Origin of the sequence: Desulfococcus sp. (assembly GCF_041737845.1) — a bacterium.
GTDB lineage: Bacteria > Desulfobacterota > Desulfobacteria > Desulfobacterales > Desulfococcaceae > Desulfococcus.
This window is the reverse complement of sequence record NZ_JBGSQX010000142.1, coordinates 1-57,671: the sequence shown is the minus strand read 5'-3', so window position 1 is coordinate 57,671 and position 57,671 is coordinate 1. Positions and strand designations below refer to the sequence as shown.

47 protein-coding genes (1 of these 47 running past the window's edge) are annotated in these 57,671 nt (G+C 62.7%); 17 read left to right on the top strand and 30 right to left on the bottom strand.

Annotated elements, in window-relative coordinates; translation table 11 throughout:
- From hutH to ACEW8N_RS16670, 8 genes are all read right to left on the bottom strand, one after another.
- Window positions 1–470, bottom strand: partial view of a histidine ammonia-lyase gene (gene hutH / locus ACEW8N_RS16705; protein ID WP_373500986.1) — the 5' end (the start) only. The gene continues 1,096 nt to the left of window position 1, outside the view; only the first 470 of its 1,566 coding nucleotides appear in the window; it begins with the start codon at window positions 468–470; its stop codon lies off the left edge, out of view.
- 33 nt (window positions 471–503) lie between these two features.
- Entirely contained in the window at window positions 504–1,748 is a 1,245-nt protein-coding gene (hutI, locus tag ACEW8N_RS16700; RefSeq protein ID WP_373500985.1) for an imidazolonepropionase, read from the bottom strand.
- 103 nt (window positions 1,749–1,851) lie between these two features.
- Complete coding sequence (locus ACEW8N_RS16695) at window positions 1,852–3,891, bottom strand: urocanate hydratase (protein ID WP_373500984.1); 2,040 nt, start codon at window positions 3,889–3,891, stop codon at window positions 1,852–1,854.
- 206 nt (window positions 3,892–4,097) lie between these two features.
- Window positions 4,098–5,150, bottom strand: a complete 1,053-nt coding sequence (locus ACEW8N_RS16690; protein ID WP_373500983.1) for a patatin-like phospholipase family protein — start codon at window positions 5,148–5,150, stop codon at window positions 4,098–4,100.
- 118 nt (window positions 5,151–5,268) lie between these two features.
- The gene (locus ACEW8N_RS16685; protein WP_373500982.1) at window positions 5,269–9,471 is read right to left on the bottom strand and encodes a hypothetical protein; all 4,203 of its coding nucleotides are present in this window, start codon (window positions 9,469–9,471) and stop codon (window positions 5,269–5,271) included.
- An 11-nt stretch (window positions 9,472–9,482) separates the two neighbouring features.
- Entirely contained in the window at window positions 9,483–9,635 is a 153-nt protein-coding gene (locus tag ACEW8N_RS16680; protein WP_373500981.1) for a hypothetical protein, read from the bottom strand.
- A complete protein-coding gene (locus ACEW8N_RS16675; RefSeq protein ID WP_373500980.1) occupies window positions 9,619–11,493 on the bottom strand; it encodes an alpha-amylase family glycosyl hydrolase in 1,875 nt (624 codons plus the stop codon). The genes ACEW8N_RS16680 and ACEW8N_RS16675 overlap by 17 nt, the downstream gene beginning before the upstream one ends.
- 217 nt (window positions 11,494–11,710) lie before the next feature.
- Window positions 11,711–12,748 carry a GMP reductase gene (locus ACEW8N_RS16670; RefSeq protein WP_373500979.1) on the bottom strand — a complete coding sequence of 346 codons (1,038 nt, stop codon included), beginning with the start codon at window positions 12,746–12,748 and terminating at the stop codon, window positions 11,711–11,713.
- A 243-nt stretch (window positions 12,749–12,991) separates the two neighbouring features.
- Between ACEW8N_RS16670 and ACEW8N_RS16665 the strand changes: the two genes are divergently transcribed.
- Together ACEW8N_RS16665 and ACEW8N_RS16660 are read left to right on the top strand one after the other, a co-directional pair.
- Window positions 12,992–13,546 carry a gamma carbonic anhydrase family protein gene (locus ACEW8N_RS16665; protein WP_373500978.1) on the top strand — a complete coding sequence of 185 codons (555 nt, stop codon included), beginning with the start codon at window positions 12,992–12,994 and terminating at the stop codon, window positions 13,544–13,546.
- Window positions 13,539–13,832, top strand: coding sequence for a hypothetical protein (locus tag ACEW8N_RS16660; RefSeq protein ID WP_373500977.1), 294 nt, complete (start codon window positions 13,539–13,541; stop codon window positions 13,830–13,832). The genes ACEW8N_RS16665 and ACEW8N_RS16660 overlap by 8 nt, the downstream gene beginning before the upstream one ends.
- A 114-nt stretch (window positions 13,833–13,946) precedes the next feature.
- On the opposite strand, the gene ACEW8N_RS16655 is transcribed toward ACEW8N_RS16660, so the two are convergent.
- The 16 genes from ACEW8N_RS16655 to surE all read right to left on the bottom strand — a co-directional run bounded on the left by ACEW8N_RS16655 (window position 13,947) and on the right by surE (window position 29,522).
- Window positions 13,947–14,135, bottom strand: coding sequence for an indolepyruvate ferredoxin oxidoreductase subunit alpha (locus ACEW8N_RS16655; RefSeq protein WP_373500976.1), 189 nt, complete (start codon window positions 14,133–14,135; stop codon window positions 13,947–13,949).
- A gap of 317 nt (window positions 14,136–14,452) precedes the next feature.
- Window positions 14,453–14,638: an ATP-binding protein gene (locus ACEW8N_RS16650; RefSeq protein WP_373500975.1), complete on the bottom strand. Its 186-nt coding sequence runs from the start codon at window positions 14,636–14,638 to the stop codon at window positions 14,453–14,455.
- 222 nt (window positions 14,639–14,860) lie between these two features.
- Window positions 14,861–16,480, bottom strand: coding sequence for a radical SAM protein (locus ACEW8N_RS16645; RefSeq protein WP_373500974.1), 1,620 nt, complete (start codon window positions 16,478–16,480; stop codon window positions 14,861–14,863).
- A gap of 34 nt (window positions 16,481–16,514) precedes the next feature.
- Window positions 16,515–17,051: a type I restriction enzyme HsdR N-terminal domain-containing protein gene (locus ACEW8N_RS16640; RefSeq protein ID WP_373500973.1), complete on the bottom strand. Its 537-nt coding sequence runs from the start codon at window positions 17,049–17,051 to the stop codon at window positions 16,515–16,517.
- Window positions 17,052–17,101: 50 nt separating this feature from the next.
- The gene (gpmI, locus tag ACEW8N_RS16635) at window positions 17,102–18,673 is read right to left on the bottom strand and encodes a 2,3-bisphosphoglycerate-independent phosphoglycerate mutase (protein WP_373500972.1); all 1,572 of its coding nucleotides are present in this window, start codon (window positions 18,671–18,673) and stop codon (window positions 17,102–17,104) included.
- Complete coding sequence (gene rsfS / locus ACEW8N_RS16630; protein ID WP_373500971.1) at window positions 18,663–19,151, bottom strand: ribosome silencing factor; 489 nt, start codon at window positions 19,149–19,151, stop codon at window positions 18,663–18,665. The genes gpmI and rsfS overlap by 11 nt, the downstream gene beginning before the upstream one ends.
- A 68-nt stretch (window positions 19,152–19,219) precedes the next feature.
- Entirely contained in the window at window positions 19,220–20,476 is a 1,257-nt protein-coding gene (locus ACEW8N_RS16625) for a glutamate-5-semialdehyde dehydrogenase (RefSeq protein WP_373500970.1), read from the bottom strand.
- 91 nt (window positions 20,477–20,567) lie between these two features.
- Complete coding sequence (gene proB / locus ACEW8N_RS16620; RefSeq protein ID WP_373500969.1) at window positions 20,568–21,707, bottom strand: glutamate 5-kinase; 1,140 nt, start codon at window positions 21,705–21,707, stop codon at window positions 20,568–20,570.
- A complete protein-coding gene (obgE, locus tag ACEW8N_RS16615; protein WP_373500968.1) occupies window positions 21,679–22,716 on the bottom strand; it encodes a GTPase ObgE in 1,038 nt (345 codons plus the stop codon). Before obgE ends, proB begins: the two co-directional genes overlap by 29 nt.
- A complete protein-coding gene (gene rpmA / locus ACEW8N_RS16610) occupies window positions 22,713–22,967 on the bottom strand; it encodes a 50S ribosomal protein L27 (protein ID WP_373500967.1) in 255 nt (84 codons plus the stop codon). Before rpmA ends, obgE begins: the two co-directional genes overlap by 4 nt.
- A 6-nt stretch (window positions 22,968–22,973) precedes the next feature.
- Window positions 22,974–23,324 (bottom strand): 50S ribosomal protein L21, encoded by a 351-nt coding sequence (rplU, locus tag ACEW8N_RS16605; RefSeq protein ID WP_373500966.1) that lies wholly within the window; start codon window positions 23,322–23,324, stop codon window positions 22,974–22,976.
- 95 nt (window positions 23,325–23,419) lie between these two features.
- Window positions 23,420–24,397, bottom strand: coding sequence for a hypothetical protein (locus ACEW8N_RS16600; protein ID WP_373500965.1), 978 nt, complete (start codon window positions 24,395–24,397; stop codon window positions 23,420–23,422).
- Window positions 24,398–24,590: 193 nt separating this feature from the next.
- Window positions 24,591–26,867: a cysteine--tRNA ligase gene (gene cysS, locus ACEW8N_RS16595; protein WP_373500964.1), complete on the bottom strand. Its 2,277-nt coding sequence runs from the start codon at window positions 26,865–26,867 to the stop codon at window positions 24,591–24,593.
- Between the two features lie 188 nt (window positions 26,868–27,055).
- Window positions 27,056–27,706, bottom strand: a complete 651-nt coding sequence (gene tmk / locus ACEW8N_RS16590; protein ID WP_373500963.1) for a dTMP kinase — start codon at window positions 27,704–27,706, stop codon at window positions 27,056–27,058.
- Window positions 27,707–27,763: 57 nt separating this feature from the next.
- A complete protein-coding gene (locus ACEW8N_RS16585) occupies window positions 27,764–28,765 on the bottom strand; it encodes a 3'-5' exoribonuclease YhaM family protein (protein WP_373500962.1) in 1,002 nt (333 codons plus the stop codon).
- 1 nt (window position 28,766) lies between these two features.
- Window positions 28,767–29,522: a 5'/3'-nucleotidase SurE gene (gene surE, locus ACEW8N_RS16580; RefSeq protein WP_373500961.1), complete on the bottom strand. Its 756-nt coding sequence runs from the start codon at window positions 29,520–29,522 to the stop codon at window positions 28,767–28,769.
- A 235-nt stretch (window positions 29,523–29,757) separates the two neighbouring features.
- Between surE and ACEW8N_RS16575 the strand changes: the two genes are divergently transcribed.
- The 8 genes from ACEW8N_RS16575 to ACEW8N_RS16540 all read left to right on the top strand — a co-directional run bounded on the left by ACEW8N_RS16575 (window position 29,758) and on the right by ACEW8N_RS16540 (window position 39,984).
- The gene (locus tag ACEW8N_RS16575; protein ID WP_373500960.1) at window positions 29,758–32,133 is read left to right on the top strand and encodes an LPS-assembly protein LptD; all 2,376 of its coding nucleotides are present in this window, start codon (window positions 29,758–29,760) and stop codon (window positions 32,131–32,133) included.
- Window positions 32,134–32,148: 15 nt separating this feature from the next.
- Window positions 32,149–32,685 (top strand): transcription termination/antitermination protein NusG, encoded by a 537-nt coding sequence (locus ACEW8N_RS16570; protein WP_373500959.1) that lies wholly within the window; start codon window positions 32,149–32,151, stop codon window positions 32,683–32,685.
- A gap of 87 nt (window positions 32,686–32,772) precedes the next feature.
- On the top strand, window positions 32,773–33,048 hold the full coding sequence (locus tag ACEW8N_RS16565) for an HU family DNA-binding protein (RefSeq protein WP_373500958.1): 276 nt from the start codon (window positions 32,773–32,775) through the stop codon (window positions 33,046–33,048).
- Window positions 33,049–33,052: 4 nt separating this feature from the next.
- Window positions 33,053–34,093 (top strand): DNA polymerase III subunit delta', encoded by a 1,041-nt coding sequence (gene holB, locus ACEW8N_RS16560; protein ID WP_373500957.1) that lies wholly within the window; start codon window positions 33,053–33,055, stop codon window positions 34,091–34,093.
- Between the two features lie 3 nt (window positions 34,094–34,096).
- A complete protein-coding gene (locus tag ACEW8N_RS16555; protein ID WP_373500956.1) occupies window positions 34,097–34,927 on the top strand; it encodes a stage 0 sporulation family protein in 831 nt (276 codons plus the stop codon).
- 8 nt (window positions 34,928–34,935) lie between these two features.
- Window positions 34,936–36,900 carry a methionine--tRNA ligase gene (gene metG, locus ACEW8N_RS16550; RefSeq protein WP_373500955.1) on the top strand — a complete coding sequence of 655 codons (1,965 nt, stop codon included), beginning with the start codon at window positions 34,936–34,938 and terminating at the stop codon, window positions 36,898–36,900.
- An 18-nt stretch (window positions 36,901–36,918) separates the two neighbouring features.
- Entirely contained in the window at window positions 36,919–38,592 is a 1,674-nt protein-coding gene (locus ACEW8N_RS16545) for a penicillin-binding transpeptidase domain-containing protein (RefSeq protein WP_373500954.1), read from the top strand.
- 204 nt (window positions 38,593–38,796) lie between these two features.
- Entirely contained in the window at window positions 38,797–39,984 is a 1,188-nt protein-coding gene (locus tag ACEW8N_RS16540) for a DegT/DnrJ/EryC1/StrS family aminotransferase (protein ID WP_373500953.1), read from the top strand.
- A gap of 30 nt (window positions 39,985–40,014) precedes the next feature.
- On the opposite strand, the gene ACEW8N_RS16535 is transcribed toward ACEW8N_RS16540, so the two are convergent.
- Window positions 40,015–40,839, bottom strand: a complete 825-nt coding sequence (locus ACEW8N_RS16535; protein WP_373500952.1) for a DUF3786 domain-containing protein — start codon at window positions 40,837–40,839, stop codon at window positions 40,015–40,017.
- A gap of 202 nt (window positions 40,840–41,041) precedes the next feature.
- Between ACEW8N_RS16535 and ACEW8N_RS16530 the strand changes: the two genes are divergently transcribed.
- From ACEW8N_RS16530 to ACEW8N_RS16515, 4 genes are all read left to right on the top strand, one after another.
- On the top strand, window positions 41,042–41,917 hold the full coding sequence (locus ACEW8N_RS16530) for a M23 family metallopeptidase (protein ID WP_373500951.1): 876 nt from the start codon (window positions 41,042–41,044) through the stop codon (window positions 41,915–41,917).
- 197 nt (window positions 41,918–42,114) lie between these two features.
- Window positions 42,115–42,393, top strand: coding sequence for a DUF2442 domain-containing protein (locus tag ACEW8N_RS16525; RefSeq protein WP_373500950.1), 279 nt, complete (start codon window positions 42,115–42,117; stop codon window positions 42,391–42,393).
- Between the two features lie 239 nt (window positions 42,394–42,632).
- Window positions 42,633–42,860: a type II toxin-antitoxin system HicB family antitoxin gene (locus ACEW8N_RS16520; RefSeq protein WP_373500949.1), complete on the top strand. Its 228-nt coding sequence runs from the start codon at window positions 42,633–42,635 to the stop codon at window positions 42,858–42,860.
- Window positions 42,860–43,099, top strand: a complete 240-nt coding sequence (locus tag ACEW8N_RS16515; protein WP_373500948.1) for a type II toxin-antitoxin system HicA family toxin — start codon at window positions 42,860–42,862, stop codon at window positions 43,097–43,099. Before ACEW8N_RS16520 ends, ACEW8N_RS16515 begins: the two co-directional genes overlap by 1 nt.
- A gap of 52 nt (window positions 43,100–43,151) precedes the next feature.
- Here the strand turns inward: ACEW8N_RS16515 and ACEW8N_RS16510 are convergent, their stop codons facing one another.
- Complete coding sequence (locus ACEW8N_RS16510; RefSeq protein WP_373500947.1) at window positions 43,152–43,352, bottom strand: HigA family addiction module antitoxin; 201 nt, start codon at window positions 43,350–43,352, stop codon at window positions 43,152–43,154.
- A gap of 23 nt (window positions 43,353–43,375) precedes the next feature.
- Between ACEW8N_RS16510 and ACEW8N_RS16505 the strand changes: the two genes are divergently transcribed.
- Complete coding sequence (locus ACEW8N_RS16505; protein WP_373500946.1) at window positions 43,376–45,262, top strand: ASKHA domain-containing protein; 1,887 nt, start codon at window positions 43,376–43,378, stop codon at window positions 45,260–45,262.
- A gap of 23 nt (window positions 45,263–45,285) precedes the next feature.
- On the opposite strand, the gene ACEW8N_RS16500 is transcribed toward ACEW8N_RS16505, so the two are convergent.
- Window positions 45,286–48,867: an SIS domain-containing protein gene (locus tag ACEW8N_RS16500; RefSeq protein ID WP_373500945.1), complete on the bottom strand. Its 3,582-nt coding sequence runs from the start codon at window positions 48,865–48,867 to the stop codon at window positions 45,286–45,288.
- A gap of 3 nt (window positions 48,868–48,870) precedes the next feature.
- Window positions 48,871–49,938: an iron-containing alcohol dehydrogenase family protein gene (locus ACEW8N_RS16495; protein ID WP_373500944.1), complete on the bottom strand. Its 1,068-nt coding sequence runs from the start codon at window positions 49,936–49,938 to the stop codon at window positions 48,871–48,873.
- A 250-nt stretch (window positions 49,939–50,188) separates the two neighbouring features.
- Between ACEW8N_RS16495 and hrpA the strand changes: the two genes are divergently transcribed.
- Together hrpA and ACEW8N_RS16485 are read left to right on the top strand one after the other, a co-directional pair.
- Complete coding sequence (gene hrpA / locus ACEW8N_RS16490) at window positions 50,189–54,232, top strand: ATP-dependent RNA helicase HrpA (RefSeq protein ID WP_373500943.1); 4,044 nt, start codon at window positions 50,189–50,191, stop codon at window positions 54,230–54,232.
- A gap of 12 nt (window positions 54,233–54,244) precedes the next feature.
- A complete protein-coding gene (locus ACEW8N_RS16485; protein ID WP_373500942.1) occupies window positions 54,245–54,769 on the top strand; it encodes a hypothetical protein in 525 nt (174 codons plus the stop codon).
- A gap of 36 nt (window positions 54,770–54,805) precedes the next feature.
- On the opposite strand, the gene ACEW8N_RS16480 is transcribed toward ACEW8N_RS16485, so the two are convergent.
- Both ACEW8N_RS16480 and ACEW8N_RS16475 read right to left on the bottom strand, forming a co-directional pair.
- Window positions 54,806–56,464, bottom strand: a complete 1,659-nt coding sequence (locus tag ACEW8N_RS16480) for a sigma 54-interacting transcriptional regulator (protein ID WP_373500941.1) — start codon at window positions 56,462–56,464, stop codon at window positions 54,806–54,808.
- A gap of 89 nt (window positions 56,465–56,553) precedes the next feature.
- A complete protein-coding gene (locus tag ACEW8N_RS16475; RefSeq protein ID WP_373500940.1) occupies window positions 56,554–57,558 on the bottom strand; it encodes a DUF2950 domain-containing protein in 1,005 nt (334 codons plus the stop codon).
- Between the last annotated feature and the right edge of the window lie 113 nt (window positions 57,559–57,671).

The following is a 57,671-nucleotide window of genomic DNA, read 5'->3' as shown; positions in this document are numbered from 1 at the left end:
AGCACCAGGCCCAGGTGGGCCGTGGGGGCCAGGTCCCCGCTGGCCCCCACCGACCCCTTTTCGGGGATGACCGGCGTCAGGCCCGCGTTGAGAAAGGCGATGAGGTACCGGAGCGTCTCCATCCGGCACCCGGAATAGCCCAGGGAGAGGTCGTGGACCCGGAGGGCCATGACGGCCCGCACCACCTCCTCGGGCAGGGGGTTGCCGACGCCCGCTGCGTGGCTCATGAGGATGTTCTCCTGGAGCTTGCGGGTCTCGGTGGAGGAGATGGTGACGTTGCACAGGGCCCCGAAGCCCGTCGTGATCCCGTAGATCACCTTTTTCTCCTTCACCCACCGGGCGATGAGCCGACTCGTCTTCTCAACCCGGGCCTCGCCGGCCGGGGAAAAGGCCGCCGTCGCGCGCTCCCGGGCCACGGCCACCAGGTCCTCGATGGTCAGGCCGTCTTTATCCAGGAAAATCTCAGGCATGGAACAGTCCTTTCTTGCAGCAGAAGAGGGAAATCAGAAGACCCGCGCACCCCGCTTGAACACGGCGGCCACCGGCGACACGCCGGCATGGTAGGCCAGGATGGTGGGGGAGTCCCCGTCCAGGAACAGGAAATCCGCCTGCTTGCCCGAATCCAGGCTCCCGACGGTTTTGGCCATACCCACGGCATAGGCCGCGTTGAGGGTGGCGGCCGTCAGGGCCTCCGCGGGGGTCATGGCCATGTTGATCACCGCAAGACCGATGACAAAGGGCATGGACTCGGTGTAGCTCGACCCCGGGTTGCAGTCGGTGGCCAGGGCCACGGGAAGGCCCGCGTCGATCATGTGGCGGGCCCGGGCATAGGGTTTTCTCAGGCTGTAGGCCGTGGCCGGCAGGAGGACGGCCGTCACCCCGCCCTCGGCCATTTGGAGGAGGTTGCCGTCGGAGGCCGCCAGGAGATGGTCGGCCGAGGCGGCCCCCATCGCCGCGGCCAGTCCTGCGCCCCCCAGGTCGTGGACCTCGTCGGCGTGGATCTTGACGCCCAGCCCCGCCTCCCGGGCGGCCGCGAGGATCCGCCGGCCCTGGTCGATGGAGAAGACGCCCTCTTCGCAGAAGACGTCGCAGTACCGGGCGATGCCCTGGTCCCGGACGGCCGGGATCATCTCGCCCACCACGAGGTCGACAAAGGCGTCGGCCCGGCCCCGGTACTCCTCGGGCACGGCGTGGGCCCCCAGGAAGGTGGGAACCACGTCCAGGGGCGTTTCGCGGCCCATGCGGTCGATGACCCGGAGCATCCGAAGCTCGGTTTCGGTGTCCAAGCCGTACCCGCTCTTGATCTCGAGGGTGGTGGTGCCCAGGCGCATGGCCGCAAGGACGTGGCGCTCGCTCGTCTCGAAGAGGTCGTCCTCGGACGCGGCCCGGACGGCCCGCACCGACGAGAGGATGCCGCCCCCCTGTTTGAGGATGTCGAGATAGGGGGTCCCGGCCATGCGCAGGTCGAACTCGGCTTCGCGCAGGGCGGCAAAGCACAGGTGGGTGTGGGGGTCGACGAAGCCGGGGATCACGGTGCGGCCCCGGCAGTCGACGACCTCGTCCAGCATCCCCATGTCTATCCGGCCCCGAACGGCGTCGGTCTCGCCCAGGTCGGCGATGAGGCCGTTTTCCACCACCAGGGCGCCCTGTTCAAGGATGCGGAGATTTCCCTGGTCTTTTCCGGCGGCGGGCGCCCCGGCGTCGACCGGCGTGAAGATGCGGGCGTTCTTGAAGAGTCGTGTGGTCATGCGTTTCCTCCAGGCCGCGGGAATCGCTCCGGTTGGAGCGAAGCGGGGCGGCCCCCGGCCGGATCGGCGGGATTTCCGTCCGGCCCGGGGCCGGGATGATGTTTTACGCGGGCTTCCGGGTTGCGGGGAAAAGCGGGCCCACCGCCGCGTTCACCAGGTCGTCGTCGGGCAGAAAGGGCAGGGTGATCTGGTCGCCGTCGGCATTCTCCCGGTTGTGGGCCGCGGCCACGTCCATGGCGTTGGGGTTGCGGGCCCAGCTCCTGCGGGCCACGCCGCCCATGACGTCCCAGGACATGGCCGACCGGATGATTGCGTCGACCCGTTCGCTGCCGTCCAGGACCAGGCCGAACCCGCCGTTGACGGCCTTGCCGATGCCGGTGCCCCCGCCGTTGTGCAGGGCCACGAGGGACATGCCCCGGGCCGCGTTCCCGGCGAAGCAGTGGACGGCCATGTCGGCGGTCACGTTGCTGCCGTCCCGGATGTTGGCCGTCTCCCGGAAGGGGGAGTCGGTGCCGCCGGGGTCGTGATGGTCCCGGCCCAGCATGATGGGCCCCACCTCCCCCGACCGCACCATGGCGTTGAACCGGAGGGCGATGGCCGTGCGGCCGGCGGCGTCCTGGTAGAGGATCCGGGCCTGGGTGCCCACCACCAGCCGGTGCTGTTCCGCGTCCCGGATCCAGACCCGGTTGTCCCGGTCGTAGGATCGGCGCTCGGGGTCGATGCAGGCCATGGCGGCCCGGTCGGTCCGGGCGAGGTCTTCAGGGCTGCCGGAGAGGCAGACCCACCGAAAGGGGCCGTAGCCGTAGTCGAAGATGGGCCCCATGATGTCCTCGAAGTAGGAGGGGAAGATGAAACCGTCCTTGGCGTCCCGGCCGTTTCTGGCGACCTCGGAGACGCCCGCGTCGAAGACCGCCTTGAGGAAGGCGTTGCCGTAGTCGAAGAAGTAAACCCCCCGCGCGGACAAAGTCCGGATGAGTTCGAAATGCCTGCGGAGGCTCTTGTCGACCATCTGGCGGAAAAGGAGCCTGTCCGACGTCAGGAGGCGGGTCCGCTCATCGAAGGTGATCCCCTGGGGGCAGTAGCCGCCGTCGTAGGCCACGTGGCAAGAGGTCTGGTCCGAGAGGAGGTCCACGCGGATGTTCTTGGCGACGATATACTCCAGAAGGTCCACCACGTTCCCGTGAAACGCGAGGGAGAGGGGCGTCTTATCACGGGCCGCCGCGGCCGCCTTGGTGAAGATCTCGTCCGGGTCCGGCGACATCCCGTCGACCCATCCCTGGTCCAGGCGGGTGCGGATCCGCGAACCGTCCACCTCGGCGATGACCGACACGGCGCCGGCGATGGCCGCGGCCTTGGGCTGGGCCCCGCTCATGCCCCCCAGGCCCGACGAGACGAAGAGCAGCCCCCCCAGGTCCTGGCCGGGACCAAGATGGCACATCTTCCGCCCGGCGTTGAGGAGGGTGTTGTAGGTGCCGTGGACGATGCCCTGGGGGCCGATGTACATCCACCCGCCGGCCGTCATCTGGCCGTAGGACGACACCCCCATCTGGGCCGCGACCTCCCAGTCGTCGGGGTTGTCGTAGAGGCCCACCATGAGGCCGTTGGTGATGATGACCCGGGGGGCGTCCGGCCCGGATTGGAAGAGCCCCAGGGGGTGCCCCGACTGCATGACCAGGGTCTGGGCGTCGGTGAGCGCCTCCAGGTAGCGCTTGATGAGGCGGTACTGCATCCAGTTCTGACACACGCTGCCGGTCTCGCCGTAGGTGACCAGCTCGTAGGGGTAGAGGGCCACGTCAACGTCGAGGTTGTTGTCGATCATGACCTGGAAGGCCTTCCCGGCCAGGCATCTGCCCCGGTACGCGTCCACCGGCATGGCCTTGATGGGCCCCTCGGGCCGGAACCGGTAGCCGTAGATCCGGCCCCGCTCCGTAAGCTCTTTCAGGAATTCGGGGATGAGGGCGGCGTGGTGGGCTTCGGGGATGTAGCGGAGGGCGTTCTTGAGGGCGGTCTCCGTTTGTGCCCGGGAGAGGCGGAACCCCCGGTCGGGCGCCCGCCGGACGCCCGGGGTAAAGGCCGGCATGGGCGGCAGGGCGCCGTCCGGCTGGATTCTCATGGCCTCGGAAATCTGAAGATTGGTCAACATGGCGATTCTCCCCCTGGTGGCTGTTCCTGACGGGAACCCGGGCGCCCTCCGGTGAATCTCAGCCCGGAGGAATGCTTCGGGAACGGCGGAGCTGTATATACATGACTGTCTCGTAAATCAGATCCGGCGGTCTTGTCAAGGGCGACCCGCAGGCCACGGGGGTCGAACCCGGTTCCGGAAAGGGTTGTGCTTCCGGGACGCCCGGATTACGCCGGCTTGCCTGCGCAGCCGTGGAGGATGGATCGCAGGTCGATGGAGGGTTCGCGGCCGATCCGGTCGAAATGGGCCGCAAGCCACCGCCCGGCGGCCCGGCGGCCCATATCGAACAGATGCTCCAGAAACACCTTTTCCGCGTTCATCTTGCTCGATGCGTCGAGGGGCGCGAACCCCTCGGGGTCGTGGATGACGTGGATCAGCATCTTGTGGTAGCGGTCCGGATCCAGCGCCCCCTTGTCCAGGAGGCGCCCCACGAACTCGATGGCCCGGAGTTCGGCCATCAGGCTCGCGTTGAAGGTGATCTCGTTGACGCGGTCCAGGATCTGCCGGGCGTCCGTCGGGGTTTTCCGGCAGGTGAGGGGATTGATCTGGACGATGACGATGTCCCGGGTCTCCGTGCGGTAGGCGAAGGGGAAGAGCACCGGGTTGCCGGCGTACCCGCCGTCCCAGTAGTCCTCCCCGTCGACGGTGACCGCCTGGAAGACCTGAGGCAGGCAGGCCGAGGCCATGACCATGTCGGCGGTGAGGCGCCGCCGGTCGAAGACCTTGACCTGTCCGTTCCGGACGCTGGTGGCGCTGATGAAGAGCTGCATCCGGTCGCAGCTCCGGACCCGCGCAAAATCGACCTGCTCGACCAGGAGATCCCTCAGGGGGTTTATCTTCAGCGGATTGAGCTGGTAGGGCGAGGCGAGACGGCTGGTGAAATCGAAAAAGAGGTAGCCGGGCGAGTCATCGATGTTCCATCCGCCCGTGAGTCTCTGGAAGGGCGTCCGCTGGATGGCGCTGAAAACGGCCGTCCGGCTCACCGCCGTCCAGAACCGCCGGAGCGCCGCCCGGGCCCCCTCCCGGCCTCCCGCCATGAGGCCGTCGGCCGCCACCACGGCGTTCATGGCCCCGGCACTCGTCCCGCTGATGGCGTCGATCTCGATCTTCCGGCTCTCCAGCAGATAATCCAAAACGCCCCAGGTAAAGGCGCCGTGGGCGCCGCCGCCCTGGAGAGCCAGGTTGACTTTTTTCGGGGTTTCGGGTTGGGATGATGGCATGGGGGCTCTCCTTTTCATCGATTGATTCTGTTGATGAACCTTTCATAACGCGTTTGTGCCGATGCAACGCCTTTTCCTTCCGTGAAGCATCATGCCGCCTGTTGCTCGGAAGCCGGGCTCAGGACCCCTGCTTTTCCGACTCGGGCTTCGCGTCTTTGCCCGGATCGGTCTCAGGGTCGCCCACATCGGTCTCTTTCTTGCCGATGAAGCCCAGCCAGCCCTCTTTCCTGCCGTCCTCCGGTGTCCGGGGCGGCCGGCGCTTCCAGAGGGCGGGCTGCGTGAAGCGTTGCCAGCCCCATTTCAGCGTTCCCACGAGCCAGAAGGAGACCCAGAGTGCCCAGGCGAGCATGGCGGCCCGGTAGGCGAACATGGGCACGGACACGACCCAGGCACGGGGAAGGGTCTCGTCGCTGACGTCCTGATACCATTTCAAGAGATCGCCGGTGGATCCGTTGCCGGTGATGTTCATGTCCGGGTGACCCAACAGGCCGCTGGAGATGGCGACAACTAGAGCGCCCACGGCGGCGATGGTCAACAGCGCCATGCCGATCTGCATGGCGTTGAACCTGCGGCCCTCGAGCGCGCCCCACTGCGGTCTGAAGCCCAGGGCGACCAGCCAGGCGGCGATGAGGATGCCGCCCGCCAGGCTGCTCATGGAGACGCCGATGCCCAGCAGAAACCACTGGTGCATCCTGAGCGGCGTCCATCGGGTCTTCGAGAGCCCAACGGCGGCGACGGCGATCAGGAGGATGACCGACCAGAAGAGAACCGCCGGGCCGGCCAGGGGCTCTCCTCCGACGAAGAGGGGCCAGCGGTTCCGCGGCAGGTGGATGTCGATGCCGGCGTTGACGCTCGGGGCCCCGAGGCCGACATCGGCGTTCCCGTACCGCACGGCCATCCCCCGGGGTTCGATCCAGTTGAGCGCCACGGCCTGGTCCCCCGGGACGATGGGGATCGTTACCCGGCGGCCTTCCTGCCGGATCGGCTGGATCTTCCCCTGGATGGAGACCTCCTGCAGTTCGGCGCCATCGGGCAGGGAAAGGGTATGCTGCCCGCCCTGGCTGCTCTTGATGGAAAGCCGCAGGTCTGAGGCGGTGGTTTTCCGCCCCGGGCGCAGCGCAAGAAGGCTCTCTTCAATGGTCAAGGTTTGCCCTTTGACGCCGGCGGGCCGCGTCACCGTCAGGGTGACCGCCTCCCCCGGCCAGGGATGCCAGGTGGGGTACCACCGGGTCCCGGCCTGATGAAGGATCACCGGGATGCCCTCGGTCTCCATGTGGAATATGGGGCTGACATCCACCCGCCAGACCTCGGTCCAGGCGTCTGTTTCGGGGTGGACCAGCCGGATGGCGTCGGCGGGCGCCAGAAAGGATTCCCAGCCCAGGTGGGTCTGATCGGCGCCCAGGCTGATTTTGGCAATGTTTTCCACCACCCGGACGCCATCCGTGGTAACGGATTCCCCCGGCAGCAGCGGGATGTCCAGCACCACCCCCGAGCCGGGCGGGCTCAAGCGGGTCACGGTGGTGTGAACCTTCCAGACGAGGCCCAGGAGAAGGTTTCGCTCCACCCGGGCAAAGGGCGGGAGAATGCCGGTTTCGAGGATTTCGGCCTGCCCGGGCGCCTGGTCCGCCACCCGCTTGAACTGGAGCTGGGCGTCGATGGACCCGTCGGGGTGCAGCCCCTCGACGGTCCAGCCCTCCGCCGCCACCTCGACCCGGTGCGGCTTCAGGGGAAACGGGAGTTGCAGAAGATTCTGTTTCCGAACGGCCCCGGCGAGCCGGAGGGTGTGCCTGCCCGCGGGAACCAGCACCCACAAGCCGTCGTCCTTCCGCAGAAGGCCCCCGGCGGGCGCTCCGTCGATGGCCGCCTCCCGGGGCATCCACTGCTCGACACGGCTCGGCACGGGAATGGCGGCGTCGATCTGCGATTCGACGGATGCCTCCAATGAAAGCCGGTCCGGGGTGATGGTGATGCGGACTTCCGGGATGTTCGAACATGCGGGGAAGCAGTCATCTTTTTCCAGCAGCCTTTCCTGAAGCGCTTCAAGAAGCTGGGGCGAGGGAATCTCAGCGCCCTGCGTCCAGCCCGGACTCGGCAAAAACAGAAGCACGGCCCAAATGCACAGGAGGGATGCCGCGCCGCCGAAATGAAGCCCGCCTTTCGTCCGGAACGCAACCCCCCACATGCCCAGGGCCAGGATAAGGATCAGGAACACCCGCACAAACGCCAGCACGAGGTTGGCCCCGGGCCCCAGGAGGGAGAACGAGACCGTCTGATCCCGGGTCACCGGACCGGACCAGCTGAAATGGATGGTCTCGAAAGGGCGCCATCTGGGCATCCCCGGCCCGGTCTGGGTCAGGGCATCGGGGTCGTACTGCCGGACCTTCGGCGGCTCGAATTCAGCGGCGTCTCCGCCGGAGATCTGCGACTCCAGGAGCGCACGCGCACCTTTGCCCACCGCCTTGCGGCGCACCGCGTCCGGTAAGGCTTCCATGGTCTCGGGGGCCAGGCTCGGTTCCATGTCCGCCTGCGGCCTTGCAGGCTGTCCCGTGGGATATTCCGTCATGGTCTCCCATGGCTGTTCCATCTGCGGATAGATGCCGATGCGGAGGGCGTGGATTGCGTATGGGATCGCGATGACGACCAGGGCGAGCGCCGCGGCGGCGTGGCAGGCCTTGACCATCTTCCGGAATTTCCCCTCGGGCAGGTGTTTGCGCAGGGCGAAGCCCACCAGCAGGGCCGGCCAGACGTACCGGGGGGCGCCCGGCTCATGATAGGTCAGGACCAGCGTCAGGAGCGCGATGCCGGCCAGGGGTGTTGAATAAAGCTTGGCGAGCGCCACGGTAAAGATGAGCACCACGAAAAAGTCAAGCAGGGTCCAGCGCTTCACCCATGTCCTGGAGATGTTGTCCATGCCCGAGGCATGTAACAGCTTCCAGCCCGGCGGCAGGAGGAGGCGCCCCCGGACCTCTTGAAAATCGTGGTCCCAGCCGGTTGCCGCAAGGGATCCCACAGGCCCCTGGTAGACGCTGTCGGCCGTCAGGTTGAGGAGCCCGTTGCGGAGCTCGACGCCGGCTTTATCCGAATCCCTTTGCCGGGTGATGAGCTGCTCGCTGCCGTCCACGGCAACCCTGCCGAGGGTGATGGCCGGGTCCATCTCCAGGCGCCAGCGGGTGTTCTTTTTACCCGTGATCTGATCCTGGAGGGTGTAGCCGGAACCATCGAACCGCAGCCAGATGTTGCGGTTCAGCGTCAACTGGTCCGGCGCCGGTGCCGGGTCGCCCCGCTGGATTTGCTTCAACCGCAGGGTCTTGCCGGGGCCCATGTGATAGGCCGGATACGCTTTCCAGTCGTCCGGCATCGAGGTCTGAAGCGGATCGACGGAGGGAGCGCCCTCGATCTCCACGAGCCTCAGCTCGGGCCGTGCGTGAAAGGACCAGATCTCCTGTCCGGGCCAGAAGCCGTCGTCAGGCCGATGAAACGGGAGTTCCTGCAGCGGGCCCCGGTGCCGCAGCGTCAGCCGCACGGCGTACCGTCCGGGCCGGAGTTGGACGCGCATGCGGGCGTCCGGGTCGAGTCTGGCCGGGAGGGGGCTTTCCAGCGACAGGGGGGTGAATTTTTCCGGGGGATAGAGGGGGCCCAGCATGAGTTCCCGCGGCGAGCCGGCCACGTCGAGGGTGACATGGAGGAGCGCACGGGCGGGGATGGCATCGTCGATGAGCCGGAAGCTTTCGATGCTCAACCGGTCTTCGATTTTTTCCTCGGCCTTTGCGCCTTTCAGCCAGAGCCGGCCGGCGGCATCGAGATTCGGGAACGCCGTCGGTTCATGGTTGACCCGCAGCGAGACGATGCCGGCGCCGGCGGGGACCTGAAGATGCTCGGGCAGGCGGGTCCAGGCGAACCGCCCGGTGATCCCATGGATTCCCGGCTCAAGATGCACCGTCGGGGCTCCCTCCTTCTGAAGAACCACCCGGGCCTCGCCGTCCACCGCAACCTCCAGGGGCCAATGGCGGATGCTACCCGGCAGTACCACCCAACTGTCGCGGTGAACAAGCCAGGTCTGCCGGAACGTCCCGCCGCGGTCCGTCAGATCCAGCTCGATATTCGACGGCCAGGCGCACTGGTAGGTATCGGGGTCGTTGTACAGCGGCGCACACATCTTCTGGGTCTCCTTACCGTGGAGCACCCAGTCGACCCAGGGCTGAAGCACCTCCGGGACATAGGTTGTCCGCTTTGCTGCAGCGGGCGCCGCAAGGCAAAGCATGGTGATGAAAATCAACAGGCATCTGGATGGGAGATCAAAACAACGCTTCGGGATTCTCACGATAGTCCTCCTCACGCCATGATCGTCATGCGTTCGAACAGCTCCCGGTCGATCTCCTGGATCAGCGGGAGCAGTTCCAGATCCGTCCGGCAGTTATCAGGAATGGCGGAAAGGCCCGGGAAATTTCCGATGATGACGCTCCGCCGGCTATTCCTCCGCGTCAATGGTCCAGATGCGCCCGTAATTGCCGGGGACGTTCAGCCACACCACCTGCTTCTGCTCGATATCCGCCAGGTTGTCCTCGCCGTGGAGTTCCTCGGTGTAGTCGCCCGCGAAAGGAAAGCTGAAGGAGACCCGCTGGTCCTGGTCCCCGAAATTGAGGGCGACCAGGCTGAAGTGTTCCTCCCAGCACCGTGCGAAGAGCAGCACCCCCTTGCTCTGGTAGCGGTTGAAGTGGTTGTAGAAGTAGTGTTCCCCGCGGCGCATCTGGATGCGGTTTTGCCGGATTCGGATCAGCTTCCGCACCAGGGCGATCATGCTTTTGCCGATGGGATCATAGAAATAGTCCCACCGGACCGGCCGGAACATGAGGACCCGGCCCCAGCCGTGCTCGGGAACCGCGTAGTTCTCCGCGAATTCCTGGCCCTGCCAGAGCATGGGGATGCCCTTGGCCGTCATCAGGCCGATGAGGTAGGGCTGGGTCTTGTACCAGAGGCGCCGGTCGCCCTCGTTGAGGAGATCGTTCCGGTCGCGGAGAACGGTGCCGAAGTTGCAGACGAACCGGGAGTGGTCGTGATTCTCGATATACTGGAGGGCCGATTTGGACAGGCGATCCCCGCCCGCCGTCGCCTCGGCCGGATACTGGAAAAGCCCCAGCCGGAGCCCCAGAGCCACGAGGTCGGCCGGGTTTCCGCCGGCCACCTGCTTTGCCGCGTCGAGGGTCTCGTTCTGCCAGGTGCAGGTGGTGTAGGACTTCTCGAGGATTTCCCGGGGGGCCTCAAGCTGCTCGGCGCACTGGATCAGGCGGATGCCGTTGTCGCCGGCAAATCGCCCCCAGTGGCCGCCGGCTGCCGTGTTTGACTGGACGTGGCGATAGGTGTGAAAGACCAGGGCGGCATACCCCTCTCCCATGGGGCCGTCCCAGTAATTGGGCACGCAGTCGTACCGGAAGCCGTCGACATGATAGCAGTCGAGCCAGTGATGATTGACCGTAAAAAAGAAGTTCCGGGTCAGTGCCCGCCTAAAGTCGGTGCTTTCGCCGAAATAATCCTTGGTGAAGGCGCCCATGAAGGGGTTTTCCGAATAGGCGATCTGCCGGTAGAGGTAGCTGTAGGGAAAGCTGTCGCTGGTGTGGCCGTACACGGCGTCGAGGATGACCGCGATTCCCCGCTGGTGGGCCGCGTCGATAAGCCGCTGCAGGTCTTTCCGGTTCCCGAAGCGCTCGTCCACCCCGAAATAGCCGATGGGGAGGAAGCCCCAGTCCACCGTGTTGGCCACGTTGGACACGGGCATCACCTCGATGCAGTTGACGCCCAGGTCCGCCAGGTAGTCGAGCCGCGCGATGGTCCGGTTTATATCCCCGCCGAATTCGCTGATCATCAGTTCATACAGGATGAGATCCGCGAGGGCCGGCACCTTCCAGGCCGCCTCGGCGCCGCTCCACTGGTGCGGCACATAGCCCATGGTGACGGCTGAAAGTTTCCCGACCCCGAATTCCCGGGCAAAGGGATCGATGATCCAGTCGACGGCCCCGGGGGTGCCTGGGTTTTCGAGGACGTACCGGTAGACATACCTGCCCGCTTCCCCCCACATGGATTTCGGGTGAGGTTTGGGGTGGGCGGCGATATCGATCTCGGTCGACCAGAAATCGCCGTGCTCCGGGTCCTCGGCATGGACGAGTTCAAACATCTCCGGCGGGATGTCCTGGAGGAACTGGTCGTGCTCGTGGATCACCTTGACCCACACCCGGTTGCCGAACGCCGCGGACACCCACGGCAGGAATACACCGAAGTTGAGAACACCGGGAGAAACCTCCCGGGCTCCCAGCCGCTGAAGCGGCAAGAGCCTCATCTGTTCCGTCATCTCTGTGACCTCTCGTGTTGGGCAGGCCGTGATGGGTGAATCACGGGCGTTTGGGGAGAGCGGCAGCAGGCGTATACGAGCAATGAATCCCGGGGGGCGCCGGAGGAGATTCAGGGAGCAATCCTGGTTGAGGCCTGCGTAATGGATTAAGAATAAGCGCCGCCGTCGATATTTGCAAGATAAGCCGCGGCTCTTTCCCCCTTCCGGGAGGCGCTTTTTATCGGAACGTCCTGTTCTCCTGCTCCGCCGTGCGGATGAAGGTGGTCCGTTTGGCCAATTCCTTGAGCTTGGCGGCGCCCACGTAGGTGCAGGTGGAGCGGATGCCTCCCAGGATGTCCTGGACCGTGCTCTCAACCCCCCCCCGGTAGGGAACGATGACGGTCTTGCCTTCGGAGGCCCGGTATTCCGCCACCCCGCCGCTGTATTTTTCCATGGCGGTGCTCGAACTCATCCCGTAAAACTCGACGCACCGATCGCCGTTGATGTCCATCACCTCTCCGCCGCACTCGTCATGGCCGGCGAACATGCCGCCCAGCATGACGAAGTCCGCGCCTGCGCCGAAAGCCTTGGCCACGTCGCCGGGGCAGGTGCATCCGCCGTCGGCGATGATGAGCCCCTTGAGGCCGTGGGCCGCGTCGGCGCACTCGATGATGGCCGACAACTGGGGATAGCCGACCCCCGTCTTGACCCGGGTGGTGCAGACCGATCCCGGGCCGATGCCCACCTTGATCATGTCGGCCCCGGCCAGGACAAGCTCTTCGACCATCTCCCCGGTGACCACGTTTCCCGCGGCGATGACCTTGTCCGGGAAGGTCTGGCGCGCCTTCTTGACGAAATCCACGAAATATTCCGTGTAGCCGTTGGCCACGTCGATGCAGATGAATTCGATCCCGGGATGGCAGCGGAGGATCTCCTTCAGCTTCGAAAAGTCCTCGTCCGACGTGCCGCTGCTCACCATGATGTGATTGAAGATGGCCGCTTTCCTGTTTTCGAGGAAGCGGCTCCACTCGTCCATGGTGTAGTGCTTGTGGACGGCCGTCAGCAGACCGTACCGGGACAGTTCCTCGGCCATGGCAAAGGTGCCCACCGTGTCCATGTTGGCGGCGATGACCGGAGTGCCGGTCCAGGTTTTCTGAGCGTGGCGGAACAGATAGGTTCGGTTCAGGTCGACCATCGCCCGGCTCTTGAGGGTGGACCGCTTGGGGCGGATCATGACGTCCTTGAATCCTAGTTTCACTTCATATTCGATGCGCATGGGTCAGTTCCTTTTTTGCGAGGCGTCAACGCCTCAACCTATATAAGGAATGCCGCCGCTAATGCAACAGCGTTTTTCGCCGGCCGGTGCCTGCGGCCGGAAAGCCCGGAGCGGGTTTGACAAGGCTGTGCCGGTTTGGCCCCCCAGTTTGGCATTGACATCCGCCGGCATATTGGCGAACATGCACGGCGGTTCCGGGGATACGGGGACGGAACACCGGAAACACGATCGACAGGAGAAGAAATGATCATAGAATACAAGGGCAAGCGGCCCAAAATCGGCAAGGGCGTGTTCATCGCGCCGACCGCTGTGGTGATCGGAGACGTCGAAATCGGCGACGGATCGAGCGTCTGGTTCAATACGGTCATCCGTGGGGATTCGGACGCCATCCGGATCGGCAGGAACACGAATATCCAAGACAACTGCACGATCCACATCGACGATGGAAAACCCGCCGTCATCGGCGACAACGTGACGGTGGGCCACAACGCCGTGCTGCACGGCTGCACCATCGAGGACAATTGCCTCATCGGCATCCATTCGACGGTTCTGAACGGGGCCGCCATCAAACGGGGGTCCATTGTCGCATCCAATGCCCTGGTCATGGAGGGAAAGACGGTGGGGCCGTTTCATCTGGTGGCCGGCGTGCCGGCCACGCTGAAAAAGGAACTGCCCGAAACGATCCTTGAGGTCCTCAAGGAACCCGCGGACATCTATGTGGAAAAGGCCCGCAGCTTTCAAGCGGCCAAAGTGATCGAGGAACAGGCTTTCAGAAAAAAGGACACGGAAGATGCATGAACTGATCAATGAACATGGTTGGGTGTGGGTGTTCGTTCAGGATCCCGGCAGGGATGAACGGTATGTCGGCCAGCACTATGCCGAAGAGGATATCTCGTTTATACCGGCATTCGTCGACAAGGAGGAGGCCCTCAAGTGCCATGGCCGCATGGTGCTTGAAAAGAACACAAAATACGAGGCCCAGGCCGTCCACTACGAAGACCTGATCAAGGAGGCCGCCAAGAACGGCTTCGTGGTGTTTCTGCTGAACGGAAACGGGGAGATCCTGGACAAGATCATGCCCTGAACCCCCTACCGCTCACAGGCGCCCGGAAAGCGGCGCCGCCGATGCTGCAAGCCGGCGGCGCCGCTCGGATCATGCGCCTGAGACGGGCCCGGCGCCCTGGCCGGGCCTTGGGGCTTAACTCTCTTCCACGGTGATGGCGTCCACCTCGCAGACCTCGACGCAGCTCTCGCAGCCGATGCATTCATCCGCGTTCACGGGGACCGATTTGTCGTTCTGCATCTCGAAGACCTCCACGGGACAGACATCCACGCATTCTTCACAGCCGACGCATTTGTTTTCATCTACGGTGGGGGTAAAGGCCATTTTACTTCCTTTCGAGCCGGATCCGAGGGTTCATGGCGGATCCTGTTGGTAACGCATTCGTCATACACCCGGGGGCATGCCGCACCCGGTTTGTTAGAGTCGTTTTCGTGCGGCGATCCTTGCTCCGGACGATGATGGGGAGAATCATATCCTCGGAAACAGGGTTTGGAATCAGGCGGTGAAGCCGGGAGAGGGGATCGTATGGAAAAACGGTCTGCCATTGCGGGAAAAGCAAATTCAGGGATCGATCGTACCGGCCTCCCCACGGCTGAGATCAGACGTCGGGGAGGCCGGTCGTTTGCTATAAAAAGCTGTCCTTAGTCTTCCACCAGCTCGATGGCGTCCGCTTCACATACCTCGACGCAGCTTTCGCAGTCGACGCATTCGTCCGGATTAACCACTTTTGCCTTATCATTCTGCATCTCCAAGACGTCCTGCGGACAGTTGTCTACGCATTCTGAACAACCAACACATTTTTCTTCGTCAACAACAGGGTAGCCCATTCTTGTATCTCCTTTTAGGGTTGATTAACGATCCGAGTTTTTTATATTCATCGGAACTTATTGGATTTTTCATAACGACAGCCCGCCCGTCACCAAGCCGCGAGGTGCTGATGAGGCCGACGAAAGTGCCATATACCAATTGGTTGAACGAGTCAACCCTTCATCAACTATTTTCACCGGCCCCCCGAGGGATATGGCGTTAACTATTTATATGAATTGTATTTAATCGGTATCGCCGAAGATGCTTTTCAGGGCGTCCCGGAAGGGGCGCGTGAGCGCCATGGAAACGTGGTGCTCGTAAATCTCGCCCCGGGGGGTCATGCCGCGGACGCGGCCGTCGTGGCGGAAGGCGGCTATCAGCCGGGCTCCGACGGCAAACCTGTCGGCGTCAGGCGCGATATGCGATTCCCCCAGGAGCGCCGGCGGCGGGAGGGGCTGTCCCCGGCGCGCGAGGGCCTGGATGAAGCCGGTGATTCTGGCCAGGCGAAGCAGGGTGGCCGACTCCAGGCGGGTGGTCTCGTGGGAGATGGGGAGGGCTGCGGACCGCATGAGGGAAAAACGCTCAGGGAGCATCCCGTTTTTTTCCAGCATGGCGTAGTCGGCGCTGCCGGGAGCCGGGTAATAGACGGATAGGCCGGCGAGGACGCCCTGCCGGGCCAGATAGAGCAGATCTTCGAGGGAGCCCATGGCCGCCTGGCCGGGCGCCCCAGCGATGACATAGCAGACGACCTCGAGGCCGTGCTTCCGGGCCGTCCGGATGGCCGCTTCCGTTGCCTTCCGGACGTCCGGGCGCCGGAACCGCCTGAGCTGCCCGGGGTCGGTCGTCCCCAGGGAGAGGTTCAGCGCCCGGAACCCCGCCGCTTTCATGGCGCAGATCACCGTTTCATCCAGGGATGGGGCAAAGAGGCCGTTCATGGCCCGGAGCTCCAGGTCCAGCCCGTGGAACCGCCGGGCGATCTCATGGAGGATCCGCAGAAACCCCCGGCGGTCGAGGGAGAGGTTTTCGTCTTCGAAGTCGATGAACCTGGCCCCGTATTCCGTGACGAGGATATCGATCTCCTGGAGGATCCGCTCCCCGGACCTCACGCGATACCGGACCGTGCCGCCCCCGACGGCGCAGTAGGTGCATCTCATGGGGCACCCGCGGCTGGTCAGGACCACGGCGCTCCCTTTTTTGTTCCGGCGGTAGAAGGCATGCCGGATCAGGTGGTGGGCCGGAAGGGGGTGGCCGTCGAGATCGTCCAACTCGGCGGGGGGATTTATGGCGAGGGTCCCGTCCGGGGTCCGGAAGACGATGCCGGGGACCTCCGAGACGGCCCGCCCGTCCCGGAGCGCGCCGGCCAGGAGGGCCATGGCCGCCTCCCCCTCGCCGCGGATCACGAAATCGACCGCATCCTCGGCCATGACCGCCTCGGGAAGGGCCGTGGGGTGGTGGCCGCCCATGACGATCCGGCACCCGGGGTGAAAGGCCCTGACGGCGCGGGCTGCGGCTAAGGCCTCGTCGCTGTAAGCGGTGAAGAGGGAGGAGATGCCCACCAGAAAGGCGCCGGAATCCCTGGCCGCTTTTCCGATGTGCTCGAAGCTGTAGCCGAAATGCCTGAAGGCATGAAAGAGGCCGAAGGGCGAGACATCGGGTCTGCCGTAAAAGGCCTTGAGGTAGTCCATCTCGGGGGGCGGCGCGATCACGCGGGATTTGTCCACCGCAAGGCCGTCCAGGATCCCGACGCTGAAGCCGTTTTCGATCAGTTCGGAGGCGATGCAGGCCAGGCCGTAAGGGAGGGTCCGCTTTTCCGTGAGATAGAAATCCCGGACCGGGGGTTGGATCAGCAGGATGTCGGGCATGGACCGTCGGTTATCGGCGGGCGCGGGCGGTCCGTCATCCGACAGCGGCGCGGTTGACGTTCATGGCGTCATAGGACCGGAAGATGAGGCCCTCCCGGTGGCGGCGTTCGTCGGGAAAGGGTTCGAGAGGCATCCCCGCCATGCGCTCCAGGGCGTCGTCTCTGGAGGGGATGGCATCCAGCCCCTCTGCGGTCGTTTTGCCGGAGACGGTATCGATCACGAGGGCGGTCTTTCCGTCCGAGACCACGGCCCAGGGGACCTGGTAGGGGGCCAGGAGCCTTGCCGCGGCGACGATCTCCCGCTCCCGGGAGCCCAGGGAGCCCGGGGCGCACTTGATGCACATGAAGATCCCCCCGGCCGCGCGGACCGTGAGGTCGATCCTGGAGCGGTAGACCTCGCCGGCGATCTCCAGTTCGATGGGGGCGTCCACCGCGATATCGTCCCTGGCGTATCCCTTCTCTTCGACCAGGAACCGCTCGACCGCCTGGCGGTTCTCCTCCGCCCCGATGTTCGGGACGGATCTGCCGGTGATGAAATCGACAATGAATTCCGTATCGGGGGGGGTTTTCATGGCGCATTCCTCCAAAGGTTCAGGCAAGAGGACCCGGGGCGGACGGATCCTCAGCGGATGATGGACTCCCCGGTCATCTCTTCGGGTTTGTGGATGCCCATGATCTCCAGCATTGTGGGGGCGATGTCTCCCAGCTTGCCCTCCTTGAGAAGGGCGTCTTTCCTACGGTCGTCCACCAGGATGAGACGGACCGGATTCAGGGTGTGGGCCGTATGGGGCTTCCCGTCGGGGGCGATCATTTTCTCGGCGTTTCCGTGATCCGCCGTGACAAGGACCGCGCCGTCCTGCCGCAGAACCTCCCCCACGATTTCGGCCGCGCAGCGGTCCACGGTTTCGCATGCCTTGACCGCCGCCGGGATCACGCCGGTGTGGCCCACCATGTCCATGTTGGCAAAGTTGAGGATGACCATCCCGTAGACGCCGGACCGAAGCCGGGACAGGACCTCTTCGGTCACCGCGGGGGCGCTCATCTCGGGTTTCTGGTCATAGGTCGCCACCTCGCGGGGGGAGGGGATCAGTACCCGGTCCTCACCCGGAAAAGGCGTCTCCTCGCCGCCGTTGAAGAAATAGGTGACATGGGCGTACTTTTCGGTCTCGGCGATGCGGAGCTGCCGGATGCCGCTGCGGCTCACCACCTCCCCGAGGATGTTCTTGAGGTGGTGGGGCGGAAAGGCCACAGGCAGGGAAAAGGTCTCGTCGTAGAGGGTCATGGTGGCGTAGAGGGCGATGCCGGGCCGCCGCCTTCGGCGAAAGCCGGTGAACGGCGGATCGGTGAGGGCCGTGGTGATCTCCCGGGCCCGGTCGGCCCGGAAGTTGAAAAAGATGACGGCGTCCCCGTCGGCGATGACGGCCGGGGGATCGCCGGGTGCTCCGGTCAGCGCGATGGGCTTGATGAACTCGTCCGTCTCGCCTCGTCCGTAAGCCTTGCGAACGGCGTCGATCGGGTCCGTCTCGGCCAGGCCCTCCCCTTCGGTGTACAGCCGATAGGCCGATTCGATCCGCTCCCACCGCCGGTCCCGGTCCATGGCATAGTACCTCCCGCAGATGGAGGCGATCCGCCCGTACCCGGAGGCCGTCATGTGGTCCTGGACCCGGGTGAGGTAGCCCTCCCCGCCGGTGGGGGAGGTGTCCCTTCCGTCCATGATGGCATGGACAAGGGTCTTGGGGACGCCCGCCTCCCGGGCCAGGTCCAGAAGGGCCAGGAGATGGGTCAACTGGCTGTGGACCCCGCCGTCGGAGACCAGGCCCATGAGGTGGAGGGAAGAGGCGTTTTGCTTGACGGCGTCCATGGCCTGACGGAAGATGTCGTTCCGGAAAAAGCTGCCGTCCGCAATGGATCGGTCGATGCGGAGGAGATCCTGATAGACGATTCTGCCTGCGCCGATGTTGAGGTGGCCGACCTCGGAGTTGCCCATGATGCCCCCGGGCAGCCCCACGAATTCACCGGAGCAGACGAGGCGCGTCGTGGGGTATTCGGCCGAAAGGCGGTCCAGCGTGGGGGTCCTGGCCAGGCTCACGGCGTTGCCGTCGCCCGGGCTCTCGATTCCCCAGCCGTCCAGGATCAAGAGCATGCACAACCGGCCGGCGGATTTCCGGGAGGCCTCTTTCGGGTCAGATCCCATCCTGGACCTCCATCGGTTCCGGGGCGGTGTAATCGTCCGCGTCGGCATCTTCCCCTGCATGCCTTTCGGGGGGCGATGCATCGGCCGCTTCCGCGGCGGCCATGTCGGGGGTCCGGATCCTGCGGGCATCCGCCCAGAGGCCCTCGAGGTCGTAGAAGCTGCGGACGGAATCGTAGAAGACGTGGATGATCACATGGCCGTAGTCCATGAGCACCCAGTGTCCGGTCTTGAGTCCCTCGATGCTGAGGGGGCGGATGCCCTGCTCCTTGAGGGCGGCCTGGATGTTTTCAGCGATGGCGGTCACCTGGCGGTTGGATCGCCCGCTGCAGATGAGAAAGAAATCGGCGATGGATGTCAGCTTTCCGACATCGAGAACCACCAGCCCCGCCGCCTTTTTGGCGAGGGCTGCCAGGATGTAGGGATCGAGGGACGGATTGGCGTCGGGACGGGTTGAATCTGGGGCCTTGTCATGCGTCATGTGAAAAAATGGTATCCTTTTTTAAGATAATTGTCTCCGAAAGCCTGCCGGGCATCCCGGCCGGGCTGTCAGGAGCGGATCTGGCCGTCTCCGAAGACCACGAACTTGGTGGTGGTCAGCTCGTCGATGCCCATGGGCCCGAAGGCGTGGAGCTTGGAGGTGCTGATGCCGATCTCCGCGCCGAGCCCCAACTGCCCGCCGTCGTTGAAGCGCGTCGAGGCGTTGACCAAAACGACCGATGCGTCCATTTCGCGGACAAACCGCCGGGCCCGCCGGTAGTCCGAGGTCACGATGGCCTCGGTGTGGCTGGAGCCGTATCGGGTCATGTGCGCGATGGCCGCGTCCATGTCGTCCACGACCCGGACCGCGAGGATGAGGTCGAGGTATTCTTCATACCAGTCGGCCTCCGCCGCCGGAAATGTTCCCGGAAGGATCCGGCAGGTCTCCGGGCATCCGCGAAGTTCTACGCCGGCCGCACGCAAGCGCCGGGCCATGCTCGGCAGAAATGCATCGGCCGTGGACCGGTGGACCAGAAGCGTCTCCATGGCATTGCAGACCCCGGGCCGCTGGACCTTGGCGTTGAAGGCGATCTCCTCGGCCATATCGAGATCGGCGCTCTCGTCGACGAAGACGTGGCAGACGCCTTTGTAGTGCTTCAGGACGGGGATTCTGGAATTCTGGACGACGAAGCGGATCAGTCCCTCCCCTCCCCGGGGGATGATGAGATCGATATACTCCTCCTGGGCCAGCAGGAGGGTGACCGCCTCCCGGTCCCGGACCGGAACGACCTGGACGGCTTTTTCAGGCATGTCCGTCGCATGGAGGACCTTGGTGATGATTCCGGCGAGGGCCTGGTTGGAATGGAGCGCTTCGGACCCGCCCCTCAGGATGACGGCGTTGCCGGTTTTAAAGCAGAGGCCTGCGGCGTCGATGGTCACGTTGGGCCGGGATTCGTAGATGATGCCGATGACGCCCAGCGGGATGCGCATCCGGGATACCTCGAGTCCGTTGGGCCGGGACCATGTTTTGGTGACGGCCCCGACCGGGTCTTCAAGGGCCGCGACCTCCCGCAGGCCTCGGGCCATGGACCCGATGACGGCGTCCTTCACCGTCAGGCGGTCGATCATGGCATCCGATAGCCCGATGCCGCGGGCGTATTCCAGGTCCTTCCGATTTTCCGCCTGAATGACGGCGGCATCCGCCTCGACCTGATCGGCGATTTTCAGCAGGACCTCGTTTTTCCTGGCCGACGGGCAGCGGGCCATCTTTACGGAGGCTTCCCTGGCCGCCCGGGCCATTTCCAGAATAACGGATTCGATACTCATTTTTCCCCCCTGCGCCGGTTTCCGTCGCCTTGAGCCGGCACGGGCCGCGTGAACGGGCCGTCCGGCCTCCGGAATCGGAAACCGATTGAATTCAATCGCATTCCCAGACAACGGTCAGGTTGTCCCGGTGGATCACCTCGTCGTAAGGTTTTTCACCGAGCCGATGTTTGATCTCGCTCGTCCGAAGCCCCATGATTTTCCGGATGTCCTCGGCGCTGTAATTGACGAGGCCGGTGCCCAGCACCTCCCCGGTGCCGTTGATGAACTCCACCGGCGACCCCGCGCCGAACTCTCCGATGACGTCGACGATGCCCGCGGGGAGCAGGCTTTTGCCGTTCTTGGTGATGGCCTTCACGGCGCCCTCGTCGATGCGGATCACCCCCTTGGGCCGGGAGGTGAAGCCGATCCAGCATTTCCGGTTGGTCATCTTGTGGCCCTTGGGCGCGAAAAAGGTGCCGTGGGATTCGCCTTCGAGAAGTCTCAGCAGGATGTCGGGCTTGGTCCCCTGGGCGATGACCATGGGGATGCCCGCGGTATTGACCTTGCGCGCCGCCCGGATCTTGGTCATCATGCCGCCGGTGCCCAGGGCGCCCGGGATGTCGCTCGCATACCGCTCGATGTCTTTCTTGATGGTTGAAACCATCGGAATCAGAGCGGCATCGGCGTGGGTTCGGGGATCCTTGTTGTAGAGCCCGTCGATATCGGTGAGGTTGATCAGCACGTCGGCGTTGACGAGAAGCGCGATCATGGCGGAGAGGGTGTCGTTGTCGCCGAATTTGATCTCCTCGATGGATATCGTGTCGTTCTCGTTGATGATCGGAACGATGTGCCACGACAGCAGGGTGTGGAGCGTGTTCCGGGCGTTCAGGTAGCGCTTCCGCTGGTACAGCCCGTCGCTGGTGAGGAGAAGCTGGGCCACCTTCTTGCCGTAGGTCTCGAACGCCTTCTCGTATTCCATCATCAGGGTGGCCTGGCCGACGGCGGAAACCGCCTGGCGCTTGGGGATCTCATCCGGCCGCCTGGCCAGGCCAAGCTTGCGCAGGCCCGCGGCCATGGACCCCGAAGAGACCAGGACGACCTGGATCCCCCCGTCGATCAGCCGGCAGATCTGTCGGCTGATCGACTGGACGAAGTCGATGTTCAAACCGTTGTCCTTGGTCAGCAGGTTGCTGCCGACCTTGACGACGATCCGCTTGACGGATTCAAAACAGTCTTTTCGGTTGTTGTTCATTTTCCGAATCAGATGGTTGTGTGTTCAGGCGTTCGGCAACGGTTTTCGTCAGAATATCGATTCCCTGATTTGCCGCGGCGGAGATTGTGAGTATCGGAAGATCGCCCGCCGCCATCTGGAAAAGCTCCGCGGCCACGTCTGCGCCGGGAAGATCCATCTTGTTGAGGACAACGATCTGCGGCTTTTCGGCCAGATCCGGGCTGTACGTCGCCAGCTCGCGGTTGATGGCTTCAAGGCGGGACAGGGGGGCGTCCGCGTCGACGGCCGCGGCATCGATCAGGTGGATCAGAAGGCGGGTCCGTTCGATGTGGCGAAGAAAGCGGGTTCCCAGCCCCGCTCCGGCATGGGCGCCCTCGATAAGGCCCGGGATGTCGGCCACCACGAATGGCTCGCCCCAGGGGTGCTTGACCACGCCGAGGTTGGGGGTCAGAGTGGTGAACGGATAGTCTCCCACCTTGGGCCTGGCGGACGACATGACGCTGATCAGGGTGGATTTTCCGGCATTGGGAAACCCCATGATACCGACGTCGGCCAGGAGCTTCATGTCCAGTCTGATCGTGAGGGACAGGCCGGGCTCGCCCGGCTGGGCGAACCGGGGGATGCGGTGAGTGGGGGTTTTGAAGCGGGTGTTTCCCTGCCCCCCTCTGCCGCCCCTGGCGATGATGAAGGTCTCGCCGTCCTGCGTGAAGTCTTTCAGCACCTGCCCGGTTTCCGTATCACTGACGATGGTTCCCACGGGGACCGGGATGGCAAGGTCTTCGCCGTTTCGGCCGGTCTTCTGGCTTCCCTGGCCGGCGGCGCCGTTTTGCGCCGCGAAATGCCTTTTGAAACTGAAATGATGGAGCGTGCGCTTCTGAGAGGTGGCAGCCATGATAACGTCGCCACCCTTTCCCCCGTCACCGCCGTCCGGTCCGCCTTTGGGAATGAAGCGCTCTCGTCTGAAGCTGACGCAACCTCGTCCGCCGTTTCCGGACTGGACGGTAATTGTTGCCTCGTCTATGAATTTCACTCAGGGATGATGCTCGCTTTTTTGCGGGTTTTGCCGAAGCGTTCATAGCTGACCACACCGTCGACCAGGGCAAACAGGGTATAGTCCCTGCCCATCCCGACGTTCTCTCCGGGGTGGATCCGGGTGCCCAACTGCCTGACCAGGATGTTCCCGGCCCTCACCGCCTGGCCGCCAAAGCGCTTTACACCGCGCCGCTGTCCGTTGCTGTCGCGGCCGTTTTTCGAACTGCCGCCTGCTTTTTTATGCGCCATTTTTCTTTACGCCTCACTTTCCATGGAATCTTTTTGAACCAGGTCGGCACCGCCGATGCTGTCGATTTTCACTGCCGTGAAGGATTGACGGTGGCCTTGTTTTCTGCGGTAGTGTTTTCGCTTTTTGTATTTGAAAATGATGATTTTTTTGGCCCGCCCCTGTTCGACGATATGTCCCCGGACCTGGATGTCGCCTACAACCGGCCGTCCGATGGTAACGTTTTCGCCGTCCGAGTAGAGAAGCACGTGATCAAAAGAGACCGGCGCGCCCACCTCTCCGGAAAGTTTTTCCAGGCGGAGGGTTTCGCCCGCCTGCACTTTATATTGTTTTCCGCCCGAACTCACCACAGCGTACATTTGCACAACCTCCTTTAAAATATGATGCTCTATATGGTCACTTTAAAAGCATTATATGTTACTCTCTTTATAGGAAATGTCAAGGAAAAAACGGCCTATGCCGCGCCTTCGAGAAAACCGATCAGGATGGCGCGGTCCGCCGGTCCGTCGGGGAAATCCGCGGCCGGTCCGGAGGTCATGCAGGCGTTGAGGAGCGCCGCCCGTCCGACTCCCGCCCGGCGGAGGGTCAGGGAAAGCTGTTTCGTCCCGCCGCCGGCCCGGGGAAAGGTCACGGTTTCGGGGTGCGCGGAGGGATTCTCGAGAAGCGCCGTCAGGTGGGCCGTCAGCTCGCTCTGAAAGGCCGCCGCGGCCTCTTTTTCCGGAAAGGGCATCCTCTCGATTCTGAGGACCTCCTCCGTGCCGCCGATCTTTTCCAGGGCGGCGTCGAATACGGCCCGGCTGGTGGTGATGAACAGCCGGTCGTCCGTCTCCTCCTCCCGCGCCAGGCGGGAGAAGGCTTCGAGGCGCTTTTCCGTCATGTGGCCGCCGGGCTCCTCCGCCCAAAGCGCGGGGCCGCCGCCCAGCCCGATAACAGGCGCTTCCGGGTCGCCTTTCAGGTCTTGTATCAATTTCTGTTCCATCTCCCGGTAGGCCGCCAGGCCGTTCTGAAAATCCCCCTGCCGGCGGTCGAATTCCTGTGCGAGGGCCAGGAAGACCCGCGCATCGAACAAAGGGTCCGCCGGCGGCGACCCGTCAGTGCCTGCGGCCCGCTGCCGGATGTCCGTACTGAGACGGTGGGCGGCGGCATCGTCAAAAAACGGCACCCGGTCGCCCTGGGTCGTGAAGAACTTCAGGTCTCTTCCCTCGTGGAGTTTCGCCCACGCCTGATATTCGTTCAGGAGGTTCATCAGTCTGCCGGTGTCGGTGTCCACCGGGACGCGTATCTCGAAGCGTCCCGCTTCGGCCATGTCCTTCAGGGCCGGGGAGACGGTTTCTGAGAGCGGCTGATAGACGGCCGTCCGGCGGAAGCAGGCGCCGAACAGCGCTGACGCGGAAGGGGATACGTAAGTGAAGGGAAAATAGACGGGCTCCATGTGTCCTCCTTGGCGAGGGTGTTTTCAAAAGTGGTTGCAAATCTTGATGGTCTTGTAAAAACTCGACTTTCAGACGGTTTCGTAAAAAGTTCGAGATCAATGCCCGCGAATCCCGAGGAATGAGGCGTACTGGCAGTACGCCTCTGTGACGAGGGATACGCATAACGCAGATATCGGACTTTTTCCGTAACCGTCAAATCTTCGGGTCTCGGACCATCACCCCCAGGGACTGGAGTTCATCCCGGAGCCTGTCGGCGAGCGGCCAGTTCCGCTCCCGCCTTGCCGTGTCCCTTTCCTGGATCAGGCGCGTGATGTCCGGGGCATTGGCATCCTCTCCAAAATCGAAAATGTTGAGCACCGAGTTGATGCCGTGAAACGCATCCAGCAGCTTCCGGGCGCCTTCCGGATCGATCAGTCCCGCCAGCACCCGTTTGTTGATGGTCTTGACGGAGCGGAAGAGGGCGGCGATGGCCGCCGATATGTTCATGTCCTCGTCCATGGCCTGGATGAACCCCTGCTTGATATCGTACAGCATCTGGTCCAGTTCGGGGTAGGGTGCCCCGGTCGTGACGTTCCGCAGATTTTCCATGCAGGCGTTCAGGCGCCCCAGAGACCGCTTGGCGGCGTCCAGGCGTTCGGTGGAGAACCGGACCGGCTTCCGGTATTGGGTCGACAGGAGCCAGTATCGGATGTCTCGGCCCGAATAGCCCACGTCGATGAGGTCTTCCAGGTTGAGGATCGGCAGGCTTTCATCCATTTTCTTGCCGTCCATCAGGACCCGGTCGCAGTGGAGCCAGTATTTGGCGAGGGGTTTGCCGGTGAGGGCCTGGGCGATGGCGATCTCGTTCTCGTGATGGGGAAAGACCAGGGTGCGGCTGCTGGTATGGATGTCGAAGCTCTCCCCCAGGTATTTCATGGACATGGCGGTGCACTGGATGTGCCACGAAGGCCGCACGTTGCCCCACTCGGAGGGCGTGTAGATGCCCCGCTTGAGCTCCGAGAGCTTGCACCGCTTGAACAGGGTGAAATCCCTGGGGTTGTCCTTTTCATATTCATCGAGGTCCACCGTCGCCCCCAGGCGGATCTTGTCGAGGTCGATGCCCGACAGCCGGCCGTATTCTTTGAACTTGGAGATGTTGAAATAGAGGGACCGCAGCTTTTCGTATGCAAACCCCTTGAGGTAGAGCTTTTCGGCCAGGGCGACCATATCGTGGACGTGTTCGCTGGCCCGGGGGTATTTATCGGCGGGCGCGATGCCCAGGATGCCCAGGTCCCTGTGGAAGGCGTCGATGTACTGCTGGGTGAAGGCCGAAAGTTCCATGCCGGCTTTGGCGGAGCCGTTGATGGTCTTGTCGTCCAGGTCGGTGATGTTCATCACATGCGTAACGTCATATCCGCGGTACGTGAGATAGCGGCAGAGCAGGTCGGCGAAGATGAACCTTCGCCACTCGTCGGGATGCAGCCGGGCGTGGGCGGTCGGCCCGCAGGAATAGACGGAGACCTTTCCGGGCAGCGCGGGCTCCATGGGCTCCTTCCGGCGGCTCATGGTGTTGAAGACCTTCATGACGACCTTGTCCGCGACGGTGAACAGGGGCGTGCTCAGATAGCGTTCGCCGCTGTCGGGGAAGATCGCCACGATGGTACCCGACGTCATGGACTGAGCCTCTCTGGCGGCAATGGCCATGGCCGCGCCGCTGCTCATCCCCACGAAGAGGCCTTCCTCCCTGGCCAGCCGCCGGGTCATCTCGAAGGCTTCCTCGTCGTCGATGTTGATCTTTTTGTCGAGCCGCTCCTTTTCGAAGATGCCGGGCTCATAGGCCTCTTTCATGTTCTTGAGCCCTTGGATCTTGTGGCCCAGATAAGGCTCGACCCCCACGATCCGGATCTCCGGATTGAACTCCTTGAGCCGCCGCGAAAGTCCCATGAGGGTGCCGGTGGTGCCTACGGTGGCGACCACGGTGGTGACGCTCCCGCCGGTCTGCTCCCAGATCTCGACGGCGGTCCCGTAATAGTGGGACTTCCAGTTGGCCTCGGTGTTGTACTGGTCGGCCATGAAATAGGTGTCCGGATGCTCCCGCACCAGGCGGTAGACCTCCTCGATGGCGCCGTCCGTCCCCATGTGTCCCGGGGTGAGCAGGATCTCGGCGCCCCGGGCCTTCAGGATTTTCCGGCGCTCCAGGCTCGCGGATTCCGACATGGCCAGAAGCAGCTTGTAGCCCTTGATGGCGCAGACCATGGCCAGACCGATGCCCGTGTTGCCGCTGGTGGCCTCGATCACGGTCTTTTCCGGGGTCAGCTCGCCCGATTTTTCCCCCGCCTCGATCATGTAGAGGGCCGGACGGTCTTTGATGGACCCCCCGGGGTTCAGGTATTCCAGCTTGACCAGAATCCGGACCTTCGGATTGGGATTCAGCCGGCGAATTTCAACCAGGGGGGTATTGCCGATGGCATCTATCAGTGAATAGCTCATTATATCGTCCGTTTTCCCTATTGTGTTGCGGCAGAGACAGCGTCCGCGCCCGAAGTTCCAGGCGTGAAGGCCGCAAGCCAGACGCAACTGGAAAATATACCATCTTTTCCCGGAAATTAAAACCCAACTTTTTTTGCGGCCAGGCCGGGTCCTCCCCGGTGCGGCATGGCCCTTGCTCCGGGAGGATGTCAGGGGCGGGGGGGATAGCTTTCGAGAAAATCGGATAAAACCTTCTGGATGGTTTCGCGGACGGCGTCAGGGGTGCCTGCGGCATCGACGATGCGAAAGCGTCCGGGAAACCGCCGCGCCAGGTCCAGGTATCCCGCCCGAACCCGCTCGTGAAACCGGAGGGCCTCTGATTCGAAGCGGGTTTCGGCCGCTGTGCGCTCCCCGGCGTCGATCTGGCGCCAGGCCCGGCCCAGGCCGATCTCGGGCGGCAGGTCCAAAAGAAGGGTCAGGTCCGGGGTGAAGTCGTCCAGCACGAGTTTATGGAGCCGTGTCAGTAGATCGGTGCCGAGGCCCCGGGCATACCCCTGATAGGCGAGGGTCGCATCGAAATACCGGTCGCAGAGCACGGTTTTCCCGCTGCCGACGGCCGGCCGGACGACACGGCCGAGATGGTCGGCCCGGTCGGCCATGTAGAGCAGAAGCTCGGCCCGGGGATCGATGTTCCGGTGAGCGGGGTCGAGGAGGATGGCCCGGATCCTGCGTCCGACGTCGGTGGCCCCGGGCTCCCGCGTCAGGACGACCGGGCGGTTCGTGGCCGAGAGAAACTCGGCCGCAAAACGGATCTGGGTCGTCTTCCCGGACCCCTCTATGCCTTCAAAGGTGATGAACATGGCGTCCTTCGGTTGGGTTATGGATGAACAGGGCGTGCTTCGGTGGGTTATCCTCGGTCATTCCCCGCCGTTTTCCCCCGGCGCATCCTCTCCGGCCGGGGCGTTTCCTTCCTTCCCGCTCCTGAAGAGCTGCCGTCGCAGCATGGGGTTGTATGCGGTCCAGCTCTCCCGGGGATCCTCCTTGGCGATGAACCCCCGAAGGCCGTTCATCTTGGCGTCGATGTCGTCGATATGGTTGAGCAGAACCGCCTCGAGAGTCCTGGGCGGCTCCGGAGATCCGAATTCCCGGCTGCCGTGATGGCTCACGATCATGTGCTTGAGGAGCAGGGCCTTTTCCTTCGGGAATCCGGGAACCTGGCGGAGCTTCTCATCGAGCATGCCGCACCCGATGACGATGTGGGTCAGGAGCTTTCCTTCGTCGGAATAGTCGATGAGGGTGTCATATTTGAATTCCCGGATCTTGCCGATGTCGTGGAGGATGGTCCCGGCCAGGAGGATATCCGTGTCGATGCCGCTGTAGTGGGCCGCGATGTCGCCGATCAGGACCGTCATGGAGAGGGTGTGCTCCAGGAGGCCCCCCAGGTATGCGTGGTGCATTTTTTTGCCGGCGGGAGCGCGCTTGAAGCGGTCGACGAAGTCCTCATCGGACCAGAAGGCCGCAAAGAGCGCCAGGAGGTCCGGGTCCTGGATCCCTTCGGCCGCGGTTTGGCGAAGGCGCTCCATCATGCGCTCCGGATTTCTCCGGGTGGCCGGCAGAAAATCGTCCCGTCGCACAGAGCCCCGGTCGACGGGAGAAAGCTCGCGGACCGTGAGCTGGAGGCCCCCCCGGTAGTCGGAGACGCCCCCCCTGACGCGCACGAAGTCGCCGACCGCGCCGGCCGCGGCCGCGGCGGAGACATTGTCCCACGCAACCCCCTTGATGTCTCCGGTTTTGTCCGAAAAGGTGATGCTGAGATAGTTCTCTCCGTTTTTCTTCTGGGCGAGGGCCTTTTCGGAGATCACGAACACATCATCCACCTGGGCGCCGGCGGCGAGCTCCGCCGCGAACTGCTGCTTCATCTCACACATCCCAGGCTTTCATCTGCGCCAGCATGCGGTAGTCCGTGATGTCGCACTGGAGGGGGGTGATGGTGATGTAGTCGTGGCACAGGGCATCCCCGTCCACGGAAAGATCCTCGCCGAATATCCGGGCGTCGCTTCCCAGCCAGTGGTAGGCGCGGTTCCTCGGGTCGATGCGTTTTTCGTAGTACTCCTTGGAGAGCCGGTCGATCCCCTGCCGGGTGATTTTGACGCCGCGGACCTTTTTCATGGGGATATTGGGCAGGTTGACATTGAGGATCGTGCCGAAGGGAGGGGGGGTCTCCACGATGCGGCGGGCTAGTCGCTCCGTGAAGGCGGCCGCGTCCCCGTAGTCCTCGATGTCATACCCGTTGATCGAGACGGCGATCGCCGGAAGGCCGAAGAGGGCGGCCTCCCTCGCGGCGGCCACGGTTCCCGAATAGTTGATGCTGATCCCCACGTTGGCCCCCGGGTTGATGCCGGCCACGACGACATCCGGCTTCTCTTTCAGGAGCAGGGTCATGCCCAGCTTGATGCAGTCCGCGGGTTTCCCGTCGACGCCGTATCCTTCCCAGCCGCCGTTCACCGTGATCCGGGCGGTCCTCAAGGGGGTGTGGAGGGTGATGCCGTGAGAGACGGCGCTGCGCTCCCGGTCCGGGGCCACCACCTGGACCGAATGTTCCTCGCGGAACCGCCGGTAAAGCGCCCACAATCCCGGGGCATGGATGCCGTCGTCGTTGGTCAGGAATACCTTCATGGCCTGTTTTCTTTGTCCCGGATGCCTTGCATGGTCTTGACAAGATCTGTTATTCTTGATTTTATACGTGACGGTTCCGCAGAAAGTCCGATATTTGCGTTACGCGGTTCCCCCGCCACTGCGGCGACCTGTAACTCATCATTATTCCATGGGATTTCAAGGAATTGATCTCGAACTCCGAACGAAGCCGGCGGTAATGCGACTGTTCAAAAATTTATCATACTTGATGTGGCGGTTGGCTTCAACCGATTATTCCCGGCGGTCTAATGATTTTTTTTACCCAAAAGGGATATCCGCCCGGCTTGGAGGCATCCTGATCATCGCGGTCCTGCTGGCGCAGGCGGGCATTGCCGGCGGCGGGCCCCTCCCGGAGATTCTCCGTACGGACCCGGAAAAACCGTGGGAGATCAAGGCGGATACGGTCGAGTATGACGCCGTCCGCAAGGTTTACGTGGCGCGAGACGGGGTCGTTATCAGCAAGGGGATCAAGCGGCTTTCGGCCGATCATGTGACCTTCGACCACAAGAACATGACGGCTTCCGCAGAGGGGAACGTGATGATGACGACCGGTGAGGACGTCCTCACGGGGGATCGGATCGATATCGACCTGGAAAAGGAGACCGGCACCATCCACCAGGGAAAGGTGTTTGCCAAGGAGAAGAATTTCCACATCCGGGGGGAGCGGGTCGAAAAGGTCGGAAAAAACGAGTATCAGGTGTACAAGGCCAGCGTCACGACCTGTGACGGCGAGACCCCGGCCTGGCGGATCACCGCCAGGAACCTCGACATCACCCTCGAGGGGTACGGCAAGGTCAAAAACGGGACCTTCTGGGTCAAGAACGTGCCCATCGCATTCAGCCCGTATTTTATCTTCCCGGTCAAAAAAAACCGTCAGACCGGCCTGCTTTTCCCGGAATTCGGCAACTCGGACCGAAAAGGGCTTTCCTATAACCAGCCGCTGTTCTGGGCCATCGACGACAGCCAGGACGCCACCTTCTACAATTATTTCATGTCCGAGCGGGGCGACAAGGTCGGCGCGGAATACCGGTATGTTCTGGATGAGCGCTCCAAGGGGACGGTCATGCTCGATTACCTTGACGACCGTAAGATCGACGACGGCACCGGAACGAGCAGCGCCGACTGGGGATATGAAGGAGACGCCTACCTTCGCCCGAATCACGACCGGTACTGGTTCCGGGCCAAGGTCAACCAGGCCCTGCCCCTCGACTTCTCCTCCCGCCTCGATCTGGACATCGTGAGCGACCAGGATTACCTCTACGAATTTCAGGACGGTCATTCCGGGTTCGATGCGACCCGGAAATACTTCAACCAGCATTTCGGAAGGGAGGTCGACGACTACACCGATCCCATCCGGACCAACAGCCTGAATCTCAATAAAATCTGGAGCGCCTACAGCTTCAACGCCGAGGCCCTCTGGTACGACAACGTCGTCAAACGGCGATGGGAGGAGACGGACACGACCCTCCAGCGGCTGCCCCTCGTCTCCTTCAATTCCGTCAACCAGAAAATCATGACCTCGCCCGTCTACTGGAGCATGGAATCCAATTACGCCCATTTTTTCCGGCAGGAGGGCGACAGGGGGCACCGCATGGACATCTGGCCGCGGTTCTCCATGCCTTACCGGCTCAAGGACTACCTCTTTCTCGAACCCTCCGTCGGGCTCCGGGAAACGATCTGGAATGTCAACGGGGAAGACACGGAATTGGGGGGACTTTTCGCATCGTCCGATCAGAACCTCCATCGGGAAATGTTCGATGCGCGGCTGGACCTCGCCACCCGCCTGAGCAGGATCTATGCTTTTTCGCCAGATGAAAAAGGGATTCTGTCCCGACTCAACATGCGCCCTGAAAAAATCAAGCACAACCTCCGCCCCGAGATCGTCTATGAATTCGTTCCCGACAGAAATCAAGACGAATACCCCTTTTTCGACCCGGCCGACCGGGTCTTCCGCAAGAACCGGGTCACCTTTTCCCTGGTCAATTCCTGGGTCTCCAAGTCGAAACGGGTAAAGCCTGAAGCCGACCCGGCGTCTGGAGGCGTCGACATCCATCCCGTCGTGGATTATACCTTCCGACAATTCTGCCGGTTCGAGGTTTCCCAGAGCTATGACGCCGACACCTATGACGCGGACGATCTGATCTACGAATACGACCTGGTGGACCGTACGACCCCCGAACCCGGGGAGCATCTCTCGCCCTTCTATGCCAGGCTGGATGTCGAACCGGCGGATTTTTACACCGTCAGTGCCGACATGGAATGGTCGCACCTGGAGGATGCCTTCCTGTCCGGAAATATCGGGCTGACGCTGAGGGACAAGCGGGGCGACCTCCTCTATACGGAATACCGGTCCACGCGGGATTCCAGCGAATCCCTCTATGCCGGCCTTCAGGCCCGGCTCACCTCCTGGCTGTCGACCTATGCCGAATACGAACAGAACATCCGGGACAGCGAAAACATCAAGACAGGGGTGGGATTCATCTATACCCATCCATGCTGGTCCATGAACATGCGCTTTCTGCAAGACCGCGAAGACCAGTCCTTCGGCGTCATGGTCGATCTGGCGGGGCTGGGGGGGGCGGGCGTCAACTGACATGAATGGAGGTCTATGGAGTTAAAAATAGATCCGCTCAAACCGGCCTGGTATGTCCTTCATGTCAAAAGCCGGTTTGAAAACGTGGTGAACGATGGGTTGATGAACAAATCCTTTGAGGCCTTTCTTCCGAAGATCCGGGTCAAGAGCCGGCGCCGGGACCGCCACAAGATGATCGACGTGCCGCTCTTCCCCGGCTATCTGTTTGTCCGGACGAGCCTCGAGCCCAGCCTCCACCTGGAGGTCGTCAAGGTTGTCGGGGCGGTCCGGCTGATCGGAAATCGGACCGGCCCGCCGGTGCCCGTGGCGGACGAGGTCATCTCCTCCCTCAGGGTCATGGTGTCGGCGGACGGCGCCGTCACCACCGGCGCCCGTCTGAAGCGGGGGGATCGGGTGATGGTCACGGCGGGGCCTTTCGCGGGTATCATCGGCGTTTTTTCCCGGTACCGGGGAAAAAGCCGGGTGGTCGTGAATATCGACATCCTGGGCCAGTTCGCGGCGGTTGAGGTGGGTGAGGACGATGTGGAAACACTTCCTAAAATACTTTCATAACCGCTTGACTTCTTATCAAATATCATTTAAGAAAGAGGCTCTCACGCGGGGTTCGGGCTTTTATGAAAATCAAGGAGCAGGAAGCATATGAATAAACTGGAATTGATTTCCACTTTGAAAAACGAAGCAAACATATCGAAAGCGGAGGCGGCCAAGATTGTCGAAATCTTTTTCGACAGCATGGCCGAAGCCCTGGCGCAGGGGGAGCGCGTTGAAATCCGGGGGTTGTGCAGCTTTTATGTCAAAAACTACAAGAGCTACACCGGCAGAAACCCGAAAACGGGCGACAAGGTGGTCATCAATCCCAAGAGGCTCCCTTTTTTCAAGTGCGGAAAAGAGCTGAAGGAACGCGTGGACTACTAAGGCATTGTCTGTACTTGATCAGCAGGTTTTTCAAGAGCAGAAGGCGGTCGAAATTCTGTCCGTGCTTCTTCGGAAGGGAAAGGTGCCCCACGCCCTGCTCTTTACGGGGATAGAGGGCATCGGCAAGCGGACTCTGGCCCTGATGTTTGCCATGGCGTTAAATTGCAGGCGCTTCGCTGACCGCCCGGACCTTCTCCAGGCCGGCCTATGGATGGGCGCCGTCGCCGGCTGCGACTGCAAATCCTGTCGAAAAATCCGCTCGGGAAGCCACCCGGACATTCACCGGGTTGCCGCTGCGGGTGCGGTGATCAAGATCGATCAGGTCCGCGAACTCTGCCATACAATTTCAATGAAGCCTTTCGAGGCCGCGGTGCGGGTCGTCATCATCGAAGGCGCCCAGGCCATGAATCCCGAATCGTCCAATGCGCTCCTCAAGGTATTGGAGGAGCCTCCGGACCGGACGGTGTTTGTCCTGACGGCCGTGGAGCCCCGCGATTTGGCACAGACCATCGTGTCTCGCTGCCAGAAGGTCGGCTTTCATCCCGTTTCGCGCGGGCGGCTGGCTGCGGCGTGGCGGAAAAAATACGATATCCCCCCGGGCGAGGCCGATATTCTTGCCGCCATGGCCGAGGGCGGTCCGTGCCGGATCGACATGGCGCTCCCGGCGGATCGTAGCGCCTGGATCAAGCGCCGGAGCTGGATTATCGGGCGTCTTTCGGAGATCATGACCCGAAAGGGGCAGGATCTTTCCGTGAACGGGCTGCTGGCCGTGGCCGAGCGGCTCGCCCGGAAGAAGGCCGCGGCGGAGGGATCCCTGGACGTGATCCGGTCCTGGCTGCGGGATCTGATTGTCTGCAGGCATTGCCCGGAAAAAATTTTCAACCAGGACGCGTTGAGCGACATTCAACGAATTTCCTTAAATTATACAGAAATATCGCTGCTTTCCAAGATTGAAGCGGTTGACGCCGCCCAAAGGGATCTACGGTCCAACGCCAATGTCCGGCTGACTTTGGAAGTTATGGTCTTGCAGCTGGCAAAAAAATAAACTATGGTAAAAGTTGTTGGTATTCGGTTTAAGCCGGCGGGAAAAGTCTACGACTTCGACGCCGGTGCGTTCGTTCTGGCTCCGGGCGATCCCGTAATCGTCGAGACGGAACAGGGGCTGGGATTCGGTTTTGTGACGTCGGCGCCGGAGCACCGTGACGAGAAGACCTTTGAGAGAGCGTTGAAAAAGGTCTATCGCCTGGCGGGGGAGGAGGACTTCACCCAGCGGGAGAAGAACAGGGAACTCGAGAAAGCGGCCCATGCCTTCTGTGTGGAATGCATCAAGAGTCTCAGGTTGAAGATGAACCTGTTTTCGGTCGAGGGAACCTTCGACGCCAGCAAACTCACCTTTTTTTTTACGGCCGACGGCCGGGTGGATTTCAGGGAGCTGGTGAAACTGCTGGTCAAGGAGTTCCGGATCCGCATCGAGATGCGGCAGGTGGGCATCCGCAATCAGGCGAAAATGTGCGGGGGGATCGGCAGGTGCGGCAGGGAGCTTTGCTGCGCGACCTTCATCGAAAAATTCGATCCGGTTTCCATACGCATGGCCAAGGAGCAGGGGCTTTCCCTGAATCCGACCAAGATTTCCGGCCAGTGCGGCAGGCTCATGTGCTGCCTGACCTTTGAAAATGAAACCTATCAGGCGCTCCGATCCGAGTTCCCCAAGATCGGCAAAATAGCCTCCACCCCCAAGGGGAGGGGAAAAATCGTGCGCCACAATGTCATATGCAACCGGGTTGCCGTCCGTTTGGAAGAGGGGCAGGAAATGGAGTTCGAACTCAAGGACATCGCACTGGAAAAAGAAAGCGACGATACGAGCGGTCAAAACGGATAGGAGAAACGATGCCGGATCCTTTCTACATCACCACCCCGATTTACTATGTGAACGCAAGACCCCACCTGGGGCATGCCTATACGACCATTACGGCGGACGTGGCCTGCCGCTTCCACGCCATGAAGGCGGCGGAGACCTTTTTCCTCACCGGAACCGACGAGCACGGCGACAAGATCGAGCGGGCCGCCCGGAAGGAGAACATGTCTCCCAGGGCGTATGCCGATAAGATCAGCAGCATTTTCAAGTCGCTCTGGCCGGAGCTCAATATCCGCTACAACCGGTTCATTCGGACGACGGATCCGGACCACCAGGCCCTCGTCCGGCAGATACTCCAGAAAATCTATGACGCCGGGGACATCTACTTCAGCGAATACGAAGGGAAGTACTGCTTCGGATGCGAGCGGTTCTACACCGACCGCGAACTCGTCGACGGCAAATGCCCGGACCACGAGACCGCACCGGAGATGATTCGGGAGACCAATTATTTTTTCAAGATGGGCCGGTATCAGGACTGGCTCATCGACCATATCCGCAGCAACCCCGATTTCATCCGGCCGGAGCGCTACCGGAACGAGGTGCTTTCCTTTCTGAAGGAGCCCCTGGACGACCTGTGCATCTCCCGTCCCAAGACCCGCCTCGAATGGGGGATCACCCTCCCGTTTGATGAAAAGTACGTCACCTATGTCTGGTTCGACGCCCTCCTCAATTATGTATCCGCCCTGGGCTACCCCGACGGCGAGCTTTTTCTGCGGTTCTGGCCCCATGTCCAGCACATCGTGGCCAAGGATATCCTGAAGCCCCACGGCATCTACTGGCCGATCATGCTCAAGGCCGCGGGGATTCCGGTGTACACCCACCTGAACGTTCACGGCTACTGGAATATCGAGGAAAGCAAGATGTCCAAGAGCCTGGGGAACGTGGTGGAGCCCCTGGCCCTCAAGGGCGTCTACGGATTGGATGCGTTCCGGTATTTTCTGATGCGGGAGATGGTCTTCGGCCTGGATTCCAGCTTCAGCGAGACGGCGCTGGTCCAGCGGATCAACGCGGACCTGGCCAACGACCTGGGAAATCTTTTCAGCCGGGTCATCGCCATGACCCACAAGTATTTCGGCGGCGTGGTGCCGGAAAGCCTGAAATCGGCGGAGGAGAGCCTGTCGGGCATGAAGTTCGGCGATCTCGCAAGCGCCGCATCCCAGACCATCGATCAATATGAAGCGGCCATGGAAAATTTCGCCTTTCACAAGGGCTTGATTTTCACATGGGAATTCATCAGTCAGATGAACAAGTACATCGACGTCGCTGCACCCTGGGAACTGGCCAAGAAAAAGTCCTGCCGGCCCGAACTGGAATCGGTCATCTACCAACTCCTGGAGGGGCTCAGGATCGTCTCCGGGCTGATTTACCCGGTGATGCCCGAAACCGCCCGGAAGATGCAGGCCCATCTGGGCCTCCCCGCGGACGGCCCCTTCTACCGCCTGGAGACCCTGCGGGCCTGGAAGACGCTGCGGCCCGGGGGGAGCCTCCCGAAATCGACCCGGCTCTTTCCCAGGATCGAACCCGCGGCCGCCGGCATCACGGCCCCCGGAAACGAGCCGGCACCGACGGCGCCGGACGGGGCGACGCCGGATGGGGCGGCGCCGGCACCCATCAAGCCGGCCATCGATATCGAAACATTTGCCAAGATCGACCTGCGGGTCGCCACCATTTTGAAGGCGGAAGCCATTCCCAAGGCCAGCAAACTGCTGAAACTCGAGGTCGACCTGGGAGACAGGCGGACCATCGTATCCGGAATTGCGGGAAGCTATGCGCCGGACGATCTCATCGGAAAACAGGTCATCATCGTCGCAAATCTCAAACCCGCCAAACTGATGGGCGTTATCTCGCAGGGGATGCTCCTGGCCGCCGTCGAGGGTAAAACGGTGACGGTGGCCACGCTGGATAAAGCCGTCAAGCCCGGAACGATGCTGACGTAGGCGAATATTGGGGGGGCCATGAAGACATTCAGATACGGACGCGGTTCATTTGGAAGCAGACCCGATTGGCGCACCTATCAGTCCGGATTGAGACGGACGAAAGAACCGCGCAGGAATTCGAACAGGATCTGCCGGCGGATTGCCGAGGCGGCCGCTTTCGCCGCCCTCATCTATGGGTGCTACGCTGTATTGCCGATAAACGTCGGCACCCTGAAGGATCGATGGATAACGCCGCTCTTCACGACCGCGGCCGGGGTATCGGTTTCCGGAGACGAGGCACCGCAGCAGCGGGCGGCCGCTCCGGCGCCGGGCGGAGCGGAATCCGAGGCCCAGCCCCCCGGGGAGGGCGCCCCCGCATCGAAGAACCCCCCATCCCCGCCGCCCCCTGCAGAAGCTCCGGCAAGCGCCGGCGAAGCATCAGGATCGTCTCCGGAACCCCCTGTTTTGAAGCCTGATGCGGAGGACACCCCCGCCCCCGAGTCGACGCCCACCGCGGAAACCGCCGTGGCCCTGAACGACGCCGCCGACAGCGTGTTTGCCTCCGATCCGGACGGCGCCATGGAATTCACCACGCCGGTGATCGACAAGGCCGAGATCCAATTGCTGTTCGACCGGCGCCGGTTCGTCAACCTGTCAAAAAGAGCATTCGACTACGACTTCGACGGCCGCAGGTATCACATCGATACCAGCATCGACAACCGGCTGCAGCAGTATATGATCGCTTCACTGCAGCCCCAGCACGCCCACTCCATCGGCATCGTCATCATGGAGCCTGAAACGGGCCGCATCCTGTCCATGGTCAGCCATGACCGGGACGACCCGAACAACAACGCCTGCACGGAAAGCCTTTTCCCCGCGGCCAGCATCTTCAAGATCGTCACGGCCGTCGCCGCGGTGGAGGAATACGGCCTGCAGCCCGATTCCACGGTGACCTACATCGGTGCGAAGCACACCCTCTACCGGTCGCAGCTCAACCGGAAAAACCAGCGGAATGCCAACCGGATCAGCCTGAGGGACTCCTTCGCCCAGTCCGTTAACCCCGTATTCGGAAAGCTTGGCGCCCAGTACCTGGGGAAGCAGGCGTTGATCAGCCATGCCGAGGCCTTCGGGTTCAATCAGGAGATCGATTTCGAACTGCCCATGGCCCCCAGCTCATTTTCCGTGTCCGACGAACCCTACAACTGGGCGGAAATCGCCAGCGGCTTCAACCGGAGCACGATGCTCTCGCCCCTGCACGGGGCCATCATGGCTTCGGCGGTGGTCGCAAACCAGGGGCGCCTGGTCGAGCCTTCCATCGTGGACCAGATCACCGACAGTTCGGGCAGGATCATCTACAGGGGGCAGCCCAAGACGCTGAACAAGGCGCTTTCCCCGGAAACCTCCAGCGCCATGCAGTCTCTGATGGAGGAGACGGTCCTCACCGGCACCTGCCGGAAGACCTTCCAGGGGCTCAGCCGATCGCCGGTGCTCTCCAGGCTCAACATCGGCGGAAAGAGCGGCAGCATCAACTCCAAGAGCCATGAACGGCGGAGGTTCGACTGGTTTGTCGGATACGCCGAGGAAAAGGCGGGCAACCGGAAGATCGTCCTCTCCATCGTCGTCGCCCATCAGAACTATATCGGCGTCAAGGCGAACATGTATGCCCGAATGGCCATCGAGAAATACTTTGAAAACGTCGGACCCAAAATATGACGGTTCCGTAAACCTGCGATATCTGCGTTACGTGTCGTCACCCGTCACTGCGGCGTACTGGATGCACGCCCCATTTCCCGGGATTCGCAAGCCGTGTCTCGAACGTTCGCGAAACCGCTTGGAAACCGACTTTTTGGGAAACCATCACATGCAGCCGGCGGTCGTTCTGCCGATCGGACGATCCGGCCGCAAGGAGACAACTATATGCCGGGGTTTGAGATATTTGGCGCAGAGGAGCGCAGGGAGGTCGAAGAGGTCCTGGAGACGGGCGTTCTGTTTCGCTACGGATTCGACGCCGCCCGGAAGGGGCGCTGGAAGGCAAAAGAATTTGAGGCCGAGCTGGCCGGGCGCATGGGCGTGGGGTACAGCCACCTCTGCTCCAGCGGGACGGCGGCCCTCTCCATCGCGCTGGCGGCATGCGGCATCGGCGCCGGAGACGAGGTGGTGATCCCGCCCTTTACCTTCCTGGCCACGGTGGAGGCGGTGATCCTGGCCGGCGCAGTCCCCGTCTTCTCAGAGATCGACGAGACCCTCTGCCTGGATCCCGCGGCCCTCGAATCCGCCATAACGAACCGGACCCGGGCGGTTGTTGCCGTGCACATGTGCGGATCCCAGGCCAGGATCGACGAGATCCAGGCGTTTTGCGACCGGCGCGGACTCGTGCTCATCGAGGATGCCTGCCAGGCCGTTGGGGGTACGATGGGGGGAAAGCCCCTGGGGACTTTCGGGTGGATGGGCTGCTTCTCCTTTGACGCGGTCAAGACCATCACCTGCGGCGAGGGCGGCGCGGTGATCACCGACGACAGGGAACTCTACCTCAGGGCGGACGCCTATTCCGATCACGGCCACGACCACCGGGGCACGGACCGGGGCGCCGAAGGGCACGAGATCCTGGGCGGCAATTACCGCATCAGCGAATTGCATGCCGCCGTGGGCTTGGCCCAGCTCAGGAAGCTGGACAGGATCCTGGCGATCCAGCGGGCAAACAAAAAGGCGATCAAATCCGCTATAGCGGCCTGCCCCGCGGTCTCATTCCGCCATGTTCCGGACGAGGCGGGAGATTCGGCTACCTTCCTCACCTTCATGCTGCCCAATGAGGCGGCCGCCCGAAAGAAGGTCGCCGCGCTTTCAGCCGCGGGCGTCGACGGCTGTTTTTACTGGTACGCCAACAACTGGCACTACATCCGCCAGTGGGATCACTTGAAGCGCCTGAACGGGGCGGCCAGGCTTCCGATACACCTGATGAAAGACCGTCCGGACTACAGCACCCTTCAGCTTCCCCGCTCCGACGCCCTCATGAGCCGGGCCATCTCCATGCAGATCAAGCTGGCCTGGACCGAAGAGGAGATCGAGCGGCGCATCCGATCCATGGTGGCGGTTCTTCAGGATTGATCCGGGACCTTGGGTCCGGGGGCGGGTCCATCATCCCGTCCCGTCTTCACACAGGAGCTGCGTCAGTCGTTCGCTGAGAAACAGGATCGATTCGATGTCCAGGTGGTCGGTGACGGTCTCATCGAAGAGGAGCGTGACCTTGGCGTCGAATTCATCCGCCCGGTCCCAGAAGAGCAACATGACCGGCACCCTGGGAAGCGGCGTGAAACGCCATACGGCATCCGCCGCCCGGCTTTCATTCGTCAGGTCCCGCCCGCCCAGCCGCATGGCGGCGCGGCCCAGGGTTTCCGCCTTCCCGCCGAAACGCTCCGCCAGAGGGGCTTCCACGTGTGCCCGCATGGACTTGACCTTGGAAACCGTGTTGGGGATCTCCTGAAACGCCTTCCAGTTTCCCGTGGGATTCGTCCGGCCCCCCTGAGCCATGTGGTTGTAAACAAACACCTGCTCCCAGCGGTTCAACGGCTCGCCGTTTTCCTTCCGGATGCCGCCGGCTCCGATGCGGATGAACTCCGAAAAATAGGGCAGGTGCAGCTCCCGATCCGGGCCGTCGCCATGAAGCCGGCCGCCGATGCGCTCCGGGAGGTCCGTGAGGGCCATGGAGGCTGCTTTTTCCCTGGCCCACTGAAGCGCGTCTTCGGCCATGTCCCGCCGGGTCCATTTTCCGGCGGCATGCTGGGCGTCAAGCTCCTTCTGGCACCGGGCCGCGGTTTCCGGGTCGATGTGGGGGCAGTTCTTCAACGGGAGCTTCTCCGAGACGACCATGCTGGCAAACGCCAGGCAGGTGGGAAATCCGCAATCCTTGCAATTGGTTCTGGGAAGCACGTCCCGGTAGAGATCCACGACGGAGAGCGGCATGGCGGCGTCCTTTCAAGGTGATGGATTGAAGAAGTGGCCTGAAGCCAATTCACCAGATAATAATGCGGATCCGCGCCCAGGCAATCCTCCCGCATCCCTTTCCGGGACCCGTAGGCGGCCTGATGACGCCTGCGGCCGCCCGGCAGGGCGCCGGGGAACCGGCGGTTTTCTGAAACCATTTTCCGAACAGGAGTTTCCACCCGTGTCGAGTGCCTTTAATCGCAGCATGCGCCGCGGTTTCCATCTCATCCTGCCGCTATTCACCTGTGCATGGATCCTGTGCTTGCTAACCCTGACACCCTCTCCGGCCTGGCCCCTCACCCTGGAGCTGCCTGCGGCGGCGTACCAGGGGGATATGATCGTCGGGAGGGTCCGGCCGGAAGCCCCGGTCTTCGTGGGTGAACAACGCCAGGCGGTGGGCCGGGACGGGGTTTTCGTCATCGGGATCGAGCGGATGCAGCCCGCCGACATCACGGTTTCAGCCCGAGACGGGAAAACGGAATCCCGCAAAATCGTCCGGATTTTGGCCCGGCAGTGGGACATCCAGCGCATCGACGGCCTGGCCCGGCGCTACGTCCACCCGGACCCCGAGCAGGTAAAGCGGATCGAGGCAGACAACCGCCGGATTGAGGCTGTCCGGACAAAGCCGCCGTCGCCCGATCCCTGGTTCCTGGACCGGGGCTTCATCCTGCCGGTGCGGGGCCGGGTGAGCAGCGTCTACGGCAGCCAGCGGATCCTGAACGGCGAGCCGAAAAGCCCCCACCGGGGGATCGACATCGCCGCGCCGGAGGGCACGCCCGTCAAAAGCCCCGCCGCCGGCGTCGCCCGCCTTGTGGCTCCGGGCCTGTTCCTGATGGGAAACGCCCTCATCATCGATCACGGCCTGGGGGTTCAGTCCACCTTCATCCATCTCCAGCGCATCCTGGTGAAGGAGGGAGACCGGGTGGTCCAGGGGCAGACCGTGGCCCGGGTGGGCAAAACGGGCCGCGCCAGCGGCCCGCACCTCCACTGGGGCGTCAGCGCCGGAACGGTCCTGGTGGACCCCCAGCGCGTGGTGGGGCGGCGGTTTGGGGAGTGATTGAATTTCGATCCATGTTGACGGAGATGGCTTGAAAAGTTATCGTCGAAACCAGAGAGATGAGCGTAAAAGGTCAAAACCAGTCTCTGCCAATCGTTGAGCAATGATAGCCGGGTAGGAAAAAGCGACCATAATTCATTGTTAATATTTCAATATCGTTGCAAATAGCCTTACGAGTAAATTTTTAAGCAGATTATATGGAACTCTTCAGTAAGGGAGACTACGCGATGTATCCATCCATCATAGAGGTCACATCGGGCGAGGACTATTTGCTCTCGATCGTTTTTGATAACGGTGAAAGTGGTACGTTGGATATGAAGCGGTTTTTGAATTTTGGCGTCTTTAGGCGCCTCAAAGACCACGATGCCTTCAAGAGAGTCCGAGTCTCTTTCGACACAATTGAATGGGATTCCGGGATTGATCTTGATCCTGAATTTGTCTACGAAAATTGTAAAGCTTTTGAAAAGCAAGGCTAATGCATCCGACCAAACAGAAGCGGTGCCCCTCCGCGGCGGTATGTTTGGAAACGCCTGAGAAGCCAATCCAGCGGCGCCATGAAATGCAACCAATGCAAAGCGCAATTGGGTCTGGACTGGCGAAATGGTGAGCCTCCGGTCATCGTCCTTGAATCACCGATTGACATTACCAGCAATAATAGTAAATAAAGGATAATAGTTATGACGGATAAAACCCAGCGGGTTCAGGAGTCAAGGCTGTGACAAAAGCATTTAAAATCATCGTGGAAAAACATTCGGATGGCTATGTCGCCTACCCGGTGGGGATCAAAGGCGTGGTTGTCGGTGAGGGGTATACCTATGAAGACGCGCTTGCGGACGTCAAGTCGGCTATCCGCTTCCATATTGAGACATTTGGACCGGATGTCATCGAAGATGAAGAAGAAGTCTTGGCGGTGTTCGTGGCTGAAACGAGCGTAGGCGTCTGATGGCCAAGCTACCGGTTGACGCACCCGTTGAGAGCGTCATCAACGCTTTAACTATCTTTGGCTTTCGCATGCTCCGTGAAGGGAGTCACATCTCGATGGCGCGTGAAAACGCTGATGGCATGCGAACCCCCCTGACGATTCCCAATCATCGAAGGATCAAAAGATCAACGCTTCAGACAATCCTCACCCAAACCCGTATCCCGAGAGAAGTTTTCCTGAAAGCCGATGATGCCGTCTGACAATAGCAGGGCGTCAAGCCATTGAGCCCAGCTAAGGCCCTGGAAAATCTGGCTATGCAGCGCTGAGTGGATGAATTTGTTTCAGCTCATCTTTAAAATGCTGTTCAGATTCCCAAATATCACGGGCATTTTGTGCATTCAGCCAGAACTCGGGTGCATTGCCGAACAAACGTGACAGTCTTAATGCCATGATGGGGGTGATGGGTCTTCGTTCTCTGAGGATTTCATTGATTGTTTGACGGGATACGCCCAAAGCATCTCCGGAGGTGCCTCTTCATGTCCGATTTATTCAAGATCAGATTCGAACCCATGGGTCTTGCGGTGGTGGTCGCGAAAAACGGATCGACCGTCATGGATGCGGCGGCGATCTACAATATTCCCATGCGGTTCGACTGCGGCGGGAAAGGGGTGTGCGGGAAATGCCGGGTGATCCCGGAGCCGGCCGAAGGCCTTGGGCCCATCACGGAGACGGAAGAACGCCTGCTTTCGCCGGACCAGATGGCCGAGGGACAGCGCCTCGCCTGCCAGGCCGTTGTCTGCGGCAATGTGCGGGTGACGATCCCGGACCAACTGGTTGACAGCACGGAGGTTCGGGGCAAGGACGGGGTCGCAGGCCCCTATCCCGCAAAACCGCTCATCTCCCGGATCTTCCTCCCCAGCGTGCCGCCCCCGGAGCCGGTCGACGGGCGTTCGGCGACCCTCCGGAGCTGGCTTGCCGCCCGGGCCAAGGCCGAAGCCGGGCGGGAGATCGTGTTCACGGACCCCCATGCCCTGCGCCAGGCCGCCCTGCCGGAACCGTGTATCGGCGCTGTCACGCTGGTGGTGCATGAAACCCGGGGCGTGACCGCAGTGATGCCCGGCCGACGGCCTGACAGCCTCGGCGTCGCCTTTGATCTGGGCACCACGACCCTGGCGGCCTACCTTTGCGACATGAAAAGCGGCCGGGTGCTTGCCGCCGCTTCGGCGGTCAACCCCCAGCGGCGGTTCGGCGAGGACGTCATCAGCCGCATCGCCTACGCCAATCAGTCCGAATCGGGGCTCAGGCAGATGCAGGTCATGATCGCCGACGCCATGAACGCAATGATCGACCGCTGCGTTGCGTCAGCGGGGGCTGCGCCTTCCGACGTCGATGAGGTCACGGTGGTGGGCAACACGACCATGCAGCAGGTCTTTGCGGGGTTACACCCCTCGGCCATCGGGGCGGCGCCCTACCTGCCTGCGGTCCGGGAATTCCCGGATTTCAGCGCCGCCGATCTGGGCCTTGCCCTGAACCCCGGCGCCAATGTCCATCTCCTGCCGGTGGTGTCGGGATTTGTGGGCGGGGATGCCATGGGCGCCACCCTGGCCGACGGGCCTTACGATCGGGGGGAGATCTCCCTGATCGTCGATATCGGGACCAACGGAGAGCTGGTTCTGGCGGCGCCGTCCGGCCTGTGGGCCACAAGCTGCGCCACGGGGCCCGCCCTGGAGGGCGCCCAGATCTCCTGCGGCATGCGGGCCGTGTCCGGCGCCGTTTACAAGGTCGAAACCGGCCCGGACGGCGGGGTCTTCTGCCATGTGCTGGGGGATAAGGAAACACGGCCCCTGGGGCTCTGCGGTTCGGGGGTGATCGACGCCGCGGCCGCCCTCCGGCGCCAGGGAATCATCGAGCCCTCGGGCCGGTTCAATCCCCATGCCCGGGGCGTGGTCTGCGACGAAAACGGGCTGGGCAGGCGGTATGTCCTGGTGCCCGCCGGGGATTCGGGCTCCGGCGCGGAGATCTCTCTCTCCCTGAAGGATGTCCGCTCGCTCCAGCTCGCCAAGGCGGCACTGTCGGTGGGCGTTGAATTCCTCATGGCCCGGGCCGGGGTCGCGCGCGTCGACCGGACCGTGCTGACGGGGGCCTTCGGGGCCCGGTTCGACTGGCGAAGCGCCGTCGTCATCGGCATGCTCCCCGAGGGGGCCGTCGCCGGAGCGGTTCAGCCCATGGACAACCTGGCCGGGGTCGGGGCGATCCTATCCTTGGTGAACCGGGACCGGCGGGAGGAGATCCTGCGGATCAGCCGGGGGGTGCGGTTCATCGAGCTTGCCGGCGATCCGGCGTTTGCCATGCGGTTCGCCCACGCGACCCGTTTTCCCGAGCTCGACGACGCTCATGATCTTTCAGGGGTCGCCCCCGGCTGAGCCGGGGGCGACGGCCCGGCCTTTCACGCAACGCGGGAGACGATGGTCTCCGCCACCTTTTCAGCCGACAGACCGAACAGGTCGGGGGTATCCACCATGTCCAGATAGCTGTCGCGCCATTCCACGTTGTTTTCCAGAACGATATTCTTCAGATGGTCGTATTTCCCGCCCAGTGCCTTGACCTTGGCGGCCAGGGGGATGTTTTCCCTGAAGGCGATGTGCAGAAGCAGCAGGAACTCGATCCTGCTGGCCGAGGACGACTCCCGCGAGGTCAGGGGAATGCACAGGATGCTGCGGTTGTCTTTCCGCCCCTTGCCGATGTAGACATTCCCCTTCTGGACGATGGTCCGCTTGGAGCCCCGGAGCCGGCGGTCCCGGTCCACCCGGGAGGCGATGGCCATGGAGGTCCCCTCCCGCTTGATGACGGTGATCGTGGTGCTGTCCAGGGGCTCGCCCAGGAGGTTGAGCCCGTCGATCCGGTAAAGGGTGAGCCCCAGTGCCCGGTCGATGACCTCCTGGAGATTTTTCATGACGATGACGTTGCTGGGGATCAATTGGGAGATCTTGAATCCGCTGGCGGCAAGGAGATCGAACAGCATGCCCTCGATCTTCTCGCTGATCCGGCTGGTGCCGACGGTGACGGTCTTGGCCTGGTGCTTGATGGCGTCGATGGGCCGGGCCATGATGTTGATGGCCTCCCCCAGGCATTTGAAGAGGGTCTCCAGCATGTTGCGCGCCGTGCCCTTCAGGTCGAAATCCATCTCGAAATCCGTCACGGGCAGGCGTCCGGCAAGATATTTGAGAAGCAGCGTCAGGTCGGAGGCGGTGTTGAGCCCCATGGTGAAGGAGATGCTGTTTTCGTTTCTTTTCTTGCGGAAGGCCGCGTAGAACTCGGCCATCCTCTCCCGGAAGCTCTTCTCCAGAATCAGCTCGTAGACATCCAGGCCGCCTTTTGCGGCGTCGTCGATGCGCTGCTGGATGTCCTGCCTGAAATCGTAAAGGAACCGGGACCCCTCGTTGATGGCCAGGGCGGCGTAGTATCCCCAGATGTGGCCGACCAGGGTGTTGATGATGGGGGCCAGGTGCTCGCTCACCGCCGGGACGTGGAACACGTCGGCGGCATAGGGGGTGAAGCGGGTCTCCCCCTCGTTGGCGATGACGATGGGGATCGCCTTGTGGGCCTTGAAGATGGCCGTGTCTTTGATGATGTCGCCCAGGACCGTTTCCCGGGTGCCGGCCGCGCAGATGATGATGAGGGGCTCCGAGGAAAGGTCGATGTGCTTTTTATCCTCCACGTAGTCTGAGGAGATGGTCTTGTAGCAGAGTTCGCTCAGCTTGATGCGGATCTCGTCGGCGGAGGTCTTGTTGGGGCCGCTGCCCACCACCGCCCAGTAGGTCCGCGTCACCGCGTGGCGGCGGGCCGAGGCCTCCACCCGGTCGCGCATGGCGAGAATCTTCCGCATGTGGCCGGGAAGGGCCTGGAGCTGCTCGATCTCCCGGGTCACGAAGTCGTCCCCGCGCCGGCCTTTCAGGCGAGCCAGGTAGAGGTTGAGGAGGGCGCCCGCGACGATCTGGGAGTAGAACGCCTTGGTCGAGGCCACGGACATCTCGATGTCCCGGCCGCTGCTGGTGTACATCACGCCGCCGACCTTGAAGGTGAGGTCGGAATCCCTGCGGTTGACGATGGCCAGGGTGTGGGCGCCCCGCTCCCGCACCAGGTCCACGGTCCGGTTCGTGTCCGTGGTGGTGCCGGACTGGCTGATGGCCACCACCAGGGTGTCCTCCATGCCGGGCCCGCCCTCCCTGAGCCTGAAGCCGCTCATCTCCGAGGCCTTCAAGGCCGCGATCTGCAGGCCCGGGTCGTCCATGTAATAGGCAAGGATGTCGGCGCAGGCCTGGGCCGCGACGCCAGCGGTGCCCTGGCCGACGAAAAAGATTTTCCGAATGGCGTTCACGGTGAGGGCATCCCGGATGGACTGCGGGATGACCTTTTCGTCCAGGACGATTTCACAATGCCCGCCGTCGCCATCGGCGATGCGCCACCGGTTCAGGAGGGTCTTCTCCACGGAGCCGGGCGACTCGGAGATTTCCTTGAGGAAATAATGGGAATAGGACTGCCGGTCGATGTCCCGTGTGGTGATCTGGGTGGTCTTGATGTTTGCAGGCCCGAGTTCGACGGGCGTGCCGTCGTAGTACATGGCCTGGATGCCGGCCAGGTCCCCTTCGGAGAACTGGTCCAGGATGTAGATCTGCCCCTGGGTGTCCCCGTTTTTCCCCGGAATCACCTTTTCGCCGTCGAGCTTGAGGTACCGGGAGGTCTCCTCGATGAATCCATAGACCTCGGAGGCCGACATGTAATGGTCGTCGGCGAGCCCCACGAAGATGGCCTGACCGCTGCCGCGCTGGGCCAGAAAAAGCCTGCCGGGCGCGAGGTCGGTGTGGAGGCTGATGGCATGGGACCCGTCGAAGTCGTTGACCGCGAGGCGGAAGGCCTCGGCGACGGCATGCCCTTCCTCGAGGTAGGACTGGATCCGGAGGGGAATGATCTTGGTGTCGGTGGTGATGTCCGGGGGGATCAGTCGGCCGCTTTTTTCGAATTCCGTCTTGAGATCCAGATAATTGTCAATATCCCCGTTGAGGCAGACATGAAAAATGGGGCCGTTTCCGTTGGATCTCAAGGTGATGTTGTCGACGGGATGGCAGTTGGGTTCGCTGATGGCGCCCACCGATGCCCAGCGGGTGTGGGAGGAGACGGTATAGCTCAGGTGGGGGAAATTGACCAGGGCCTGGAGAACGGCGTCGTTTTTGATCTGGGTGCGCAGGAAGGCCACGTTGTCGCCCAGCCGTCCGATCTCCGCGGCGACCTTGTAGGTGAAGGCCACGGCCCTCCGGGGCGCCCCGGATTCGTCCGCCCCCTCGTGGACGGAGATCCCGCCGTTGATCAGGACGTCCTTTGCCGTCCGCTGATGGAATCGGTCGAGGAAGTTGGCCTTGTCCAGGGTGTCGATAAAGGCCTCGTATACGGCGGGGTCCAGGGTGAACAGCAGGCTCATGCCCGCGGAATCCCGGCCCCGCACCTCCAGCCGGTCGATGCTGTTCAGCACCGCGTTGATGCGCTTGAAAATGGTGACGATTTCTTCCGGCGCGGTCGACCGGTGAAAGAGGTCCTTGATCTTTTTGATATTGTCCTCAATCTCCGCGCTGAGGCACCAGGCGATGTCCTTGGCTCTTTCCAAATGGCCGGAAAGGATGTCCATCTCCGCCGTGGGCAGGCGCCCCATCTGTTCCTTCAAGGCCCGATCCTCCCGGCTGATGACGCCGGCAAGACGCGCGGCCGTCTTGAAAAGATCCTCCTGAAGCCGTTTTTCGGAGAAGATCCGGAAAAACGGGGCATCCGTTTTCCAGGAGGTCACGGCGGCCCAGAGGGATGCGATGAGATCGGACCCGCCCAGGTAGCAGCCGGGCAGATCCAGGGACGCTTCCCTGCAGAAATGAAGCCCATGCCTTTCGATCCGGTCGACCGCGTCCCGGAAGAACCCGAGATCGACCGCCAGGCCTTCCGTCCGTTTGTGTTTGATGGAGACGATTCCGGCAATTCCGCACATGGATTACATCCTTTGGTAAAGTTGTCTGATCTTGTCCCGATTCATGACCTGCCGCCAGTCTTTGCCCAGGGCATTCTCCCACAGGGGCTCGAGGACCAGGGCCACATCGACCATCTTTTCCAGGCCCGCCGGATCGACCCCCGCCATGAGGTTCCGGGGCAGCGTGATCCGGTGCCTGGCCATCATCCGGCGGAATTCGGCGACCCCCTCGGGGTAAAATTCTTCCAGATAATCGAAGGCCACGCAGTTCCCGATCCCGTGGTGGAGGCCCAGGACAAAGGAGAGCCCGTAGGAGAGGGCGTGGCAGACCCCCACCTGGGAGTAGGCGATGCTCATGCCGCCGCAGTAGGACGCCATCATCAGCTTGTCGTCCCGGTCGGCGGGGTCCCCGAGATAGACCTCCCGGCACAGCGCCATGGCCTTTTCGCCGTAGGCCTGGCTGAAGGCGTTGAGGTAGGTCCCCGTGAGGGATTCCACGCAGTGGATGTAGCAGTCCATGCCCGTGTAGAACCACTGATCCGTCGGCACGCCGGAGATCAGTTCCGGGTCCAGGACGATCTGGTCGAAGACGGTGTGGTCGGAGTTGATGCCCAGCTTCTTCACGGGGCCGGTCAGCACCGTCGTGCGCGAGACCTCCGCGCCGGTGCCGGACAGGGTGGGGATGCCCGCGTGATAGACCGCCGGGTTTTTGATCAGGTCCCAGCCCTGGTAGTCGGCGGCCGACCCCGGGTTGGTGAGCATGAGGGAGACGGCCTTGGCCAAGTCCATGACGCTGCCGCCGCCGATGCCCACCACCGCTTCCGGCAGGCGGCCCGCGTGGGACCGGACCTCCGCCGCCAGACGGTCGACGGCTGCGGTCTTGGGTTCGTCGGTCGTGTCGGCCCAGATGACCATGTCCCGGTCCCCTGCGGGAATCCGCTCCCGCAGGGGGCGGTCCTGAAAGACATGGTCGACGATGAACACCGTGAACGACGCGGTTTTTCCCTGCCGCGCCGAGAGAATATCCGCCAGTTGGTTGAAGCAGCCCCGGCCGAAGACGACCTGGCCCACCATTTTGAAATTACGAAACATATAGACCTCTTCTGGTTGTCCCGAACACCTTCGGGGTAAATGAGCGTCTAGTCATATTAACCCAGGTTATGACGCACGGTCGTTTATATTCGCATCCTGCCCATCCTGTCAACACGCGTCAGCCATGCAGCAGACGTTCTTTTTTTTGAATGGCGGGATGATCCTGAATATGTTACGGTTATCATTTTTAAAAATTCGATTCGAGAGGAGCCTGCCGTCATCTCCGGATGAAAGCAGCCGATGAAAGACCATGACCGACCCTGACGACGAACACGGGATTGCGCGCAAGATGAAGCGGTTGAGAACGCTTGTGGGGAAGGCCTTCGGGCCGGACCGCCGCCGGCTTGTGAGCGACATCCGTCAGCTGGACCGGGCGGTGAAGCGTATCGCGCCCGGGAGGAACGGCAATGGAAAACCGGAGCGGGACCTCCCCGGGAAAACCGACGACCGGTTGGCGCAAAGCCTCCAGCGCATAGAAGGCGCGATCGAAGCCTCGATCCGGAAACGGGAGCGCAGGGCAGCGGGGCGTCCCCGCCTCGCCTATCCCGAAGACCTGCCCATCCTCGCCCGGAAGGACGAGATCGTGGCGGCGATCATGAACCATCGGGTCGTGGTCATCTCGGGCGAAACCGGGTCGGGCAAGACCACCCAGATCCCCAAATTCTGCCTGGAGGCGGGCCGGGGCATCGACGGGCTCATCGGGGTCACCCAGCCCCGGCGCATCGCCGCCATGACCGTGGCCGAGCGCATCGCGGAGGAGCTGGGCGAACCCCTCGGCCGGTCCGTGGGCTACAAGATCCGGTTCGACGACCACACGGGCGACGACACCTTCATCAAGATCATGACCGACGGCATCCTCCTCGCCGAAACCCAGGGGGACCGGTGGCTCGGCGCATACGACACCGTCATCGTGGACGAGGCCCATGAGCGGAGCCTCAACATCGACTTCGTTCTGGGCATCCTGAAGGGACTGGTGGCCCGGCGCGATGACCTTACGCTCATCATCACATCGGCCACCATCGATACGGAAAAATTCTCCAAGGCTTTCGACGGCGCTCCGGTGATCGAGGTCTCGGGGCGGATGTACCCGGTGGAGGTGCGCTACATGCCGCCTGCCGCAGGCGCCGACGAGGGCGACCCGACCCATGTGGACGCGGCGGTCGCGGCCGTCCGGAAGCTCCAGGCAGAGAGCCCTTACGGCGGCGACGTCCTGGTCTTCATGCCCACCGAGCAGGACATCCGGGAAACCTGCGAGATCCTCGAAGGCAGCCGGTTCACCGGCGTCCACATCCTGCCCCTCTACGGAAGGCTGTCGGCCGGAGAGCAGTCCCGCGTCTTCAAGCGCCTGCCGGGGCGGAAGATCATCGTCGCCACCAACGTGGCCGAGACCTCCATCACCATCCCCGGCATCAAGTTCGTGGTGGACACGGGCCTGGCCCGGATCTCCCAGTACCTTCCCCGCAGCCGGACCACGGCCCTGCCGGTCGTTCCCATCTCCCGGAGCAGCGCGGACCAGCGCATGGGACGCTGCGGCCGGGTCGCCAACGGGGTCTGCATCCGCCTCTATGCCGAGGAGGACTATGCGAACCGGCCCCGGTTCACCCCGCCCGAGATCCTGAGGTCCAACCTGGCCGAGGTTATCCTGCGGATGATCTCCCTCCGCCTGGGGGAGATCGCCGGGTTTCCCTTCATCGACCGCCCGGCGGACAGGAACATCCAGGACGGCTTTAACCTCCTGGACGAGCTGGGGGCCGTCGTCCGGAAACCGTCGGGCAAAGACGGAAAGCCCGTTGTCGGACTCACGGAGCAGGGGCGGGTGATGGCCCGGCTGCCCGTGGACCCAAGGCTTTCCCGGATGCTGCTTGCGGCGGCCGAGGCCGGGTGCCTGCAGGAGATGACCGTCCTGGCCGCGGCCCTGAGCATCCAGGACCCCCGGGAGCGGCCCACGGGCAAGGAGGCCCAGGCCGACCAGGCCCACGCGCCGTTCCGGGACCCCTCCTCGGATTTCATCACCCTCCTCAACATCTGGAAGGCCTATCACGAGACCCGGGCGGCCGTGAAGTCCATCAGCCGGATGCGGGCCTACAGCAAGAAGCATTTCCTGTCTTTCAGAAGAATGCGGGAATGGCGGGACATCCACTACCAGCTTGCCGTGATTCTTGCGGAGCACGACATCCGGGAACTGGCATCCATCGACCGCGCCTCTCTGGACGGCGCGCCCTTCACGCCCTTTTACACCGCCCTTCACACCTCGATTTTAAGCGGGTTTCTGTCCAATATCGCCGTTCGGAAGGAAAAATTCATCTATCAGGCGGCCAAGGATCGGGAGGCCATGATCTTTCCGGGCTCGGGCGTCTTCAAGACCTCGGGCCCCTGGGTGGTGGCGGCCGAGATGGTCGAGACCTCAAGGCTCTTTGCCCGGGTCGTCGCCAATATCGACGAGGCCTGGCTCGAGGCCGCGGGCGGCAGTCTCTGCAAAACCGCCCATGCCAACCCCCGGTGGGAAAAAAACCGGGGAGAGGTGGTCGCGGACGAACAGGTCAGCCTCTTCGGGCTTGTCATCGTCCCGCGGCGGCCGGTCGCCTACGGAAAAATCAACCCGGAGGAGGCCTCCCGGATCTTCATCCAAAGCGCCCTGGTGGCGGGCGACATGCGCCAGCCCTTTCCCTTCATCGCCCACAACCAGGCGCTGGTCGGCGAGGTCCGCGGGATCGAGGACCGGATCCGGCGCCGGGACATCCTCATCTCCGAGGAGGACCTCTGCGCGTTTTACGCGGAGAAGCTGGGAGACCGGATCTGCGACGTCCGGACCCTCAGGGCCCTCCTGAAAGGCCGGAAAAGCGACCAGTTCCTCCGGATGCGGCCCGAGGATCTCCATCGCTACCTTCCCGACCCCGAGGAGCTTGCGCGGTATCCCGACAAGGTCTCCCTGGGCAATACGGTCTTTCCCTGTGACTATGTGTTCGATCCGGGCAGGGGAGAGGACGGGGTGACCGTCCGGATTCCCTCGTCGGTGGCCCCGTCGGTCCCGTCCGAGGCCGTGGACTGGCTGGTCCCCGGGCTTCTGGAGGAAAAGATCGGGGCCCTGATCCGGGGGCTCCCCAAGGAGTACCGGAAGCAGCTTGTTCCCGTCAACACCACCGTCCGCACCATCGTGGACGAGATCCCGAAATACCAGGGGGCGCTCCTCACGGCCCTGGCCGGGTTCATCTTTCGGCGCTTCGGGGTCAGCATCCCGGCGTCGGCCTGGAGCGAGGCGGACCTGCCCGAACATCTCCGGTTGCGGATCGCCATCCTAGGCCCCGCGGGCGAGGAAATCCGTGCGGGTCGAGACCCCGAAGTGCTCCGGAAGAGCGCCCAAGACCCCATGAATCCGGACCGGTTCGAGGCGGCCAAACGCGAATGGGAGCGGTCCGGCATCACCCGGTGGGATTTCAGGGACCTGCCCGATTCCATCACCCTGACGGGCGCAGGCGGAGAGACGTGGGTGGCCTATCCCGGCCTCAGGTTTGACGGGGAATCCCTTTCGCTCCATCTCTACCGGGACCAGGTCAGGGCCGATGCCGGCCACCGGGAGGGGATGAAGTGGCTCTTTTCCCTCTGCCTGGCAAAGGAATTGAAAGCCGTCCGGAAACAGGCGGCGCTGCCCGGGTCGGCCGCCGAAGCGGCCCGGTATTTCGGCGGCCCCAAGGCCGTTGCGGACCGCGTGTACGAAAGTGTCCTGAACGACCTCTTCCGCCGCGACATCCGCACCCGGGCGGCCTTCGAAAAAGACCTTGCGGAGGTTCCGCCCAGGATGGCAAGCGCGGCAAAACGGAAGCTGGACACGGCCGTTGACATTCTCTCGGCCTATGACGAATGCCGCGCCGAAATCTTCCGCCTGGAGAACGCCAGCCGCGCCGACGCCGGCATCATCCGGTTCCTCTCCGGCCTCCGGGACGCCCTGGCCGACCTGGTGCCGGAAAATTTTCTGATGCTCTACGACAACGACCGCCTGGGCCACCTCAAGCGCTATATCCAGGCCATCACCCTCCGCGCCCGTCGGGCGGTGGAGAATTTCGAGCGGGACCTGGCCCGGGCCGCCGAGGTCAGAGTCCACGCCGACCGGCTCACCGGGCTCCTCAAATCCCTCACCCCGGCCTCCTCCGACGCGAAGCGCGCGGCCGTGGAAGCCTACTACTGGATGATCGAGGAGTACAAGGTGTCGCTCTTCGCCCAGGAACTGAAAACCCCCATCCGGATCTCCCCCAAGCGGCTCGAGGAAAAATACGGGGAGGCGCTGCGGATGGTTTGAGAAGGAAACCTCATGAATTCAAAGGACAACATCATACGATTCCGGGGCTACCTGACATTTCCGGACAGCCTCAAGGTGCAGAAGGCCATGGAGAAGCGGCGGTGGATCTCCCCGTTTGCCGCGATCAGCGCCGTAACGCTCGCTGCGACCGCCCTTGCGATTTACTGGATGAAGGTGGGGATGCTCTTCGGCGGCTTCCTGATGGTCTTCATGGGGGCATTCATGTTCGGAGGTCTCCGGCTCATGCGGAACGCCGCCGCCAAGACCCAGAAGCGGGTCTACGAAAAGGCCTGCGTCAAGCGAACCGGCGCGCTGTCGCCGGACGGCATCACCATCCGGAAGAACAAGGCCGTCACCACCCTGCCGTGGGACGCGTTCGAACGGGCGGCGGCCCTGGAAGGCGTGGTCGCCGTCATGAAGGGCACGGAGAGCCTCGGGTTCGCAAAGTACATGTTCGACACCGAAACGGAGTGGGAGCTTGCAAGGGCGATGATTCTCGGCCAATATGACCGGCCCGGCAATCCGGACCCAGCCTGACATTCCGCTCGGGGTCGCCCTATCCGCCCCTTGCCGCTATTTCTGAAACGAGGGTCGGTCTGAATCCATTTCAACGGTTTGATGTATCTCCACCAGGATGCCGTACTTTTTCAGCTTGTTGAGGAGGGCGGTGTGGGACAATTGGAGGGTCCGGGCGGCCTGGCGGATGCTTCCGGCGGTTTTCAGCAGATCCACGATAATCTGTTTTTCATAGTCACCCACCAGTTGCTTCAGGGACTGCCCGCAGGGTTTCGGTTTCGGGGGATGGGACATCGAGTCGCGGATGCTCCGCTCGATTTCGTGGCTGAAAAGGATGGCATCCACGTCGATGGCATCCCCTTCGGAGAGGATGGCGGCCCGCTCCACCACGTTCTTGAGTTCCCTGACGTTCCCGGGCCAGTGGTGGGACAGCAGCTTTTCCAAAGCTGCCGGCGTCAGGGCGGGGGGAATCTTGCCCATCCGGGACCCCAGCAGGAAGAGAAAATGTCCGGTGAGAAGCGGGATGTCCGACTTCCTTTCCCTGAGCGGCGGGATATGAAGGGGCAGGACATTGATGCGATAGTAGAGGTCCTGCCGGAACCGATTCTCCTCCACCATCCGTTCGAGATTTTTGTTGGTCGCGGTAATGATCCGGGCGTTGACGGGAATCTCCTTGGCCCCGCCGATCCTCCGGACGCACTTTTCCTGGATCAGCCGCAAAATTTTAGCCTGGGAGCCTGAAGGCATCTCGGCGATTTCATCCAGGAAGACGGTGCCGCCCGCGGCAATCTCGAAGAGGCCCGGCTTGCCCTCCCGGAGGCTCCCGGTGAAGGCGCCCCCCACATACCCGAAGAGTTCGCTCTCCAGGAGCTGTTCGGGCAGGGCCGCGCAGTTGATGGGGACGAAGGGGCCCTGCCTTCCGCTGGCCGTATGGATCGCGTGTGCCACCAGCTCCTTGCCCGTCCCGGAGTCTCCCCGGATGGAGACGATGGCGTCGGTGGACGCGATTTTCCGGGCAAACTGCACGGCTCCCTGGATGGTCGGATCGTTGCCGATGATGTCGCTGAAGCTGATCTGGGTGGGTTGGGTGATCGATTGGGCCAGCATCTTGATTTCCGACATGTCCTTGTAGATCCCGACCGCACCGATGATGCGGTTCTGGGAGTCCTGGATCGGCCTGCCGGTGGCGAAATAATGGAGGCGGTCGGTGTTGATGGTGATGTCTTTTTTGACGTTGGTGAACCGCTTGCCTTCCAGGCAGTCGATGAGAGAGTCATCGCGAAATGCCAGGGTCTTGATGCTTTTTCCGATAATATTCTCATCGGTGCAGTTCAACGCATTCCGGGCCACCCTGTTGATGGTCGTCACCCGGGTGTCGCGGTCGATGGAGATGACGCCGTCCCGGATATTGTCCAGCACCACCCGGAAGAGGTTCTCCCGGGCCTCCTGGGGCAGGGTGTCGATGGCCTGGATCCCCCGGAGGTCCGGAATCCTTCCCAGGCGTTGAAACAGCTCCTCCCTGGAGGCAATCGGGTCCCGGTTCGTGATTTCCACGAACACATGGGCTTCGATATCCTTCCGGATGACCTCTATGGACAGAATATTGAAACCGTATTCGGCGATCCGCGTGGACATGTCGGCGATGAGGCCCACGCGATCCCGGAAATTGAGTTCGAGTTTGATGTTTTTTGAGGATTTCCCGGCGGATGACTTCATGTCAGGCGCCTGCATCGAGGCCGCCTGGCGGTTTTCCACCGGCCGGACGTTGTGGTTACCCCCGGGGGAGGGCGACGCCCGCCGGCCCATTACCCGGCGTCCGCTTCGGTCGTTTTCACCGCTTCCCACTCGCCGTCCGGGTTGAAGAGGGTCATGCCCCGGGCAATGCTTTCGGTATCCTCCCCGAGGTCTTTCTGGTAGACCGTCCCATCGTGGTTCACGAGGAAGGTCATGATCCCCGAAGACCCATACTGGGCGGGGTAGGCGACCAGGGCGAACCCGCCGATCATCCGGTCTCCCACCCGGTAATCATAGGCTCCGCCCGGGGCGTCCTCCCCCTGGGCCGTGAGGATCCGGTAATAATAGCCGTGGTAGGGCCTGGGCCCTGCGTCGGTCCCGTCGCCCGGGTTCGGGGAGAAATACCCCTCCTCCTGACCCTCGGCAAAGAGGGGCCCCATGGGGCTCTGTTCTTCTCCGCCGCCCGCTTCCCAGAAAAGGCCGTTTTGCTTGCCCGGTTCGCTCCTGAAGCGCTGGGCGTATTCAAAGAGGCCGTCGCCGTCCCGGTCCTTGGCGGCGTATTCACGTTGGGCATCCACATAGGCCAGGCAGGCCTGGATCGTGTCCAGCTCGTTGCGCCCGATCCTGCGGGCCAGCATCTCGGCCATGCCCGCCTCGGCATCGAACTGCCAGCCCCCCTTCACCCGCACCAGGGGGATGGCCATCGGCCAGTCGTCCTCTCCCACATGGAGCACCATCCTGTCGTCGCCATCGGTTTCGAGGCGGCGTTTCTCCTCATACCGCGCAAGGAATCTTTCCCGCTCGGCCTGGTCGGCGACCGGGTCCCCGGATGAGAGCAACGGGTCGCTCCCGGGGCCCAGGATGGTCGCGAGCGCACCGGTGTTGTTGGTCTTCAATGCCGCCGCGAGGGCCTCGACCGCCCTTTCGGGCGTCGTGAAGCGCGGCTGCTTCACGTCCGCGGCAAGGGCCGCCCCGGCCAGGAGGATGATCAGCGAAATCGCTGCCGCTGCCGCAATCTTCATTTTTTTCCGGCGGGGCGGAATGTCCCGCGCTGTCGTATCCGTGCATGCTGCCATGATCGTTTCCTCCGGTCGATAGATGTCTATTGAAGGGGAAAGGATTCGGGGTAACATCACCGGCCCCGGCGGCCGCCGCCGCCCCCCCGACCACCGCCGCCACGTGACCCGCC

What these genes read in the sequence shown, in the direction of transcription:
- ACEW8N_RS16555 (WP_373500956.1), top strand. Translation starts at nt 34,097, where the DNA reads ATGGTAAAAGTTGTTGGTATTCGGTTTAAGCCGGCGGGAAAAGTCTAC.
- ACEW8N_RS16480 (WP_373500941.1), bottom strand. Translation starts at nt 56,464, where the DNA reads ATGAAGTCATCCGCCGGGAAATCCTCAAAAAACATCAAACTCGAACTC.
- ACEW8N_RS16695 (WP_373500984.1), bottom strand. Translation starts at nt 3,891, where the DNA reads ATGTTGACCAATCTTCAGATTTCCGAGGCCATGAGAATCCAGCCGGAC.
- rplU (WP_373500966.1), bottom strand. Translation starts at nt 23,324, where the DNA reads ATGTACGCTGTGGTGAGTTCGGGCGGAAAACAATATAAAGTGCAGGCG.
- ACEW8N_RS16545 (WP_373500954.1), top strand. Translation starts at nt 36,919, where the DNA reads ATGAAGACATTCAGATACGGACGCGGTTCATTTGGAAGCAGACCCGAT.
- rsfS (WP_373500971.1), bottom strand. Translation starts at nt 19,151, where the DNA reads ATGACGCATGACAAGGCCCCAGATTCAACCCGTCCCGACGCCAATCCG.
- ACEW8N_RS16495 (WP_373500944.1), bottom strand. Translation starts at nt 49,938, where the DNA reads ATGTTTCGTAATTTCAAAATGGTGGGCCAGGTCGTCTTCGGCCGGGGC.
- ACEW8N_RS16665 (WP_373500978.1), top strand. Translation starts at nt 12,992, where the DNA reads ATGATCATAGAATACAAGGGCAAGCGGCCCAAAATCGGCAAGGGCGTG.
- ACEW8N_RS16485 (WP_373500942.1), top strand. Translation starts at nt 54,245, where the DNA reads ATGAATTCAAAGGACAACATCATACGATTCCGGGGCTACCTGACATTT.
- ACEW8N_RS16600 (WP_373500965.1), bottom strand. Translation starts at nt 24,397, where the DNA reads ATGGAGCCCGTCTATTTTCCCTTCACTTACGTATCCCCTTCCGCGTCA.
- ACEW8N_RS16660 (WP_373500977.1), top strand. Translation starts at nt 13,539, where the DNA reads ATGCATGAACTGATCAATGAACATGGTTGGGTGTGGGTGTTCGTTCAG.
- hrpA (WP_373500943.1), top strand. Translation starts at nt 50,189, where the DNA reads ATGACCGACCCTGACGACGAACACGGGATTGCGCGCAAGATGAAGCGG.
- ACEW8N_RS16585 (WP_373500962.1), bottom strand. Translation starts at nt 28,765, where the DNA reads ATGAAGCAGCAGTTCGCGGCGGAGCTCGCCGCCGGCGCCCAGGTGGAT.
- gpmI (WP_373500972.1), bottom strand. Translation starts at nt 18,673, where the DNA reads ATGGGATCTGACCCGAAAGAGGCCTCCCGGAAATCCGCCGGCCGGTTG.
- ACEW8N_RS16535 (WP_373500952.1), bottom strand. Translation starts at nt 40,839, where the DNA reads ATGCCGCTCTCCGTCGTGGATCTCTACCGGGACGTGCTTCCCAGAACC.
- ACEW8N_RS16540 (WP_373500953.1), top strand. Translation starts at nt 38,797, where the DNA reads ATGCCGGGGTTTGAGATATTTGGCGCAGAGGAGCGCAGGGAGGTCGAA.
- ACEW8N_RS16645 (WP_373500974.1), bottom strand. Translation starts at nt 16,480, where the DNA reads ATGCCCGACATCCTGCTGATCCAACCCCCGGTCCGGGATTTCTATCTC.
- ACEW8N_RS16690 (WP_373500983.1), bottom strand. Translation starts at nt 5,150, where the DNA reads ATGCCATCATCCCAACCCGAAACCCCGAAAAAAGTCAACCTGGCTCTC.
- ACEW8N_RS16570 (WP_373500959.1), top strand. Translation starts at nt 32,149, where the DNA reads ATGGAGTTAAAAATAGATCCGCTCAAACCGGCCTGGTATGTCCTTCAT.
- ACEW8N_RS16625 (WP_373500970.1), bottom strand. Translation starts at nt 20,476, where the DNA reads ATGAGTATCGAATCCGTTATTCTGGAAATGGCCCGGGCGGCCAGGGAA.
- proB (WP_373500969.1), bottom strand. Translation starts at nt 21,707, where the DNA reads ATGAACAACAACCGAAAAGACTGTTTTGAATCCGTCAAGCGGATCGTC.
- ACEW8N_RS16505 (WP_373500946.1), top strand. Translation starts at nt 43,376, where the DNA reads ATGTCCGATTTATTCAAGATCAGATTCGAACCCATGGGTCTTGCGGTG.
- hutI (WP_373500985.1), bottom strand. Translation starts at nt 1,748, where the DNA reads ATGACCACACGACTCTTCAAGAACGCCCGCATCTTCACGCCGGTCGAC.
- ACEW8N_RS16650 (WP_373500975.1), bottom strand. Translation starts at nt 14,638, where the DNA reads ATGGGCTACCCTGTTGTTGACGAAGAAAAATGTGTTGGTTGTTCAGAA.
- ACEW8N_RS16500 (WP_373500945.1), bottom strand. Translation starts at nt 48,867, where the DNA reads ATGTGCGGAATTGCCGGAATCGTCTCCATCAAACACAAACGGACGGAA.
- metG (WP_373500955.1), top strand. Translation starts at nt 34,936, where the DNA reads ATGCCGGATCCTTTCTACATCACCACCCCGATTTACTATGTGAACGCA.
- surE (WP_373500961.1), bottom strand. Translation starts at nt 29,522, where the DNA reads ATGAAGGTATTCCTGACCAACGACGACGGCATCCATGCCCCGGGATTG.
- ACEW8N_RS16565 (WP_373500958.1), top strand. Translation starts at nt 32,773, where the DNA reads ATGAATAAACTGGAATTGATTTCCACTTTGAAAAACGAAGCAAACATA.
- ACEW8N_RS16515 (WP_373500948.1), top strand. Translation starts at nt 42,860, where the DNA reads ATGGCCAAGCTACCGGTTGACGCACCCGTTGAGAGCGTCATCAACGCT.
- ACEW8N_RS16675 (WP_373500980.1), bottom strand. Translation starts at nt 11,493, where the DNA reads ATGACGGAACAGATGAGGCTCTTGCCGCTTCAGCGGCTGGGAGCCCGG.
- ACEW8N_RS16640 (WP_373500973.1), bottom strand. Translation starts at nt 17,051, where the DNA reads ATGAAAACCCCCCCCGATACGGAATTCATTGTCGATTTCATCACCGGC.
- ACEW8N_RS16525 (WP_373500950.1), top strand. Translation starts at nt 42,115, where the DNA reads ATGGAACTCTTCAGTAAGGGAGACTACGCGATGTATCCATCCATCATA.
- rpmA (WP_373500967.1), bottom strand. Translation starts at nt 22,967, where the DNA reads ATGGCGCATAAAAAAGCAGGCGGCAGTTCGAAAAACGGCCGCGACAGC.
- ACEW8N_RS16670 (WP_373500979.1), bottom strand. Translation starts at nt 12,748, where the DNA reads ATGCGCATCGAATATGAAGTGAAACTAGGATTCAAGGACGTCATGATC.
- tmk (WP_373500963.1), bottom strand. Translation starts at nt 27,706, where the DNA reads ATGTTCATCACCTTTGAAGGCATAGAGGGGTCCGGGAAGACGACCCAG.
- cysS (WP_373500964.1), bottom strand. Translation starts at nt 26,867, where the DNA reads ATGAGCTATTCACTGATAGATGCCATCGGCAATACCCCCCTGGTTGAA.
- ACEW8N_RS16655 (WP_373500976.1), bottom strand. Translation starts at nt 14,135, where the DNA reads ATGGCCTTTACCCCCACCGTAGATGAAAACAAATGCGTCGGCTGTGAA.
- ACEW8N_RS16475 (WP_373500940.1), bottom strand. Translation starts at nt 57,558, where the DNA reads ATGGCAGCATGCACGGATACGACAGCGCGGGACATTCCGCCCCGCCGG.